Here is a 57,671-nt window from a genome sequence, read left to right on the forward strand (position 1 = left end):
CCCGTCGCTGTCGCCGGGCACGGGCCAGCGGTTGAGCCGCTCCGGTTCGGTGAACCCGAGCAGGGTGTGTCGACCCAGCGCGGCCACGCTGGCGGGCTCGCCATGCCGCGCCAGGTATGCGGGGCTGGCCACAAGCTGCAACCGGCTGCGACCGAGCCGCCGCGCGTGCAGGGTGGAGTCGGCCAGTGGCCCGATGCGGATGGCCACGTCGGTGCGGCGCTCGAGCAGGTCGATGTAGCGCTCCGAGCTGATCAGCTGCAGTGTCACATCCGGATAGCACGCGCGGTAGCGCTCCACCAGCGGGGCAATGACGTGCAGCACGAACGGCATGGCTGCATCCACCCGCAAGCGGCCACTGGGGCGCTCGCGACGCTGCGCCATCTGCTCCTCGGCCGACTCGACCGCCTCGACAATGGCGCGCGCGTGGCGCAGAAAGGCCTCGCCCTCGGCAGTCAGGTGCAGCCTGCGGGTGGTGCGGCTCAGCAGCGTGGTGCCCAGCTTGGTCTCCAGCCGGCCCAGCGCCCGGCTGACCCCGGAGGGGGTCTGGCCCAGCTGCTCGGCGGCGGCACTGATGGTGGTGCTGTCGATCACGGCCAGGAACGCCTGGATCTCGTCGAGGGTCGTCTTCATGTCCTCCATTATTGACTGCCAGGCAATAGTCCATCGCGTGATGACCGGTTTTTCGTCATGGATGACGCGCGCAGACTGCGTCCCTGTCCTTACTGCCGGAACCTTCCATGCGTGGCATTCCCCTCGCCCTGCTGGCGCTGACCCTCGGTGCCTTCGCCATCGGCACTACCGAGTTCGTCATCGTCGGCCTCATCCCCACCATCGCCAGCGATCTGCAGGTGAGCCTGCCTTCGGCTGGGCTGCTGGTCTCGCTGTACGCGCTGGGCGTGGCCGTCGGTGCCCCCGTACTCACCGCGCTCACCGGGCGCGTGCCACGCAAGACGCTGCTGGTGGTCCTGATGGCGCTGTTCACCGTAGGCAATCTGATCGCCTGGCTTGCACCGGGCTATGCCTCGCTGATCGTCGCGCGCGTGCTTACCGGGCTGGCGCATGGCGTGTTCTTCTCGATCGGCTCGATCATCGCCACCGCGCTGGTACCCAAAGAGAAGGCCGCCAGTGCCATCGCCATCATGTTCACCGGTTTGACCGTGGCGCTGGTGACCGGCGTGCCGCTAGGCACCTTCATCGGGCAGCATCTGGGCTGGCGCGCCACCTTCCTGGCCGTGGCCGGGCTGGGCGTGGTGGCCCTGCTCGGCAGCCTGCTATGCGTGCCGCGCGATCTGCCGCAGCGTGCCCCGGCGCGCTTTGCCGGGCAGCTGGCCGTGTTGGGTCAGCCGCGCCTGCTGCTGGTCTATGCCATGACCGCGCTCGGCTATGGCGGCACCTTCCTGGCCTTTACCTATCTTGCCCCTATCCTGCAGCAGGTAACCGGCCTGTCGGCCAACGCCGTGAGTCTGGTGCTGCTGGTCTATGGCATCTCGGTGGCGGCGGGCAACCTGTGGGGCGGCCGCCTGGCCGACCGGCTCGGCCCGGTGCCGGCGCTCAAGCGCATCTTCGCCCTGCTCGCGGTGGTGCTGCTGGTGCTGACCTTCACCGCCGCGAACGGTGTGCTGATGATTCTGACGGTGCTGGCGCTGGGCGCGGTGGCCTTCGGCAACGTGCCCGGACTGCAGGTCTATGTGGTCAGCCAGGCGCAGCGCTTTGCCCCCCAGGCCAGCGAAGTCGCCTCGGGGCTGAACATCGCCGCGTTCAACCTCGGCATCGCACTCGGCGCCGCACTGGGCGGCCTGGTGGTCGAGCACATCGGCCTGATGCATACGCCGTGGCTGGGCGCCGTGGTGGTGCTCGGTGCCTATGCCCTCACCGCCCTCAGCGGCCGGCTGGACCGCCGCGACGGCATCGATGCCCGCAACGCCGACGTCACCGCGGCTGCGCACTGAACCACCGCGCGCCGGCAACGCCGTGTTGCCGGCGTGCACACACCTGCTGCCCTACCCTCGATCCATCCCACGTTGGAGTACACCATGACTGTTCCCGCTTTTGGCCTCGGTACGTTCCGCCTCAAAGGCCAGACCGTGATCGACTCGGTGCGCGATGCACTGGAGCTTGGTTACCGTGCCATCGATACCGCGCAGATCTACGACAACGAAGCTGAAGTCGGCCAGGCGATCTCCGGATCGGGCGTGCCGCGCGAAGACATCTACCTGACCACCAAGGTGTGGATCACCGAGTTCAAGCGCGATGCGCTGCTGTCCAGCCTGCATCAGAGCCTGCAGAAGCTGCGCACCGAGCAGGTCGATCTGGCCCTCATTCACTGGCCCTCGCCCAATGACAAGGTCGACGTGCCGATGGAGGAATACCTCGGTGCGCTCGCTGATGCCAAGGCCCAGGGCCTGACCCGGGAGATCGGCATTTCCAACTTCACCATCGCGCAGACCCGCAAGGCCATCGAGATTCTGGGCGCCGATGCCATCGCCACCAACCAGGTGGAGATCCACCCCTATCTGCAGAACCGCCTGCTGGTGCCGTTCCTGCAGGAACAGGGCATCCATGTCACCGCCTACATGAGCCTGGCCTACGGCGAGGTGCTCAAGGACCCGGTCATCCAGTCCATTGCCGGCGTGCATCAGGCCAACGCCGCGCAGATCGCCCTGGCCTGGGCACTGCAGCAGGGTTACTCCGTCATCCCGTCCTCGACCAAGCGCGAGAACCTGGCCAGCAACCTGAAGGCGGCCGACATCCGCCTCAGCGAAGACGAGATGAGCCGCATCGCCCAGCTCGACCGCGGCCACCGTCTGGCCAATCCCGAAGGCATCGCCCCGGCCTGGGACTGAGCCCTGTAGAGCGGGGCCCTGCCCCGCTCTCCTTTAGTCGCCTGCACAGCGGAGCTGCCCGGTGACTGCTCAATGCTGGCGCAGACGGTCAGCAAGCTGCTGAAGCAATGAGACGTGGTGCTCGTAACGGGGACCATCCTCGGCCATCAGCCGATCGGGTTGACCACGTTCAACGTTCTTTTCGTCCCCGTATTGCGCAGCGCAGCGCACCACACCTGCCCCGTGCATCAGTCGCATGCGGTCTGCACGGCGCAGTCCGCTCATACCTCGGCAGTCAACCACCCGCGCAGCGCTGCGCTGACCTCGGCCGGTTTTTCCATCGGTGCAAGGTGACCGCAGTCGGGCAGCACCGTCAGCCGGGCATGGGGTGCAAGCGCCTGCATCTCCTGGCTGATCGACAGCGGGGTGATGCGGTCGTTGGCACCACACAGAATCAGCAGGGGGTCGCGGTACCGGGCCAGCACATCGTGGCCGTCGCGGCGCTCCAGTGCGCTCTGCTGCAGGAACACATCCGCGCCGAGGCGCGCGGTCATGTCACGCACGCGCTGGATGAGGGCATGGTCGTCCACGCGCGAGACATCGACGTAGCTGCGCATCAGCGCATCGCCGAATCCATGGAAGCGACCAGGCAGGCGAACGCTCGCCTGCTGGCTGCGGCGCTGCGCCGCACGCTCGGGCGATTCGGCATGGAACGAGGTATCCAGCAGCGCCAGCCGCAGTACGCGCTGCGGTGCCGTGCGCACGATTTCCTGCGCGACGAAACCGCCCAGCGAAAAGCCGGCCAGTGCAAAGCGCGGGGGCGCGTCGGCCAACACCTGCGTGACCACCGCCTGCATGCGGGTGCCGCCGGTCAGGTCACCCACGTGGCAGTCGGCGATGTCGGCCAGGTCGGCGATCTGGTCCCGCCACAGCTCGGCATCGTTGAGCAGGCCGGGCAGCAGCAGCAGAGGAATGCGGTCAGACAGGGCGGCAGTCATCCACGCATTGTCGCAGCGTGGCAACCAACTGCACCATGCCGCAGCGGGCTCAGTGTGTTGCCAGCTCGGGTGCCTGGCTGATGTCCACCTGCTGCACCGGCAGGGTTACCACCATCACCGTCGAGTCGTCCGGGTCCAGGCGCGCCTTGAAACCCAGGCTCTGGCACATCGCCAGCATCGTGCTGTTCTCGCGCAACACCTGCCCTTCCACGATATCCAGCCCCAGCCAGCGCGCGTACTCGATCATGATCGCCATCAGCCGCCAGCCGATGCCATGCCCCTTGAGATCCGAACGGATCAGGATGCCGTACTCCCCACGGTGGTAGTCGGCGTCGGCATGCAGCCGCACCGCGCCCAGCATGTCGCCGTTGCGCGGGTCGATCGCCACCAGGGCAATGGAACGTGCGTAGTCGAGCTGGGTCAGCCGGGCGATGAACTCATGGCTGAAGTGTTTCACCGACTGGAAGAAGCGCAGGCGCAGGTCCTCGTCGGTGACGCGCGCGAAGAACGCGCGGAACAGCGCATCGTCCTCGGGTCGTACCGGCCGCACGAAGGCGCGCGCGCCGTCGGAGAGGGTGAGCGTCCGCTCCCACTCCTTCGGGTATGGGAACACCGAAAAACGTGGATGGCCGCGGCCCTTGTGCAGGATGCGCGAGGGTGCCACCGCCACACGTGCGTCCAACGCGAGGATGCCATCGCGGTCGACCAGCAGCGGGTTGATGTCCAGCGTGCGGATCTCGGGAATATCGGCGGCCAGCTGGGCCAGCTTGACCAGCGCCAGCGCGACGGCGCGCTCATCGGCCGCCGGCACGTCGCCGTAGGCCTTCATGATGCGCGACACGCGGGTGCGGTCGATCAGCTCATGGGCCAGCCGCAGGTCCAGCGGCGGCAAGGCCAGCGCCTTGTCGTTGATGACTTCCACCGCCGTACCGCCGCGCCCGAACACGATCACCGGACCGAACGTGGGATCATCGGCAATGCCTGCGATCAGTTCGCGCGCCTTGGGTCGCAGGATGGTCGGCTGCACCAGCAGACCATCGATGCGCGCCTGCGGGCGAAGCTCGCGCGCGCGCGTCAGGATCGCATTGGCCGCAGCCTGCACCGCGGCCAGCGTGGACAGGTTCAGCCGCACGCCATCGACTTCCGACTTGTGCGGAATGTCCGCTGACAGGATCTTCAGCGTGATGGTTGCTCCCTGTTCGAGCAGTGTCTGCGCCAGGTCCATTGCCTCGTGCGCATCGCGGGCATGCAGCACCGGGGCGGACGGAATGCCGTAGGCGGTAAGCAGCGCATGCGTGGCCAGCGGGTCCAGCCAGTGCTGACCCGCTGCGAGCGCCGCGTCGACCAGAGCGCGTGCGGCGGTGGTGTCGACCACGAAGTCCTCCGGGAGGCTCGGCGGCGTTTCCATCAGTGCGTTCTGCGCGTCGCGGTAGCGCACCAGATGCTGGAAGCCACGCACCGCGTCAGCCTCGGTGGCGTAGGTCGGCACGCGTGCGGCGTGCAGTGTGGCGGTCGCGTTCTCATCGTTGCCCAGCCATACCGCGAACACCGGCTTGTCGCGCTGGTGCCGGGGCCGCTGGCCCAGCGTACGGGTCAGGGCCTGCGCCGCATCAGCCGATGAAGTGAAGGCGGTGGGCACGTTGACCACCAGCAGTGCGTCGTTGGCATTGTCGGCCAGCAAGGCTTCGATGGCGGCGGCATAGCGCTCGCCATCGGCGTCGACCACGATGTCGACCGGGTTGTCGCGCGACCATCCCTGCGGCAGCACGCGGTCGAGCTGCTCGACGGTGGCCGGCGAGAGTTCGGCCAATGTGCCGCGCAGCGCGTTCAGCTGATCCACCGCCAGCCGGCCCACGCCGCCGCCGTTGCTCAGCACGGCCAGCCGACGGCCCGGGAAGGTGCCGAGGCGACCCAGCGTCTCGGCGGCGGTGAACAGCTCGTCCAGCGCCGACACCCGCAGCAGGCCGGCACGGTTGAACGCAGCGCCGTACACATCGTCCGCACGGGCCAGCGCCTGCACGTGGGTATCGTTGCCGGGCATGATGCGTTGCCCGCGGCCGGACTTGACCACCACCACCGGCTTGGAGCGTGCCGCCGCGCGCGCGGCCGACATGAACTTGCGCGCGTCCTTGATCTGCTCGACGTAGAGCAGGATGGCGCGGGTGCGGTAGTCGGTGGCGAAATAGTCCAACAGATCACCGAAATCCACATCCAGCGTATCGCCCAGCGACACCACGGCGGAGAAGCCTACCGAGCGCGCCACGCCCCACTCCACCAGCGCTGCGGCAATCGCACTGGATTCGGAGATCAGCGCCATGTCACCGGCCTGCGGCGCGTGCGCGGCGATGCTCGCGTTCAAACGCGCGTGCGGCGCGATGACCCCCAGGCAGTGCGGCCCGAGGATGCGCAGTCCCTTGGCCCGCGCACTGGCCTCCACCTGCGCGCCCAGCGACCCGGGGCCCTCGCCGAGGTTGGCGGTGAGGATGATGGCCGCCGCCACACCGAGTGCGGCCGCATCGGCGATGACCTGCGGCACGATCGCCGCCGGCGCGGTGACCACCACCAGCTCGGGCACCCAGTCCAGATCCTTGAGCCGTTTGACGGTGCGGATGCCATCGATTTCCGGATGTCGCGGGTTGACCCAGGCAACCTTGCCCGAGAAGCCCGCGCCGCGCAGATTGCGCATGACCGCCCGCCCCGCCGAACGCTCGCGCGGGCTTCCACCGATGACAGCAACCGCCTGCGGGCGGAACACGGACTGCAGGTTATAGGTACTCATGGCAGCGACCAGCGTATGCAGACCCCTACGGTATCACCCGCACCTGCCAGCGCATGTGGATCAAGGGCAACAGCGTGACGACCAACGGTCGTCACCTACCGGGATCAACAGCCGGCGCGGGCGCCGCACGGCTTACAACAACGTGCCGCCGAGAATCATCGCGGCGATGCTGAAGTAGATCACCAGCCCGGTGACATCCACCAGCGTCGCCACGAACGGCGCCGATGCACTTGCCGGGTCGAAGCCAAACCGTTTCAGGATGAACGGCAACATCGAGCCCGACAGCGAACCAAAGGTGACAATCCCCACCAGCGCCGCGCCAACCGTCATGGCCAGCAGCACCCAATGATCGCCATAATCGTGCAACCCGCCCAGCTGCCATACCGTGATGCGGCCGACGGCCAGCGCGCCGAGGATGCTGCCCAGCACCACCCCGGTCGGCAGCTCGCGCAGCGCCACCTTCCACCAGTCGCGCAGGCGCAGTTCACGCAATGCGAGTGAACGGATCAGCAGTGATGTCGCCTGCGAACCCGAGTTGCCGCCCGAGCTCATGATCAGCGGAATGAACAACGTCAGCACCACGGCCCGCGCCAGCTCGTCCTCGTAATGCTGCATGGCGCTGGCGGTGAGCATCTCGCCGATGAACAGCACACTCAGCCAGCCGGCGCGCTTGCGCAGCATCTCCACAAAGCCGATCTGCATGTACGGCTTGTCCAACGCCTCCATGCCACCGAACTTGTGCGCATCCTCGGTGGACTCCTCGATCAGGGCATCCAGGATGTCGTCGACGGTCACGATGCCCAGCAGCTGCTGCTGTGCATCCACCACCGGAATGGCAAGCAGGTCGTGGCGACGGATCAGCTGCGCCACCTCTTCCTGGTCCAGCTCGACGTCCACGGTCACCGGCGGGTTGGTCTGCGCTACGTCGAGAATCGACTGCTCGGGCAGGCCGGTGATCAGCCGGCGCATGGTCACCACCTGCTGCAGCCGCTGCGTCGCCGGGTCGAGCACGTAGATGGCGTAGACGGTCTCGCGGCTGCGCTCCACCTCGCGGATGTGCTGCAGGGTCTGCGCGACGGTCCACGTGGCCGGTACGCTGACGAACTCGGTGGTCATCAGCGCACCGGCGGTGTTCGGCGCGTAGCCCAGCAGCGTCTGGATCACCTGGCGTGCTTCGGCGCCCAGCAGCGGAATCAGGCGCTCGCGCTCCTCGGCGTCGAGCTCGTGCACGATGTCGGTGGCGCGGTCATCGGCCATCAGACCGAGCAGCGCGGCGGCACGTGCCGGCGGCAGTGCTGCCACCAGGTCGCCCGCCCGATGCAGCTCGGGCGCTTCAAGCATCTTCACCGCCCGCGGCAACGGCAGTGCCGCCAGCGTGTCAGCGGCCGGCAACAGGGCAAGCGTATTGAGGTATTCCACCGCATCGGCGGTGTTGAAGTTGGCCAATGGCGCGGCCAAGGCCAGCGCGTCGCCGGGCTGGCGCAGCAATTGCTTCTGGTTCATCTGATTCGCCTTGTGGGGTCGCAGGCGCGACGCCAGCACAGGCGAACCAGGCCCGGATCAGGCTCTCGCCGTTGCTGGCGTCGAACGAGGTCGACTACTACTGTCGCTGGGCATGGGTATGGACTCCGGGAATGGACGGGACGCGCCGCAATGCCGAGAACGGCACCTGCGGATCTGCACCCGCCACCGGCATGGGCCGGTCCACGAATTCTGACCCTCCCCGGCAGCCGGGTCAACCAGAGACTGAACAGAAGCCGGGTGAGCCTGGCTCTGCCCGGCACCCGTCAGCCGTTGTCGCGCAGAAAACGCGCCATCGACGAAACCCCAGGTACGCGGGGTTCGAACTCGCCAGCCACATCGATGAAGCCGCGCATCACCGCGATCTCGCGCGGGCTGCGGTTGAGCGCGTCACGTGCGTCCGGGTCCGCGCCCGCGCGCATCAGCCGCTGCACGAGCAGCGGCAGACCGTGCAGCGCCGCCAGATGCAACGGACCGAAGCCACGCGGATCACGCACGTCCAGGCTGACGCCCTCATCCAGCAGCCGCTCCACGCCGGCCAGCACCACCTGTTCATCGCAGGCCGTACCGGGCTCGGCACGCGCACCGAGCAACAGCAGCAGCGGCGTCACGTCGCCGGCGCTGCGGTCGGCTTCGGCACCGGCCAGCAGCAGCGTGTCCAACAGGGCAAGCAGGCGCGAACGGTCTCGTGCCGAGAAACCGTACAGCGCCGCGCAGTGCAACGGGCCCAGCTGCTGCGCGTCACCGGCATGCACATCGGCACCGGCGGTGAGCAGACGCGCCACGATGTCAGGCAGGCCCAGCGCCGAGGCCAGCATCAGTACCGTCACGCCACCGGGCAGACGGTGCTCCAGCTGGGCTCCGGCCTCCAGCAGGGTGGAGACGATCTCCACCTGGCGCATGCTGACCGCCGCCGACAGCGGCGTGGCGCCACTGGCCGCGGCGTGTTGCGGGTCGGCCTTGCGTGCCAGCAGCAGTTCCACCACCGGCAGATGGCCGCCACCGGCCGCCCGCAGCAGCGCGGTGCAGCCCTGTGCGTCCACCGCATCGACAGCAAAACCCAGATCGATCAGGCGGCGCACCGCATCGGCATCGCCGGCCATTGCCGCCGCCGGCAGATCGGCCTCGCGCAGCGCGCGGCGTGGCAGCGGCCACACCCGCCAATCCAGCCAGTCGGCCAGGTCTCGGCGGCCACTGGACAGCGCCACGCCAAGCGGCGTCTGGCCGTCGGCCGCACGCGATTCAGGTGAGGCGCCCTGCTGCACCAGCAGCTTCAGCGCCGCTTCGCGCCCGAGTGCGGTCGCCAGATGCAACGCGGTCATGCCGTGGCTGTCGCGTGCCTCGCGGTCAACGCCGAGGCCGAGAAGCGCCTGCTGCAGGCGCAGCCAGCCCAGCCGCACGGCCAGTGCCAGCGGCGGGTCACCGGCCGGCGACGGTGCGAACGGATCCGCGCCACGCTCCAGCAGTTCCAGTGCCAGTTGTTCCAGCCCGCGATGAGCATGGTCGTGCTGCACGCAGGCGACCAGCAGCCGCGCCAGGCCGCCACGACCGGCCGGCGACACCCCGTGGTCGAGCATCACCTGCAAGGCCGGCACGGCATCGACGCCGCGCGACAGCAGCGCGAACATCGGCGTATCGCCGCAGGCGTCGAGCACCTCGGGCTGCGCGCCATGGTCGAGCAGCCAGGCAACCGCGCGCGGGTCGAGCGCCAGTTCGGCGTCATGCAGCAGCGCACCGAGCTCCTCGGGTTGGCACAGCCGCGCGATCTGCGCCATGCCGTCGGTGTTGCCGAACCCAAGCGCCTCGCGCAGCAACGCCAGTGGTGGCCGGTCCGGCAGGCCGGCCAGCACCGCAGGGTCGGCATCGGGATTGCCGTGCAGGCCATCGCTGACCGCAGCCGGCAGCGGATACTGCGGGTCCAGCATCGCCACGATCGCCCAGCGACCCGCCTCGGCCGCACAGTCCACCGCACGACGCCCCTGCGGATCGTCGAGGTCATGCGCGATGCCCAGCTCAAGCAGGCGCCGCACCAGCATCGGCGGGACGTCCTCGGCCATCACCGCCAGCAGCAGCGCATTGCGGCCCTCGCCGTCCACCGCGGTGAGGTCGGGCGAGTGGGCCAGCAGGTGTTCGATCACAGCCGCACGACCGGCCGCTGCGGCCTCCAGCAGCGGTGTACGGCCAAGCGCGTCGCGTGCTTCAAGATTGGCACCGGCGGCAAGCAATGCATCGATGATGGCCACGTGTCCGGCCAGCGCGGCTTCGTGCAGCGCGCTGCGGCGCTGCGCATTGCGAGCATCGGCGCGTGCCTTGTGCTTGAGCAGCAACTGCACGCCGGCCGGGTCGTCATCGTCGGTGGCAGCCGCGGCCAGCAGCACCGGGGTGCCGTCGACCGGCTCGCTGCGGGCGCCGCGTTCAAGCAGGAAGCGCGCCATGCGCCAGTTGCCGACCTGGCAGGCCACCGCCAGCGGCGACCAGCCCTCCAGGTTCAACGCATCGATTTCAGCGGCGGCATCGCGCAGCAGTGCCGCGACGCCGGGGTCTGAGCTGCGTGCCGCATGGTGCAGCGGAGTATTGCCGTCAGCGTCGGTAGCCCGTGCGTCGGCGCCGTTGGCCAGCAGGGTCATCACCGCTTCGGGGCGACCGTGCCAGCTGTCGCGCGTTGCTGCCAGCAGCGGAGTCATGCCACGGTGCGGCGCGTTGACGTCGACCCCGCGTGCGATCAGTTCCCGCAGCAGGCGCAGGTCGGGCAGCACCGCCGCCAGCACCGCCAGGCTGCGCTGGTCGCGCCACTGCGGGTCAGGCAGCGCGCGCGGATCGGCACCGGCGTCCAGCAGCTGCAGCGCGCGGTCAACCCGACCGTGACGCGCCGCTTCAAACAGGGCCGGCAGCAGCGCATCGTCAGGCAGTGGCTCAAGTACCTTGGCGGGCAGCTCGGCTTCGTCGTCGCCGGCCTGCCATGGCGTCGCGTTGCGCGCGACCGGCAGCGGCTGGGCAGCCGCCGTCGCCTGCGCGGCAGGGGCGGTTCGCTGCAACAGCAGATGCAGCAGCGGCGCCAGCACCACGTTGGCAGCCACGGCTGGCCAATGCAGGGCATCGGGCAGCAGGGTCGGCCACGCAGGCAGAACCAGCAGCGCGCACAGCACCAGCACGATCACCGCCGGCAGCAGCCCGCGCCATGCGCCCGGGTCACGGCCGGCAAGCGCCGAGGCATGGCGTCTGAAGCCGCCGGCCAGACGCTCCACGTCATTCCACAGCGGCCAGGTACGCCACGCGGCGAGCAGTCCCACGCTCAGCAGCACCGCCAGGCCCAGCGCGGCGGCGAGACTGCCGCTTTCGCGCAGCGCGGTCAGCGGCCATGCCAGCAGCAGCGCCAGCACAACGGCGCCGGCAGTCCACAGCAGCAGCAGCGAGGGCACGTCCTCGCGCAGGGTATCAGTCAGCGGGCGCAGCACGCGGCTGCGACGCTGCCAGGAGATGGCCAGCGCGAAGGCAGGCTGGGCCAGCACGGCCAATGCGGCACCGGCCACGCCGCCCAGCGCCGAACCCAGCGCAAGCAGCACGCCGAGCACGAATGCTGCGGGAATGGCACGACGGGGCAGAGCAGCGGTCATCGCGGCGGCAGCATGCTGACCACCGACGGCGGCACCTGCAGGTAGAAGCCGCGCTCGGCCAGCTCGGCGCGAACCTGCACCGGGTTGGCCTGGGCCAGACGGCGGCCTTCCTCCAGCTGCAGGTCCATCACCCAGGTCAGCGCGCCCAGCGAATCACGCAGGGGGCCGGGCAGCACCTCGAACGCATCGCGCGCCGCGAGATAGACGTAGGTGTCGGCTCTTCGTTGGCTTTTGTAAACGGATGCGTGCATGCCAGCGGCAACTACCGGTAAAGCAACGATTGTGTCCGAAAGCCGGCACTGGCGAAAGGCGTCAAAGCACTTTGACGCGGCTTTCACCAGTGCCCGGCGTACTGACGATCAGCATTGTGACGAGGGCGTTCAGCCAGCGCCGTGCTTGAGCGTCAACGCACCTTGGCGTAGGTACCCTTCAACGCGACACCGGCCAGAATGGCGCCGGCATAGCACTCGTAATTGGTGCTGCTCTTGAACTCGTTGCGCTTGTAGTAGCTGACGATGTCCACCACCGCGTTGGCGCCGCGCGACCTGGCACCCTCCTGCAGCGCCAGCAGCGCCGACAGCGCGACCCAGCGGCAGGCGTCGGCGTCGCTCTTGTTGGCGGCGTTGGTCTTCTTGTTGGTTACGTCTTCGCCCAGACGCTGCTGCACGGTCACCGGCTGGCCTGCCAGATAGAACCGCACGCTGCCATCAAGGCCGACTTCGCGCGCCTGCGGGGAGGCCAGCAGTTCAGCCAGCGACTGCTCGACGCGGGTATCGCGGGCATGGGCGGCGGTGCTGGCGGTCAGCAGGGCGGCGGTGAGGAACAGAACGGAACGACGCATCAACTCTTCTCCTTGTTGGGGTGCGGAACAGCAGGGACTTCAGGCATGCCAGCGACGGAACACCAGCGAGGTGTTGATGCCACCGAAAGCAAAATTGTTGCTCATCACGTACTCGGCCTGCAGATCGCGGCCCTCGCCACGAATGTAGTCGAGCTCGGCGCAACGCGGGTCGAGTGCGGTCAGGTTGAGCGTCGGTGCGAACCAGCCTTCGCGCATCATCTCGATGCTCAACCACGCTTCAAATGCACCGCACGCACCGAGCATGTGGCCCACGTAGCTCTTCAGCGAGCTGATCGGCATGCGGCTGCCGAACACCTGCGCGGTGGCCTGGCTTTCAGCGATGTCGCCGTGATCGGTCGCGGTGCCGTGCGCGTTCACATAATCGATCTGCGCCGCCTCCAGTCCTGCGTCCTGCAGCGCCAGGCGCATCGCCTGGGCCATGGTGCCGGCACTGGGCTGGGTGACGTGCTGACCATCGCTGTTGGTGCCATAGCCGACGACCTCGGCAAGAATGTCGGCGCCACGCGCCAGCGCATGCTCCATGTCTTCCAGGATCAAGGTGCAGGCGCCCTCGCCCAGCACCAGACCATCCCGGCCGGCGTCGAACGGACTCGGCGTGCTCTGCGGTGCGTCGTTGCGGGTACTGGTGGCAAACAGCGTGTCAAACACGGCCGCAGCAGTAGCATCGAGCTGCTCGGCACCGCCGGCCACCATCACCGTCTGCTTGCCGCTGCAGATGGCCTCGTAGGCCGCACCCACGCCCTGGCTGCCCGACGTGCAGGCACTGGAGGTGGTGTAAACCCGCCCCGACAGACCAAAAAACACGCCGATGTTGACCGGCGCGGTATGGCTCATCATTTTCAGATAGGTCGTGGCGCTGATGCCGTCAGTGGTGAGCTCGTGCAGCATGCGGCCGAACTCACCGGTGGCTTCGTGGCTGCCGGAGGAGGAGCCGTAGGCCACCCCGGCCATGCCGCTGCGCAGGACCGGGTGGTCGAGCAGCCCGGCCTGCCGCAGCGCCACTTCGGTGGCCCGCACCGACATGATCGCGACCTTGCCCATCGAACGGGTGGTCTTGCGGTTGTAATTCGGCGGCAGGGTGTAGTCCAGCGCCGGTGCGGCCAGCTTGGTGTTCAGGCCCGCGTAGATGTCCCACTGCGGCATCGGCTGCACGGCGTTGTGCAGGCTGCGCAGATGCGCATGGATGGTCGGCCAGTCATGGCCGAGCGGGCTGATCGCCGAGGCACCGGTGACCACCACGCGACGGTCGGCGGCGGCCATCAGACCATGCCCCCGTTGACCGAGATCACCTGCCGGGTGATGTAGCCGGCCGGCTCGGAGAGCAGGAAGGCCACGGTGGCGGCCACTTCCTCCGGGCGGCCGACGCGACCGGCCGGAATCATCTTCAGAGCATGGTCGACGACTTCATCGTTGAGCATGTCGGTGGCGATCAGGCCGGGAGCAACACAGTTCACCGTGATCGCACGGCTTGCCAGTTCCAGGGCCAGCGCCTTGGTGGCACCGATGATGCCCGCCTTGGCCGCGCTGTAGTTGACCTGCCCGCGGTTGCCGACCAGGCCGGACACCGAAGACAGGGTGACGATGCGGCCCGGCTTGCGCCGCCGCACCATCGGCATGATCAGTGGATGCAGCACGTTGTAGAAGCCATCCAGATTGGTGTGCACCACGTCGTCCCAGTCCTGTTCGGACAACGCGGGGAAAGCGCCATCGCGGGCGATGCCGGCATTGCAGACCACGCCATAGAAGGCCCCGTGCTGCTCGACATCGGCCTCCAACGCAGCGCGTGCAGCCGCGCGGTCGGCCACGTCGAAGGACAGCACCCGCGCCTGGCGACCCAATGCCTGGATCTCGGCGACCACGTTCTGGGCCTCCTCGACCCGGCTGCGGCAATGCACCACCACATCAAAGCCATCGCGCGCGATGCGCAGCGCGATGGCCCGGCCGATGCCCCGGCTCGCGCCGGTCACCAGCACACTGAGATTCCCTGTCATGCCTGTCCATTCTCCAGATACGCTGCCGCGTCGGCCGGCTGATACACCGACACATTGGCTGCCGCCCACTGCTCACCGTCCGCCTCGATGCTGCAGGCGAACATTCCAAGTCCATTGTCACCCAACAGCTCGCAGCGTGCGTGTATGCGCAGCACGGTACCGCTCGGAAACACCGCCTGCCCGCAGGTATAGCGGCGGCTGCCGAGCAGGAAGCCTACGCTGGGACCACGGCCGGCGAGCCGGTCGCGGCACCCCGCCCAGGCCGCGATGGCCTGGGCCATGTATTCGATGCCGACCCAGCCGGGCACCCCGCCGTCGTCAACGAACAGGCCTTCGTGCGGCACCTGCAGTTCGGCCACGATGCGGTCCGGTTCCCAGTGCACGACACGGTCCAGCAGGCTCATGGCATCCTGATGGGGCACCAGCTGGTCGATGCCGAACTCGATGCAGCGTGCGGTCTCCGGCGTACTCATGCGCGCTCCAGTGCCAGTACGGCGTTGCTGCCGCCAAAGGCGAACGAACTGCTCAGAAGCCGCTGCGGCGGCTGCGCCAGCCGTTGGCCTGGCGCCACCAGCGCCAGCTCCGGCAGTTCGGGGTCGGGCTGGCCGTCCCACCAGTGCGGCGGCAGCCGCCGTTCCGGATTCTGCGCCAGCACCAGCCAACAGATCGCAGCTTCGATCGCGCCGGATGCGCCGAGGGTATGCCCGGTCAGCGGCTTGGTTGAACTGGCCGGCACCGCCTGCCCGAGCACGGTCGCCACCGCCCGGCTTTCCATGGCATCGTTGTGCCCGGTGGCGGTGCCGTGCAGGTTCACGTAGTCCACCTGTGCCGGCGCCCAGCCCGCCCGCTCCAGCGCCTGCTGCAGCGCATCGATCGCGCCAAGCGCCTGCGGATCAGGTGCGGACATGTGGTGCGCGTCCGAGGACTCGCCCCAACCGGCCAGTGCCACCGGCCCCGGTTCACGGGTCAGCAGGAACAGCGCGGCACCTTCACCGATGTTGATGCCGTTGCGGTTGCGCGAGAACGGGTTGCAGCGTGCGGCCGAGACCGATTCCAGGGCACTGAAACCGGCCACGGTGAACCGGCACAGCGAATCGCCGCCGCCAGCCACCACCGCATCGACGATGCCGGCGCGCAGCAGACGTGCGGCCGACATCAGCGCCTTGGCACTGGACGAGCAGGCGGTCGAGAGCGTCCAGGCCGGGCCCTGCACGCCGAGCCGCTGGCGCACGAACTGCGCCGCCGAGCCCATTTCCTGCTGGGCGTAGTCGAATCCCGGCGGCCATTGCGCGTCCGTCACCCGGGTGCGCAGCGCATCCTCGGATTCCCCGATGCCGGACGTGCTGGTGCCAAGCACCACCGCCACGCGCCCGGCGCCATAGCGTTCAACCGCTGCCGCAACCGCCGGCGCGATCTCTTCCAGCGCAAGGTCAAGCAGCGCGTTGTTGCGGCCGCGCATGGCGACCGGCAGCTCGGACAGGGTAGGCAGCCCGGCCTGCACCTGGCCCAGCGCCAGGGTCCGGCCGGGCAGGATCTGGTCGTTGTCGGAGAGCCCGCCCGGCTGGGCGGCGAACAAGGCCGCAGCGACCGCTGCCCGACCCTGGCCGAGGGCGCAGACCATGCCCATCTCGTTGAGGTACACCGTCATGCTCAAGGTTCCTGCGTGCTCATATCGGCCGATTCGATGCGCAGTGCGTAGCCCTCGGCACGGTTTTCCAGCTCCAGGCTGCCGTCGGCGTGCCGCTGCAGCCGCAGCCACGTCGTGCCGTTGCGGCGCAGTGTGCGCTGCCGGCCATCATCGTCGACCTGCCAGCCAGCCGGCAGCGCCGCCGCGATGGCCGCGGTCGGCCAAAGCGCGAACTGCAGGTCGTCGAGCACGCGCTCGGCACGCACCTGCGGCGGCAGCCAGGGGGCACGCTGCTGGGTCAGCGTGGTGCCGTCCCATTGCATGCGCACGCCGGTCTGGCCCATGGCCTGCACGGCCAGCCGCACCTGCCGGTCATCCACCTCCAGCAGGGCGTCCAGCGCGCGCTGATGGCTGCCGAAGGTGAACTGCAACTGCTGCTGCAGCGCCAGCGTGGTGCCAAGGCTGGCCGGCGACAGCCGCAGCGGCGGCAGCTCGACCAGCGCGCGCGGCTGCCGGCCGGCACAGGCCGCCAGCAGCAGGCTCATCATGAGCAGGGAGATCAGGCGCCGCACAGCTGCTCCAGTACCCGCATCCGGCGGCCGGTCGGATCGTCCACATAGGGGTTGCGGGTGTCCCAGGCGTACCCGGCGAGAATCGAAGAAATCATGCGGCGCACCTCGGGCTGCTGGTCGGGGTGGAAGATGATCTTCTGGAAGCCGCCTTCATACCAGGCTTCGACGAAACGGCGGAAGGTTTTGACCCCCGCACGCAGCGGCACCGCGAACTCGGCTTCCCAGTCCACCGTCTGCCCGGCGTAACGCCGCTCCAGGCAGGCGCTGGCCAGCTGCGCGGACTTGAACGCGATGGTGACGCCGGAAGAGAACACCGGGTCGAGGAATTCGCCGGCATTGCCGAGCAGTGCATAGCCCGGTCCCCACAACGAGCTGACATTGGCCGAATACCCGGTGATGCGACGCACGGGAAGCACGGCCCATTCGGCCTTGGCCAGCAGACGGGTGAGGTTGGGATCTTCAGCGACGATGGCCTGCAGCTTCTGCAGGTCATCCCCTTCGTAGCGCTCGAAGAACGACGGCTCGGCGACCACGCCCAGCGAGCAGCAGCCGTTGGAGAACGGGATGGTCCAGTACCACACGTCGATGTGTTCGGGATGGGTGGTGATCAGGATCTTGTTGCGGTCAAAGCCCGCATCGGCCGGGATGTGGTCACGCACATGGCAGAAGATCGCCCCGCGCACCGGGAAGTTGGACGGCGACTCCAGCTGCAGCAGTCGCGGCAGCAGACGCGCGAAGCCGGAGGCATCGAGAATGAAGTCGGCTTCGATGCGGTACTCGCTGCCGTCGGGACGACGTACCTGTACTGCCGGCTGCTCGCCCGGCTCGACGGCCAGCACTTCATCGCCGAAGCGCAGCGTCGCCCCCAGGCGCTCGGCGCCGCGCGCCAGCACGTCGTCGAAGTCGGCGCGCTGCACCTGGTACGTGGTGCCCCAGCCCGGCGAGAATTTGTCGCGGAAATTAAACGCTGTGGTGGCCTCCCCGTGCACGAACGCGGCACCGTTCTTGTACTGGAACCCGGCCTCGACCACGTCCTGCAGCAGGCCGGCTGCTTCGATGTATTCCATGCTCTGCGGCAGCAGGCTCTCGCCGATGGAGAAGCGCGGGAACTGCTGGCGCTCGAGCATCAGGACCTTGCGTCCGTGCTGGCGCAACATCGCCGCTGCGACCGAGCCGGCCGGCCCGGCGCCGATGACCAGGATTTCGGTGCGTTCCACAGGTGCCGGCGAGCCGGTGTCCACAGCAGCATTCATCGGTGCGTCCTTGTTGCTCGAAGAGAGGGAGTCAGGAAGTGGTGTCGGCAAGATGGGCCTGGCGGACGGGCACCGGCCGGAACAGCGGTGAAATGATCCAGACCAGGCCGATGCCGAACAGCAGGGTCAAGCCGAACGCGCGCAGCGCAGGGGTGGCTGACAGGCCCAGCAGGCCAAACGACAGCCAGGTGCTGGCGGCGCCGACACAGACGGCCAGCCACGCCGAGGGATCGCCCTGGTGCTCGAGCAGGAAGATGCCGTAGTCGATGCCCATGCCCATCAGCAGCATCAGCGCCAGTACGTTGAACAGCTGCAGCGGCTGGCCGAACAGGCCCAGCAATCCCAGTGTGAGTGCTCCGGCCAGCAGGGTCGGGGTGATCACCCGCCACGCCTGGCGCCCATAGCGCCACCACAGCGCCGCCAGGATCAGCGCGACGCCGACCAGCAGCAGGCCGCTCATCAGCTTGCGGTAGTGACCCAGCAGCTGCGAGAAGTCCGCGGTCCGGTCCACCCAGCGCACTCCCTCCAGACCGTCGGCCGCTCCCTCGAGGACAGCCAGTGCATCGGCGTGCCCACCGTCGTCCACCATCACCACCGTGGTGGCCAGCCCGCCCACCTCGCCCAGCCACAGGTGCCGGAACGGCTGCGACGCGGGCGAATCCAGCAGATCCGCCGCCTGCAGCGGGGCGGCGGCGAAGGCCGGACGTGGCAGCGGCTCGCCCACCACGCTCGCCACGTCGGCCAGCACCTTCGCCTCAACCCGCGCGGTCAGCGCGGCGTCCTCACGCTGCCGGGCCGGCGATGGCAGCCAGTCACTGGTGGCGCGGTAGCCGGCGATGCGCTGCTGCTGCTCGAGTGCGCGCAACCGTGCAGTCAGCGCTTCCTCACGCTGCAGCACCTGGTCGGCGCCTGCACCCTGCACCAGATAGAACTGCGCCGGGCTGGGCATCCCCAGCAACTGGCTCAGCCGGATCTGCTCGGCCATCAGGGCCGGTGGCGAAGACTGCAGCCCGCGCAGGTCGTCATTGGTACGCAGGGTCCACATGCCGGCTGCCGACAGCAGCAGCGTGGCCAGCACGAAAACGGCCACCGCGCGGCGGCTGCGCAGCCGCGGCCAGCGTTCCAGCGTGTCACCCAGCCAGCCGGCAAACCGGGTCTGGCGCACGCGCCCACCGTCGAGCCATGGGAACCAGAAGATCACCGTGAGGAACGCCGCCGCCAGACCAACGACGGAAAACAGCGCCATCTGCCGCAGCCCGGGGAACGGTGCCAGGCCCAGCGCCAGGTAGGCCAGCGCGCTGGTCAGCAGGGCCAGCCACAGGCCCGGCAGCAGGTGGTGCAGCAGGGCCCAGCGTGATTCCTTCGGCGCGGCCTGGCGCGAAGCGAACCAATGGATGCCGTAGTCCTCTGCCACACCGACCAGCGAGGCACCAAACACCAGGGTCAGCACGTGCACCTTGCCAAACACCAGCACGGTCACCGCCAGCGCCACACCACAGCCCACCAGCAGCGACGCCGCCACCAGCAGGATCGGGCGCAGCGAGCGGAACGCCAGCCAGACCAGCAGCAGCACCGCGGCCAGCGAGCCCCAGCCGATCGTGTTGATCTCCTGGTTGGCCTGCACCGCTGCCGCTTCGGCGTGCAGCGGCACGCCGGCGTGCAGGATTTCCAGATCCGGCGCTGCAGCGTTGGCAGCCTGTGCGGCGCGCTCCAGCAGGCCGCCGAGGTGGCGCTCGCCATCGAGCTGGAAGGCCGACCCCGGGGTGTCGTACTGCAACACCGCCCAGTGCTTGCCATCGGCCTGCAGCAGGCCATCCTCGCCCAGTCGCAGGCCCGACGCGCGCGCCTGCTGCTGCCACCACTGCGGCCACAGCTGCAGCGGATCCTGGCGCCAGTCGGTCAGTCGCGGGGCGCCCATCGGGCCATACAGGCTGGCCAATGCCTGCTGGCCCAGGTCATCGGCTGCGGCATGTTGCAGCTGCGCACGCTGTTCCGGGGTCAGCAGACGGTCGCGGTATGGCGCGTAGAGCGCACGCGCCTGGTCGAACCAGCCTTCCATCGAGCCGCTGGGCTGGAGCAGGCCGGCATCGGCATCGCGCGTCATCGACGCGGCGAACGCCGCTCCGGCACGCTGGGCCGCCGCACTGTCGGCACTGCCGACCAGTACCACCACCTGACGTGCGCTGCCATCGGCGATGCGCCGGGTGACATCACTGAGCAGGCGGTCGTGAGCGTCCTGCGGCAACAGGGCAAGAATGTCCGTGTCGATGCGTGACTGCTGGCTCCACAGGGACCATTGCTGCACGCCCAGCACGAGCAGGATGGCCAGCCAACCGGCAGCCAGCCACGGCCACGCGCGCCGCATGCGCGGCGACAACAGGTGCAGGTCAGTCAAAGCGGTCCGCCTCGCTGGCATCCAGCTGCGCTGGCGTCTCGCTCAGGGCGCTGAAACCGATGCGGGTGCGGTCCTGGTTGGCCTCGACGATCTCCACGCTGCGCACATAGCGGTCGCCGCCCAGCGTGAGCGACTGGAACGCTTTGGCCAGCATCGGCGACTTCGGGGTCAGCTGCAGGCTCCAGCCACTGCCCTGCTGGCTCGCCTTCACCATGAACTGGCTGGACAGCGCCTGCACGTCGCCGCTCATCAGCGCGAACATGATGGCGTTGACCGAGCGCATCGCCGGTTGCTGGCGCGCGTCCAGTTCGACCCGGGTACTGCCGTCACGCTGACGGCTGAGTATGCGGTCGGCGGTGACCACCAGCTCGGAGGGGAACGGCCGGGTGGTGGTCCAGATCACGCCTTTCTCGCGCGCAACCACAAAGCTGCCCTGCGAGCGCAGCGGGTTGCTGAAACCGGCGACCTGCTTTTCCTGGGTGAAGCTGCCCCGCAGCACGGCCGGCCGGGCCACCGCCTGGGTGATGGCATCGACCGCCGCTTCGGCAGCTGCCACCGCCGGTGCCGTACACAGCAGCAGGGCGCACAGCAGCAGACGCGGGTAATGACGCAGGGAGACGATCATGGGGCGGGAACTCCAAGGCGTTGGAACAGAATGGCGGGGGACTGGTAGAGCATTTCCCGTGTGGTGGCATCGACGGCCACCTGGATGGTGTGCGCGCGGGTCAGGACCTGGCCGCTGCCGGCGTCGAGAATCTCGTACTGGATCTTCAAGCGGTTTTCCCACTCGACGATCTGTGAGCGCACGCGCAGCGCCTGCTGGAACAGCAGGGGACGGATGTACTTGACGCGCGCATCGACGACGGGCCACAGGTGGCCACCCTCGAGCATCTGCGGGTAGTCATAGTTGAAGCGCTGCAGCAGCGCGCAGCGGGCGATCTCGAAATACTTGAAGTAGTTGCCATGCCAGACCACGTTCATCGGGTCGCAGTCGTGGAAGGCAGGGCTCAGTTCGATCTCACCGACCAGTTCAATGACCGACATACAATTCCCAACGTTCGCGGCGGATCTCCACCAGCAGGTCCCGCAGTTCGCGATCCAGCGCGCGGTCTTCCTCAACCAGGGCGATGCGGCTGCCCAGATCCTCGTACATGGCCGCCAGCGTCGCACCCAGCTGCGCATTCATGCCAGCGCGCTGACGCAGCGCCAGACCCTGACGGGCGGCCACCAGCATCGCCGCCACCACCTGTTCGGTCAGTTCGATCACGCGAAGGCAGTCGCGCGCGGCGATGGTGCCCATGCTGACCTTGTCCTGGTTGTGGCATTCGGTCGAGCGCGAGAACACCGAGGCCGGCATGGTCTGCTTCAACGCCTCGGCAGTCCAGGCCGACACACTGATCTGCAGCGCCTTCAAACCATGGTTGATCGACGCGCGCGGTCCGGTGGCGGCCGACAGGTTCGCAGGCAGGCCATGGTTGTAACGGGCATCGACGATCAGCGCCAGCTGCCGGTCGAGCAGGTCGGCCACGTTGGCCACGGTGTTCTTCAGCGTGTCCATCGCCAGCGCGATGTGGCCGCCATAGAAATGCCCGCCGTGCAGCAGGCGCTCTTCTTCGGGATCGATCAGCGGGTTGTCGTTGGCGCTGTTGAGTTCAACCTCGATGAGCTGGCGCAGGAACGGCAGCGTGTCTTCCAGCACCCCGATCACGTGCGGCGCACAGCGCAGCGAGTAGCGGTCCTGCAGGCGCTGCTGGTTGCGTGGCGGCTGCGCACTGTCCAGGTCGGCGCGCAGACGCGCGGCAACGCGCGACTGCCCCGGATGCGGCTTGGCGTCGAACAGCACCTGGTCGAAGTGGTGCGCGTTGCCGTCGGCCACCAGCACGTTGAAGGCGGTCAGCCGCGTGGCCAACCGGCACAGGTAATCGGCGCGCTGCCAGGCCAGGCACGCCAGGCCGGTCATCACCGCCGTGCCGTTCATGATCGCCAGACCTTCTTTCGGACGCAGCCGCAGCGGCGCCATGCCAATGGCGGCCAGCGCTTCAGCGGCCGGCTGCACCCGCCCTGCATGCAGGACCTCGCGCTCGCCACACAGCACGGCGGCCACGTAGGAAAGTGGTGTCAGGTCGCCACTGGCGCCCACCGATCCCTCAGCGGGAATCAGCGGCAACACGTCGTGGCGCAGCAGCGTGGCCAGACCTTCCAGCAGCGGCAGGCTGACCCCGGACATGCCGCGCACCAGCGAGGCGAGCCGGGCCGCCAGCGCTGCGCGTGTTTCTGCGGGGTCGAGATAACGGCCCAGCCCGCAACCATGGTAGGTGAACAGATGGTGCGGCAGTTCGGCCACCAGCTCGCGCGGAACCCCGACGGTGCACGAGTCACCGTAACCTGTGGTGACCCCGTAGATGTGTCCGTGGTCCTGCAGCATGCGGTCCAGATAGTCGGCCCCGCGCTGGATGCGCGCGCGGAATGCCGGATCGTCGCTGAGCTCGGCCATGCAGTCACGGCGTGCCAGCGCGGCTACATCCTCGATGCACAGCGGGGCAGCGCCAAAACGGCAGACGGTGCTGGCGGGCGACGCGGAATCGGCACGGCGCGTGCCGAGGGGTTCATCTGCCATGGTCTTGGTTCCAGAATGGGAAGAAGTTGAACCAGTCCAGGGGCGACCGGGCCACATTGATTTCGAGCCAGTGCGCGAAGCGCTGTGCCTGTTCGGCGAGGGCGGCGTCGCGTGATCCCCTCGGCAGCACGATGCGTGGCGAGAACTCCTCGAACACCACGCGGTAGCCGGCGCCATGATGCAGGCAGGCCATGCTGTAGACCGGGCACGCCAGAGCCGCGGCCAGCACGTAGGCCCCGATCGGGAACGGCGCCGGGTGGCCAAGGAACTGCGCCTGCACGCTGCGCCCACCATGCACCGGCACACGGTCACCGACAATGGCGACAAAGCCGCCCGAGGCCACTTTTTCGGCCAGCATCATCGCGGTGGCCGGTCCCATCTCCGTTACCTGCACCAGCTCCACGGCGGCCAGCGGGTCGAGCCGCTGCAGCAGGCGGTTGAAGCGCTGCGCGTGGGCGGTATGCACCAGTACGGTGATGCGGAAGCCCGGCACCTGCTCGGCCAGTACCTGGCACAACTCCAGGCAGCCGATATGCGCGGTCAGGATCAGCCCGCCCTCACGGCGTGCGATTTTCTGCAGCACCAGGTCCCGCTGCAGATGGATGCGCTCGGGCGGATAGCGGCCGCCGAGGCCGAGAATCTTGTCCAGCAGGGTATCGGCGAAGGTGAAGAAATGCCGCAGGCTGTCACGCCGGCGCGGCGCGTGGCCCAGCGCGCCGGTGTGCTGCTGCAGGCGCTGCAGGTACTGCAGCGAGGCGCGCCGCGCCACGCCGTTGGTGAGCCAGTGGCAGAGCACCACCGGCCACACGCAAAGACGGAACGGCCAGCGCCCGAACCATCGGTGCACCCAGCACAGGAAAACCACGCCCGCCACCGAGGTCGACTCGCCGATGTCGGCCCAGTGCGGCGCCGCCGGCGTTTGCCCGCTCATGGGTACGCCCCGCGCAGCCGCCGCCACAGCAGGCGCGGGAAGCGCCACAGCATGCCGAAGAACAGGCGGGTATGCATGCGGCTGATGCGCACGTTGTCGCGCCACACGTCAAAATGCGATACGCCATCGCTGGGATAGGTGACCCGGGTGGCCAGATGCTGCACCGGAACCTGGCGCCAGAACAGGCGCACGAGGATCTCGCTGTCGAAATCCATGCGCCGACCGATGGTTTCTTCATCGATCAGGCGCAGCACCGGCGGCAGCGGATACACCCGGAAACCACACATCGAATCCCGCAGGTGCAGGGAAAGCGTGTTGATCCACACCCAGACATGGGTGGCATAGCGGCCATACAGGCGCGCCTTGGGCACGCTGTCATCGTAGGCCGGGATGCCGCAGATCACCGCCTCCGGCGTCGCGCGCGCCGCTTCGATGAAGCGCGGCAGGTCGCCGGTATCGTGCTGCCCGTCGGCATCGATCTGCAGCACGTGGCTGCAACCCCGCGCAGCGGCCTCGGCAAAGCCGGCCAGCATCGCCCCGCCCTTGCCCTGGTTGTGCGCCAGCCGCAGCAGGTGGACGCCCGGCTGCGTGGCGAGCTGATCGAGCACACCCGCACAGGCCGGGCTGGAGCCATCGTCCACCAGCAGACACGGCAGCGCTGCCGCGCGCACGCCCGCCACCACCGCGCCGATGGCGTGCTCGTGGTCGTAGACCGGAATGACGACGATGGGCGCGAACGCGCTGCTGTCAGCCTGCATCGAACCGCACCTTGCCGCTGGAATGCACTCCCGCCGCGGACGTGTAGCGGAAGCCGAGCACACCGCGTTCGGCGTCCCACTCCAGCTGCAGCGACAGCACATCGTTGGGGCGCGCCACATGCTGGAACTTCACCGCGTCCATGCGCACGAAGCGGGGCGGGATGGCGAAGGCCTCCCGGCCCCAGCGGATCGCCCAGTCCAGCTGGGCCACCCCGGGCAGCACGCGCGCCTGTGGGAAATGCCCGTCGAACACGCGCAGCGCGGGGTCCAGGGTGAGCGTAAGCGCGGCATGACCGGCCTCGCGCTGCTGCCAGCACGGCACCGGCAGCGTGGGCTGGAACAGCGCGGCCAGCGCGGCCTGGGTGACCTTGCCCTGCGCGTTGAGCGGCAACTGCGCCACCCAGCGCCAGCGGCGCGGCCGCGTGACCGCGTCGTGGCTCTGCGCCAGCAGCGTGGCAAGCGCCTGCTGCAGGCTGCGGCGTCCGGCGTCGCCCCCGGTGGTCACGGCCGGGTCAACCGGCACCACCACGGCGGCCAGCTGCTCGCGCAGACCCGGCAGTACCAGCACGCGCACATCGGCCACGGCCGGATGCGCGCGCAACGCACGCTCCAGCGCATCGAGCGACACCCGGCGTTCCTCGATCTTGACGATGCGGTCGGCCCGCCCCAGCAACCGGAAGCCGCCATCGGCCCCGGCTTCGGCGCGGTCCTGGCTGCGCCACCACTGGGCGTCAGGCAGATGCGGCGACGCCACCGACAGACAGCCGTCGTCGATGCGCCAGCGCACGCCGGGCAGTGCGCACCAGGAAGGCGCCAACGCATCCCATCGGCGCCAGGCGATGCCGCCGGTTTCGCTGCTGCCAAAGACTTCCGTCGGGGCCACGCCCAGCCAGTCGCGCACCTGCAACGCGGCAAGCTCTGGCAGCGCCCCCCCGGAGGAGAACACCGCCCGCAGCTGTCCGTGCAGGCTGCTCCAGTCGAGCTGTTCGGGCAGCCGCTTCAGATGCGCCGGCGTTGCCACCAGCACCGAGGGGGCGGCCGCCAGTGCGCTGACCAGATCTTCGTGGAAGAATCGTCGCGGCAGGATCGCGCGGCCGCTGGCCAGCGGCCACAGCACGCGGAACAGCAGGCCATAGATATGCTGATGCGACACCGTGCCGTGCACCTGTGCGCCCTCCACCAGCTCGCCGAACGCTGCCTGCAGCGCGTCGACCTCACGGGCCAGCTGGTCCAGCCGCTTTGCGATCGCGGCCGGCTCGCCGGTGCTGCCGGACGTGAACACCACCAGCTCGCAGTCGCGTTCCTCCAGCGCACCCAGCGCGACGCAGGCCGCATGCACCGGTTGCAACGGTTGCCGCGCCGGCTCGACATCGCCGGCGAAACCGCTCACGTGGGGCTGCAGCGCGTCCAGCGTGGCCGGCAGGTTGTCGGCGCCAAGGTACACGCGCTTGCCCGCGTGCCAGGCACCGAACAGCGCCGCGGCAAAGCGCAGCGTGTCGTCGAAGTACAGCGCCCAGTCGCGCCCGTCGTGGGCGGCGAACGCCGCCTGCCACTGCTGGACCTGGAGGTAAAAGGTGGCGTGGTCGAGCGGACTGCCCGTTTCGTTGTGGCCGACCACGCGACCGGCCCGCGGCTGCTGCAGCAGCTGCGCCAATGCGACCCACTCAGCCATGACCGTGCGCCGCCTTCACCCGTCTCCGCACCAGCCACTCACCTGCGAACAAGACACCCATCATCACGTACGCCAACAGTCCGTTGTACAGCGCCCAGATCCGGTCCGGCGCCCACAGCGCCGTTGCCAGGGCCAGGGCCCCATTGAGAACAAAAAAGCCGCACCACACCTGGGTGACGCGGCGGGTATAAAGCACCGCGAAGGGTGGCAGCTGCGGTTCCTGCAGCCGCGCCATCCGTTCAACCAACGGCGGGCCGAAGCGCAGGCTGGCGGCAAACATCACCAGCATCACCGCATTGACCAGCGCCGGATACAGCTTCAAGGGCAGCGCCTGGTTGAGCACCGTCGCCAGCAGGGCCAGCAGGCCGGTACCGGCAGCGGCCACCCACCACAACGCCTGGCGGGTGGTCAGTGCGCGCAGTACTGCCAAGGCGAACAGCAGCAGCGACAGCCAGCGCGGCTCAAACCGCCCGAGGGCGAAGTAAACCAGTACCGGGTAGGCGAGCGACACCAGGCCGAACGCCACGACGCGCATGCGTGCCATGCCCGTCACTGCTGGCCGGAATCAGGCAGCAGCCTGATCGGGCAGCAGGCCGTGCACGACATCGACGATGTCCTGCACCGTGCGCACGGTCTTGAAGGCTTCCGGCTGCAGATTGCGGCCCAGCAAAGGCTTGAGCTGCACAATCAGATCAACCGCATCGATGCTGTCAATGTCCAGGTCATCGTACAGACGCGCTTCCGGCGTGATCCGTGCCGCTTCGATCTCGAAGCTGTCGGTCAGGATGCGGACAATGCGCTCGAACAGTTCATTCTTGGTCATGGCAGATCCTCGCGCCGTTACGGCTGGCGGGCGGCGACGAACTCGGCGAGTGCGCGCACGCTGGAAAAATGACGGCGGGTCTCTTCAGAGTCGGCCGACAGGCTGACGCCGTACTTCTTCTGCAGCGCCAGGCCCAGCTCAAGCGCATCGATCGAATCCAGGCCCAGCCCTTCAACGAACAGCGGCGCGGCCGTGTCGATGTCCTCGGCGGTGATGTCTTCCAATGACAACGATGAAATGATCAATTCCTTGATCTCGTGCTCAAGTGCCTGCACTGCGGGTCTCTCCGGACATGTCGAAATAGCGGGTGAGGTAGTCGGTGACGCGCCTGGCCGCCAATGCGTCCCCCCGTGGCCCATCATCGGCTTCGGCAAGGAACGGGGCGATCGGGATATCTTCGCCGACCTGCACCCGGACGTGGAAACGCCGCTCGGGCACACGATACCATTTCTCCCCCTTGGTCAGCGTGAGCGGCGTACAGGTTATGCGCACCGGAGTGATGTCCAGACGCCCCCGTACGGCGATGTTCGCCGCGCCACGCTGCAGCCGCGGCGGCTGCCCCGGCAGGCCACGTGTACCCTCCGGGAAGATCACCAGATTGCCACCGGCGCGCACCGCCTGGATGCAGTCGTCCACCAGGCCAGCCCCGTCATCATTGGACACATAGCCAGCCGCGCGGACCGGGCCCCGCATGAACGGGTTGCGCGCCACCGCCTGCTTGACCACGCAGTCCGCGTTGGGCAGCAGCGAGATCAGGATCACCACGTCGATCAGCGTGGGGTGGTTGGCCAGCACCAGCAGCCCGTCGCGCTGAAGCCGTTCGGCCCCCTCAATCTGGCAGGTCATCAGACCAAGCGAGCGCATCAGCCACACGTGGCTGGCAAAGGCCCGCTGCACCATGCGTCGCGACAGCCGCTGGCGCCGCCCGCGGTCGCGCACCAGCAACAGCAGCGCCGGCACCACGAACAGACCCAGCAGCAGCCCCCCCAGACCGAACAACGCAAAACTCAGGCCGGTGCCGACCACCCGCCAGGCATGATCGAGCCGGGCCGGGATGGACTCAGCCATGGCGCGCCCAGCGCCAGCGCTGGCCATGCGCGATCCGGTCCAGCACGGCGTCGCCCGCCAGCAGGAAGCGATGCAGGTCCAGCGCGTGCGGCAGGACGCCCGCTGCCGGGGCAGCGGCATCGGCTGCCGACCACTCCAGCTTGAGGTGGGCACCATCGCCACCGGGCTCGCGCAGGCGCCAGCACCAGGCGAAGAACGGGTCCGGTTCGTCGGCAAACTCTGCGTAAACCTCGGGCAACTGTGACTCGTAGACCACAAGCCTCACTTCCGGGGCGCCGTCGGCCAGCAAGCCGGCGGCTTCGACGCAGGCGGTTTCCACGGTGAGTTGGCCGCCCGACGCGGCCAGGTAGTTGCCGCGATGGCCGCGCGCGATCGAGTACAGCGCGGCAATGGCGTTGTGCACCGACAGACCGAAGCCGGTCGGTGACATCGGCTGGTCGCGGGTCATGGTCTGCAGCAGGTCCATCGAGCGCGCCACGTCGCCGTGGCGGCTGGCGAACACCAGCGGCACGCTGCTGTCGGCACCGTCTCCTTCCTCGCACCAGCAGGCGGTCTGGATCGCCATCCGCCCCAGCCGCTCGATGCGGCGCCGCTGCATGGCCGGCACTTCAGCCAGACCCGGGGTGTCATCGCCAGTGGGCAGCACGGGCGCTGTGGCCCACTGCTGCCACTGCTCGCGCGTGCTGAGTCCGGGTGCCCAGGCGGCCCAGTCGACAACGGAAAACTCGATCATCTGCAGAGGGTTCTGAAAGGGCACAGGGTCAGCACGAGCCGATGGGCGACACGTCGCGGCTCACCCTTCCTGCCGCTGCGCATCCGTCTCAGACGTCGCCGACACCCATCCTGGATGCCGAAGGAGGTGCGAACGCTACCACGATGGCCGCGGCGTGTAACGCCTTGCCCACGACGCACCCGGCAGGTGGCGACCAACGGTCGTCACCTGCCAGAACGTCGGGTCGGACTGCCGTGAACCCGGTAGGTGACGACCGTTGGTCGTCACGCTCCTGCTCAGGCCTCCATGGCGGCCCATTGTGACGACCAACGGCCAGAAGCCGCACCCAGACGGCGGATCGGACCACCCTGAACCCCGGTAGGTGACGACCGTTGGTCGTCACGCTCCTGCTCCGGCCTCCACGGCGGCCCATCGTGACGACCAACGGTCGTCACCTACCAAGAGCGGCAGCCACACGGCGGGTCGGACTACGCTGAACCCCGGCAGGTGACGACCGTTGGTCGTCACGCTCCTGCTCCGGCCTCCACGGTGGCCCTTCGTGACGACCAACGGTCGTCACCTACCAGGAGGCGCATCCGGGCGGCGAGTCGGACTACGCTGAACCCCGGTAGGTGACGACCGTTGGTCGTCACGCTCCTGCTCCGGCCTCCATGGTGGCCCTTCGTGACGACCAACGGTCGTCACCTACCAGAAGCGGCAGCCGGGCAGCGGGTCGGACCATCCTGCACCCCGGCAGGTGACGACCCACGGTCGTCACCTGCCCGATTCGACGTGGCCGGATGCGCTGGCCCTCAGTGGTAGCCGGCGTCGGCGCGCACCTTGCCGCGGAACACGTAGTACGACCACGCCGTGTACCCCACGATCACCGGCAGCAGCACGACCAGGCCGACCAGGCTGAAACCCAGCGAGCTCTCCGGGGCCGCGGCCTGCCACAGCGTCAGCGAGGGCGGGAGCAGATAGGGCCACATGCCCAGCACCAGACCGGCGAAGCCGAGGATGAACAGGGCCAGCGACAGCAGGAAGGGCGGCAGGTCGCGCCGGGGATGATAGGCGCTGCGCCACAGCGCAATCGCCACCGCCAGCGTCAGCAGCGGCACCGGCGACAGCCACCAGAAATTGCCGTCGCTGAACCAGCGCTCCATCAGCCGCGACTGCAGGAACGGCAGCCAGCTGCTGACCAGCGCCATCGCGGCGATCACCGCCACTACCAGCGGCCGGGTCATCTGCCGGGCCAACGCCTGCACGCGACCTTCGGTCTTGAGAATCAGCCAGGTGCTGCCCAGCAGCGCGTAGCCCGCCACCAGCGCCGCGCCGGTGAGCATCGCAAAGGGGCTGAACCAGGTGAACGCACCGCCCTCGAACCTTCCGTCCACCAGCGGCAGCCCCTCCACCAGCGCCCCGAGAATCACGCCCTGAGCAAAGGTGGCCAGCAGCGAGCCCAAGCCGAACGCCACGCTCCACAGGCGCCGCGAGCGATGGGCCTTGAAGCGGAACTCAAATGCCACGCCGCGGAATACCAGCGCCACCACCAGCAGCAGCACCGGCAGGTACAGCGCCGACAACAGCGCTGCGTAGGCCTTGGGGAAGGCCGCCAGCAGACCCGCACCGCCCAGCACCAACCAGGTCTCGTTGCCGTCCCAGATCGGCGCGGCGGTATTCATCATCAGATCGAGCTGATCCTCGTCTTCGGCAAAGGGCGCCAGGATGCCGATGCCAAGCACGAAGCCGTCCAGCACCACATACATCAGGACGCCAAAGCCGATCACCGCAAACCACGCCACCGGCAGCCAGGTCGTCAGTTCCATCTCAGCGCTCCTCCAAGGGCTCGTCGGCCGCCGACAACGGCCGCGCCGGGGTATGCCCGCCCTGCTCCAGGTCGGGTCCGTGGTCGTGCGGCTTCGGTCCCTGCCGCAGGATCTTCACCAGATACCAGATGCCCCAGCCGAACACGAAGGCATAGCCCACCACGTAGACCGCAAGTGACAGGGCCGTCATCCAGGCGCTCTGCGGCCCGGCGGCGTCGGCCGTGCGCAGCACGCCATAGACTACCCACGGCTGGCGCCCCATCTCGGTGACGAACCAGCCTGCCAGCAGCGCAATGAAGCCGCTGGGCAGCATCCAGTTCCAGCCACGCAGAAGCCAGGACGAGCCCAGCAGCCGCCCCCGCCACAGCGCGAATGCCGAGACCCACGCCATCAGCAGCATCAGGGTGCCCAGCCCGACCATGATGCGGAAGGCGAAGAATACCGGGGTGACCGGCGGGCGCTCGCTGGCCGGCACCGAGGTCAGCGGGTCGAAGCGGCCATCCAGGGTGTGGGTCAGGATCAGGCTGCCCACCTTGGGAATGGCGACCTCGAAGTCGTTGCGCTCTTCTTTCTCGTTGGGCAGGGCGAACAGAACCAGCGGCACGCCGTCGCCCGGCTCGCCCTCGTGCCAATGCGCCTCCACCGCGGCGATCTTCATCGGCTGGTGCTTGAGGGTGTTCAGGCCGTGCATGTCACCGACGAAGATCTGCGCCGGCACCGTGATGGCCGCGAAGATGACCGCTGCGGTCAGCATGCGCCGCCCCGCCTCCACGTGCGTGCCCCGGCGCAGGTACCACGCCCCCACCCCGCCGATGACAAAGCAGGTGGTGATGAACGAGCCCAGCGCCATGTGCGCCAGCCGGTACGGGAAGGAGGGATTGAACACGACCTGCCACCAGTCCACCGGGTGCACGATGCCGTTGACCATCTCGTAACCGGCCGGGGTATGCAGCCAGCTGTTGGAGGCCAGGATCCAGAACGTGGACACCAGCGTGCCCAGTGCCACCATGCAGGTGGAGATGAAGTGCAGCCGGGGCGACACCCGGCCCCAGCCAAACAGCATCACGCCCAGGAAACTGGCTTCCAGGAAGAACGCGGTGAGCACCTCGTAGGTGAGCAGGGGGCCGATCACGGTGCCGGCCACATCGCTCAACCGTGGCCAGTTGGTGCCGAACTGGAAGGCCATCACGATGCCACTGACCACGCCCATGCCAAAGGAGACCGCGAAGATCTTCTGCCAGAAGAAGTACAGCTCACGCCACACCGTGTTGCCCGTGCGCAGCCAGCGCCACTCGGTGAAGGCCAGCCAGCTGGCCGTGCCGATGGTGAAGGCCGGGAACAGCACATGGAAACTGATCACGAATCCAAACTGGATGCGGGACAATAAAATCGCGTCCAAGGACGCCTCCTGCCGGCAGCGGGTGGGAAACCGCACCAGTCTGGGACGGTATGCGTTAAGGCGGAATGCGACGCGGTGACGCGGTGCTTCACTTTGACGCAGCCCGCAACGCGCCAGCCGCCCTGCGCCGCTTTGCCGAACCCGGGCGGCATGACCTGTGGCCCAGCCCCCGGCGGGGACGGACTGCTACCCTTGCCCGGTTATCACAACTGGTGCGTCCGCCCATGTTCCGAGTGCTGCCCCTGTCCCTGCTGCTGTCTGCGGCGCTTGCCGCGCCGGCCTTCGCTGCGCCGACCCCGATCACCATCGAACAGGCCATGGCCGACCCCGACTGGATCGGTCCGCCGGTGGAGAAAGCCTGGTGGTCGTGGAACAGCCAGCAGGTGGAGTACCAGCTCAAGCGCCAGGGCAGCCCGGTGCGCGATACCTTCCGCCAGCCGGTGGCCGGCGGCAGCGCCAGCCAGGTGGCCGACGACCAGCGCGGCACGCTGGACGTGGCCGATCCGGTGTACGACCGCAGCCGCAGCCGCAGCGCCTTCGTCCGCAACGGCGACGTGTTCGTGCGGGATCTACGCAGCGGCGCACTGACCCAGCTGACCCGCGGCAACGAGCGCGCGGCCGGTGTTGCCTTCGCGGCCGACAATGGCGTGGTATGGCGCGTGGGCCAGAACTGGTTCCACTGGACCGCCGCCAAGGGCGTGGCCCAGGTGGCCAGCCTGAAGGCAGAGAAGGACCCGGCCGACGCGCCCAAGCCTGACGTGCTGCGCGAGCAGCAGCTGCGCACGCTGGAGACCCTGCAGCGCGATCGCCAGCAGCGTGAGGCACTGAAGGACCAGGACCAGCGCTGGCGCCAGGCCGACCCGACCCGCGCCCCCGCCCCGGTATTCCTCGGCGCCGACGTCGAGATCGTCGACAGCGTGCTCTCGCCCGACCTGCAGCACCTGGTGGTGGTGACTTCACCGAAGGACTTCGACGAAGGCCGTGGCGGCAAGATGCCGCTGTATGTGACCGAGTCAGGCTACGAGGAAACCGAGGACACCCGCAGCCGTGTCGGCCGCAACGGGTTCGAGCCGCACACCGTCTGGCTGGTGGACGTGCGTGAGGGCAAGGCACGCAAGGTCGACCTGTCATCCCTGCCGGGCATCGGCACCGACCCGCTGGCCGAGCTGCGCCGCAAGGCCGGCAAGGATGCCCTCAAGGGCGACCGCAGCGTGCAGGTCATGCGTGATTTCATGGGCGGTGGCATGCGCTGGAGCGAGGACGGCCAGCAGGCCGCGATCATGCTGCGTGCCAACGACAACAAGGACCGCTGGATCATCAGCGTCGGTGCCGGCGACGGTCGCGTGCAGAACCGCCACCGCCTGACCGACAACGCGTGGATCAACTGGGGCTTCAACGACTTCGGCTGGATGGCCGACGGCCGCACGCTGTGGCTGCTGTCCGAGGAGTCGGGCTATTCGCACCTGTACACCCAGGCCGGCAGCAGCCGCCCGCAGGCACTGACCAGCGGCAAGTGGGAAACCTCGGCACCGGTGCTTTCCGCCGACGGCAAGAGCTTCTATGTGCTGTGCAACCAGCAGGCTCCGCATGACTACGAAGTCTGCTCGGTGGACGTGGCCAGCCGCCAGGTGCGCGAGCTGACCGACCTCAACGGTGTGGAAGACTTCTCGCTTTCCCCCGACGGGCAGCAGCTGCTGGTGCGCTACTCCGCCGCCTACCTTCCGCCGCAGCTGGCCGTTGTGGGCGCCCAGGGTGGCCAGGTCCGGGTGCTCACCGACACCCGCAGCGCGGCGTTCAAGGCCCGCCAGTGGATCCAGCCCAAGCTGGTCGCCGTGCCCTCGCAGCACGGCGCCGGCGTGGTCTGGGCCAAGTACTACGAACCGGAGAACAAGGAACCCGGCAAGACCTACCCCATCGTGATGTTCGTGCACGGCGCCGGCTACCTGCAGAACGTGCACCAGCGCTATCCGGCGTACTTCCGCGAGCAGATGTTCCACAACCTGCTGGTGCAGCAGGGCTACATCGTGCTGGACATGGACTACCGTGGCAGCGAAGGCTACGGCCGCGACTGGCGTACCGCGATCTACCGCAACATGGGCCACCCCGAACTTGAGGACTACCAGGACGGCCTGGACTGGCTGGTGAAGACCCAGCAGGGCGACCGCGACCGTGCCGGCATCTACGGCGGCTCCTACGGTGGCTTCATGACCTTCATGGCGCTGTTCCGTTCCCCCGGCACGTTCAAGGCGGGCGCCGCGCTGCGCCCGGTGGTGGACTGGCACAACTACAACCATGCCTATACCAGCAACATCCTCAACACGCCCGACATCGATCCGGAGGCCTATCGCGTTTCCTCGCCCATCGAGTACGCGCAGAACCTGCAGGACCACCTGCTGATCGCGCACGGCATGATGGACGACAACGTGTTCTTCCAGGACTCGGTGAACCTGAGCCAGCGCCTGATCGAGCTGCACAAGGACAACTGGACCATCGCGCCGTACCCGCTGGAACGCCACGGCTATGTGCGTGCCGACTCGTGGCTGGACCAGTACAAGCGCATTCTCAAGCTGTTCAACGAGAACGTGAAGTGACGCTGGCCGCCGCCGCGATCCAGATCGTCGCGGCGGTCATCGATGATGGGCGTGGCCACGTGCTTGTCGTGCGCAAGCACGGCGCCACGCATTTCATCCAGCCCGGCGGCAAGCCCGAGCCGGGCGAGGGGCCGCTGCAGGCCCTGGCACGCGAACTGGGCGAGGAACTGGGCGTTGTGCTGCGTACCGACAGCGCCGTGGCACTGGGGAGTTTCAGCGACCGGGCGGTGAACGAGCCCGGCCATCGCGTGCAGGCCCAGGTGTGGTGGGTACAGGCGGAGGGCATTCCCCAGGTGCAGGCCGAGATCGCCGAGCTGGCCTGGGTGCCGCTGCAGCCCCCGCATGGGCGGGTGCTGGCGCCGCTGAGCGAGCGGCATATCCTGCCGGCAGCGCGAAGGGTGATCGGGCTCGCCGGCCGGTAGGCAGAGCACGCGGGTGTACGCCTGACGATCACTGCCAGGCGGCTACACTGCGCTGCAGCCTGGTTTTCACGCCGGGCCGGCTGTCTGTTTTCCCCCTGCCCAAGGACATCGGATGTCGACCGTACCGCCACAGCTCACTGCCCCTGCGGCCGCCGCCGCCACACAGTTCGTCCGCCCGTTGGCGCTGGTTTCCCTGCTGGCCAGCGCCGCGGTGCTGATCGGTCTGCTGGTCACCGCGCTGCTGGCCTGGGTCTTCGCCCGCACCGACGGTTGGGCGCTGGTGGCCGCGCTGGCGGCCGAAAGCCGATGGCCGGCCAGTCTGCAGTGGATGCTGCAGCACCCGGCCCGGACCAGTCTGTGGATGGCGGCCGCCTGCGCGCCGGCGGTGGTAGCCAGCTGGGGCCTGTACCGGCAGCAGCGCTGGGGGCTGTGGAGTTTTGCGGTGTTGCTGGTGCTCAGTGCGCTGGCCAACTTCGGCATTACCTGGTGGCTGGATGCAGTGGGCACGCAGGTGATCGACCTGCTGCACGACGCCCAGGCAGTGGCGGAGCTGCACCTGCAGCGACAGGTGATGACCTTTACCCTGCTGGGCACATCGGTGCTGTTCCTGGGCCTGCAGGGTTGGCTCGCATGGCGCCTGCTGCGCCCGGATATCCGCAGCACGATGACGTAGCGGCCCTGCACACGGCACGACGGCATGGCTTCGCCGCTGAGGCGTGACGACCAACGGTCGTCACCTACCGGAGATCCGGGCCGACTCTGCTCTGGCGAAGGTGGTGGTCCGGGGTGGTACGGTAAAGTAGCTGCATGACCGATTTCGACCGCGTTCGCGCCTACCTCACTGATCTGCAGGATCGTATCTGCGCCGCCATCGAGGCCGCTGACGGCCAGGCACGCTTCCAGGAAGACCAATGGCAACGGGCGGAGGGCGGCGGCGGCCGTACCCGCATCCTGCGCGAGGGCGCGGTGTTCGAACAGGCCGGCATCGGCTTCTCCGACGTGGCCGGTACCCGCCTGCCGCCATCGGCATCGGCCAACCGACCTGAGCTGGCCGGTGCCTCGTGGCGCGCGACGGGTGTGTCGCTGGTATTCCATCCGCGCAATCCATATCTGCCCACCACGCACGCCAACGTGCGCTACTTCTGCGCCGAGCGCGATGGCCAGGTCGTAGCGGCCTGGTTCGGCGGCGGCTTTGACCTGACGCCGTTCTACCCGTTCGACGAGGACGTGCGGCACTGGCACGGCGTGGCACGCGATCTGTGCGCCCCGTTCGGGGAGCAGCGCTACGCCGACCACAAACGCTGGTGTGACGATTACTTCTTCCTGCGCCACCGCAACGAAACACGTGGGGTCGGTGGCCTGTTCTTCGACGACCTGCATGGGGATTTCGAGCGCGATTTCGCCTACCTGCGCGCCGTGGGCGACGGCTTCCTCGACGCCTACCTGCCGATCGTGCAGCGGCGCAAGGACCTCCCGTACGGCGAGCGCGAGCGTGAGTTCCAGCTGTACCGTCGCGGCCGCTATGTGGAGTTCAACCTGGTCTATGACCGCGGCACGCTGTTCGGGCTGCAGAGCGGCGGCCGCAGCGAGAGCATCCTGATGAGCCTGCCTCCGCGGGTCCGATGGGAGTACGGCTTCAGCCCGGAACCTGACAGCGCCGAAGCGCGCTTGGCGGCGTATCTGGTGCCGCGCGACTGGGTTTGACCCGAGGCCGGATGTCCCCATAAAAAAGCCCCGCTGACCAGGGGGAGGTCAACGGGGCCGGGGAACGGGCGCTTGGGGAGGAGCCCCCGTTCCGAGATCTTCTCCAGGGGATGGGAGAGATCCACAACAGGCGTTGCGCCTGTTGGAGACTATGTAAACACCGGGAACATTGATGAATCGTGAAGGTCGCCCATTTAGCTGGAGACCACCGCTGAAATGTTCATGATGTAGTCAGAAAACACGGAAATTTAATGAAATAACGGTGTTTTCATGACGTTTTCGGCTCAGTGGGCTTCATCCCAATTGCGTCCATCACCGGTGTCGACGACCAAGGGCACCCGCAACTGGGCTGCCTGCGACATGCGACTGACCACCCCGCTGCGCAGCTCCTCCAGGAAATCGGCCTGGCACTCGAACACCAGTTCATCGTGCACCTGCAGGATCATCCGCGCGGGCGCGCCGCTGTCGCGCAGCCACTGGTCGACGTCGACCATCGCCCGCTTGATGATGTCCGCAGCGGTGCCCTGCATCGGTGCGTTGATCGCCGCGCGTTCGGCACCGGCACGCAGGCCCTGGTTGCGGGCGTGGATGTCGTTGAGATACAGGCGACGGCCGAACAGGGTCTCCACGTAGCCGTGGTCACGGGCCTGCTGACGCATGCGCTCCATGAAATCGCGTACGGCCGGGTAGCGGCTGAAGTACAGCGCCACGTAATCCTGCGCCTGGGTACGGTCGATGCCCAGGTTGCGGGCCAGGCCGAAGGCGCTCATGCCGTACATCAGGCCGAAGTTGATCGCCTTGGCCGCGCGGCGCTCGTTGCTGGTCACTTCCTCCAGCGCGCGCCCGAACACTTCGGCGGCGGTGGCACGGTGCACGTCGGCGCCCTGCTCGAAGGCACGCACCAGGCCCGGGTCCTCGGAGAGGTGGGCCATGATGCGCAGCTCGATCTGCGAGTAGTCGGCCGCCAGCAGGCGGCATCCCTCCGGCGCAACGAAGGCGCGACGGATGCGGCGCCCATCGTCGGTACGGATCGGGATGTTCTGCAGGTTCGGATCGGAAGAGGACAGGCGTCCCGTCGCGGCACCGGACTGGTGGTAGCTGGTGTGCACCCGGCCGGTGTCCGGGTTGACCATCTCCGGCAGCTTGTCGGTGTAGGTGCTGCGCAGCTTGGCCAGACCGCGATAGTCGAGGATCACGCGCGGCAGTTCGTGCTGTTCGGCGATCGCCTCCAGCGCTTCTTCATTGGTGCTGGGCTGGCCCTTGGGGGTCTTCACCAGCGCCGGCAGCTTCAGTTCGTCGAACAGCACCGCCTGCAGCTGCTTGGGCGAGTCCAGGTTGAAACTGCGGCCGGCCAGTTCGGTGGCCTTCTGCTGCGCGGCCAGCATGCGCGTGGAGAGGTCCTGGCTCTGCCGGCGCAGTTCCTCCACGTCCACCTGCACGCCATTGGCCTCGATGCGCTCCAGCACCGGTACCAGCGGTATCTCGATGCTGCGGTAGACCTGTTCCAGACCGGGCTCGGCCAGCAGCTGCGGCTGCAGTACGTGGTGCAGGCGCAGGGTGATGTCGGCGTCCTCGGCCGCGTAACGGCTGGCTTCTTCCAGCCCGACCTGCGAGAACGAGATCTGCTTGGCGCCCTTGCCGGCCACGTCCTCGAACCTGATCGTGCTGTAGCCGAGGTAGCGCTGTGCCAGCGAGTCCATGTCGTGGCGGGTCGCGGTGCTGTTGAGCACAAAGCTCTCCAGCATGGTGTCATCGTGGTAACCCTGCACCGCCACGCCGTGGCGGCGCAGCACGTGCAGATCGTACTTGCCGTGCTGGCCCAGCTTTTTCTTTGCCGGGTCCTGCAGGGCCGGGCGCAGTGCGTCGAGCACCTGCTGGGCCGACAGCTGCGGCGGCGCGCCGGGGTAATCATGGCCCACGGGAATATAGGCAGCCTTGCCCGGTTCGACCGCCAGGCTGACGCCCACAAGCCGCGCACGCATGGCATCCAGCGCATCGGTCTCGGTGTCGAAGCTGATCAGGGTGGCCTGTTCGAGGCGCGCGACCCAGGCCTGCAGCTGCTCGCTGGTCAGCACCGTTTCGTAGTCGCCCGGCGCCGACAGCGCAGGGTCCACGGCCACGGGCGCGGCGGCCTCGGCACCGCCGCGGGCGAAGCCGGCCGCAGTGCCGCGCAGACTGGGCGTGGCATCGGTGGCCGTGCTCGGCGCCGGCACGGCACCGCCCAGCTCCTTCAGTGCCTGGGTGAAGCCATAGCGCAGGTAGAGCTCGCTGAGCGTCGGCACGTCGGGCTCGCGCAGCGGCAACGTCTGCGGACTGACCTCCAGCGCCACGTCGGTGCGGATGGTCACCAGGTCCCGGTTGAGCGGCAGGCGGTCGGCGGCGGCACGGAGGTTCTCGCCGATCTTGCCCTTCATGGTCGGCGCGGCGGCCAGTACCCCCTCCAGGTGCTGGTACTCGGCCAGCCACTTGGCGGCGGTCTTGGGCCCGCATTTTTCCACGCCCGGCACGTTGTCCACGGCGTCGCCCATCAAGGCCAGCAGGTCGATGATCTGGTCGGCATGCACGCCGAATTTGTCCATCACGGCCGCGTCGCTGTCCATGCGGCTGCCGGTCATGGTGTTGACCAGCTCGATGCCGGGCCGCACCAGCTGGGCGAAGTCCTTGTCGCCGGTGGAGATGGTGACCTGCAGGCCCTGCGCCACGCCCTGCAGCGCCAGCGTACCGATCACATCGTCGGCTTCAACGCCAGGCACGCGCAGGATGCTGATGCCCAGCGCCTCCACGATGCGGCACATCGGCTCGACCTGGCTGCGCAGTTCGTCCGGCATCGGCGGGCGGTTGGCCTTGTACTGATCGTACAGGTCGTCACGGAAGGTCTTGCCGGGGGCATCGACAACGAAGGCGACATGCGCCGGGCGTTCCTTGAGGGTGGCGCGCAGCATGTTGACCACGCCGAACAGGGCGCCGGTCGGCTCCCCCTGGGCATTGGACAGCGGCGGCAGGGCGTGGAACGCGCGATACAGGTAACTGGACCCGTCGATCAGGACTAATCTGCTCATCCGTCAATTCTACGCCGCCGGCCCTGCACGGCAGCATGATGCGCAAGGGGGCATAATCAGGGCCCGACCCTGGCTTAGAAGGACCCCGGCCCATGAAGACTCTGATGCTGGCCTCCCTGCTCCTGCTGGCTGGCTGCGCCACCACGGGCGGTGCGGATGCTCCCCCGGTGGACGTGCGCGGCGCTGAAGTGGCCGAACGCACGATGGACAACGGCGACATGGTGCAGGAGTACCGCGTGTCCGGGCAGCTGCGCATGGTCAAGGTGACCCCCAGCCGTGGTGCGCCGTACTACCTGTACGACCGCAACGGCGACGGCCGGATGGACAACGACAAGGACAGCGTCTCGCCGGTCTACTGGAAGCTCTACAGCTGGTGAGCACCCGGGCTGCCCCGGCGGTGCAGCCGTGAGCACGGCTGAGCGGCGCGGGCCGGACGACCCGGCCGCACTGCGCCGTGGGCTGACCGCGGCGCAGCGTGAGGCGGTCGAAACGCTGGAACACTTTGGTTGGCAGCTGCGTTTCGTGCGTCGGCCGCTGTTCCGCGAACCGGTCCCGGTGCTGTTCGACCGGGACGGTGAGCGCTTCGTGGTGCTGGAACCGGACGGCAGCCTCGATGAGTCACAGTCACTGAAGCTGCGCGGCTGAGAGCGATGCATGACGGGTGTGCCCCCGTCACCCTCGGCGTGCGTCAGCGGATCACCAGCACCGGCACGGTGCTGCGCGCCAGCACTTCGGCGGTCTGGCTGCCCAGCAGTACACGGGTCACACCTCGGCGGCCATGCGAGGTCATCACGATGAGATCGCTGCTCTGCTCGCCGGCGGTATCGATGATGCCGTCAGCCGCATAGCGGTCCAGCACATGCACGCTCTGCGCGCGCAGGCCCTGCGCCTGGGCCTGGGCCAGTGCCGGCTCCAGGATCTTCCGCGCGGCCTCATCGCGGTCAGCCTTGTATTCCGGGCTGTTCATGTAGCCCACGCTCCAGCCCATCGCATCGTACATGCCGACCGCCCACGGCTCGGACACAGTGACGATGGTGACTTCGGCGTCGAGGTCCTTGGCCAGCTCCAGGCCCTTGGCCAGCCCCTTCTCGGCCAGCTCGGAACCATCGGTGGCAATCAGGATGCGGGTATACATGGGAACTCCTCTGCAGGGCCGTCGGGTAGGACACCATTGCACACCCGGCGTGCAGACGCCGCCTTGAGCGTGATCAATCGCAGTGCAGCAAGGCGGAACGGACAGCCCATGCCATCATCGGGCCATGCGCCCTCTTCTGCTCTGTCTGGCCTTGAGCCTGCTGCCCCTGCCCGCCGTGGCCAGCGATGCCATCCTGGTCTTCACCCGCACCGCCAAGTTCCGCCACGAGTCGATTCCCGTGGCGGTGCAGACCCTGCGCCAGCTGGCAGGTGAGCAGGGCCTGCGCGTCGACCACGGCGAAGACCCGGCCGCGTTCACCCCCGCCAACCTCGGCCGCTACCGCGCCGTGGTCTTTGCCAACACCACCGGCGATGTCCTCGATACGCCGCAGCAGGACGCGCTGCAGGCCTTCGTGGAGCAGGGCGGCGGGTTCATGGGCCTGCACGCGGCAGCCGACACCGAGTACGACTGGCCGTGGTACGGCGAACTGATCGGTGCCTGGTTCCATAAGCATCCGCCCGGACTGCAGACCGCGCAGGTCAGCGAGAAGGGGCAGCACGGCGCATCGCGGCAATGGACGCTGACCGATGAGATCTACAACTACCGGCGCAATCCGCGCCCGTGGGTGCAGGTGCTGGCGACAGTGGACGAGGCCAGCTACGAGGGCGGCACGATGGGGGCCGACCATCCCATCACCTGGTGCCGGCCGATGCAGCAGGGCCGCAGCTGGTACACCGGCTTCGGCCATGATGAGGCGGTGTTCGCCGATGCCAATGTGCGTGCCCTGCTGCGCCGTGGGCTGGCCTATGCCAGCGGCGCGTCGCCGGACTGCTGAGTCATCGCAGCGGGGCAGAGCCCCGCTCTACGGTAGGTGACGACCGTTGGTCGTCACAGCACAGCAGCCCGGCCGTTCCGGTAGGTGACGACCGTTGGTCGTCACAGCGGGGCAGAGCCCCGCTCTACGCTCAGACCGGGGTGAGGTTGGCGTAGGCCATCACCAGCCATTTGCTGCCAGCCTCGGCGAACTCGATCTGCACGCGGGCATGTGCGCCGCTGCCTTCGTAGTCGGTCACCATGCCTTCGCCGAATTTGGGGTGCGACACCAGCGCACCCAGCTTCAGCGGCGGTGCCTCCAAGGCAGCATGGCCGCCACTGCGGCTGCTGCCCAGCGACGCCGGGCGCGAGACCTGCACCTTGGGCCGCACCTCGTTGAGCAGCTCACGCGGAATCTCGCGCAGGAACCGCGACGGCACACCATAGTTGTCCTGCCCGTGGATGCGCCGCGACTCGGCGTAGCACAGCACCAGCTTCTGCCGCGCACGGGTGATGCCCACATAGGCCAGGCGGCGCTCTTCCTCCAGCCGCCCGCTCTCCTCCAGCGAGCGGCTGCTCGGGAACAGGCCGTCCTCCATGCCCGCCAGGAACACCATCGGGAACTCCAGCCCCTTGGCCGAATGCAGCGTCATCAGCTGCACGCCTTCCTCGTCGGCCTGGGCCTGGCCTTCGCCGGCTTCCAGCGCCGCGTACGCCAGGAAGGCGACCAGTTCGTCCATCTCCTCCACTTCCTCCACGTCGTCGGGACGTCGCACAAACCGCGAGGCCACCGAGACCAGTTCGTCGAGGTTGTCGGTACGCGATTCCGAATCCAGCGCGTTGCGGCTCTCCTTGCTCCAGTGCTCGCGCAGCAGCGAGCGCGCCAGCACATGGTCGATGCGCTCGGCCAGAGTGAGGTGCTCGGTCTGCGCCTGCAGCTCGTTGATGAGGACCAGGAAACCGGCAAGCGCATTGCGGGCGCGGGCTGCCAGCGCCGTGCCCTGGGTGACCAGCATGGTCGCTTCCCACAGCGAGATGCCCTGCGCCCGTGCCTCGCGCCGGACCTCGTCAAGGGTGCGGTCGCCGATGCCACGGGTCGGTGTGTTCACCGCGCGCTCGAACGCTGCATCGTCATTGCGGTTGGAGAGCAGGCGCAGATACGCCAGGGCGTCCTTGATCTCGGCGCGTTCGAAGAAGCGCATGCCGCCGTATACGCGGTACGGCACCTGCTCGCTCAGCAGCACTTCTTCCAGCGCGCGCGACTGCGCATTGCTGCGGTAGAGCACGGCCACTTCGTTGTAGCTGCCACCATCACGCACCCACTGGCGCGCGCGTTCGACGATGTAACGCGCCTCGTCCATTTCGTTGTAGGCCGCGTACAGATCGATCGGCTCGCCGTCACCGCTGTCGGTCCACAGCTCCTTGCCGATGCGATCAGGGTTGTGCGAGATGACCGCGTTGGCCGCGCCGAGAATGTTGGCGGTGGAGCGGTAGTTCTGCTCCAGACGGATGGTCTGCGAGCCAGGGAAGTCGCGCAGGAAGCCCTGCACGTTCTCCACCTTGGCACCGCGCCAGCCGTAGATGGCCTGGTCATCGTCGCCGACCACGAACACGTGGCCACTGTCACCGGCCAGCACGCGCACGAAGGCGTACTGGATGGCGTTGGTATCCTGGAACTCGTCCACCAGGATCTCGCGGAAACGCGCACGGTAGTGCGCCAGCAGGCCCGGGTTGTCACGCAGCAGCTCATGGGCGCGCAGCAGCAGCTCGGCAAAGTCCACCAGCCCGGCCCGGTCACAGCGCGCCTGGTACTCGATGTAGGCCTGGCGCATGGTTTCCAGCCAAGCGTCATCCGGCTCCGGCTGGATGTGCGCGGGGCGGCGGCCTTCGTCCTTCTGCGCGTTGATCCACCAGGCGATCTGCTTGGGCGGGTACTTGCCGTCGTCCAGTTCCAGCGCCTGCACCACGCGCTTGACCAGCCGCAGCTGGTCATCGGAGTCCATCACCTGGAAACCTTCGGGCAGCCGGGCGTCCTGCCAGTGCAGACGCAGCAGACGATTGGCCAGGCCGTGGAAGGTGCCGATCCAGGCGCCGCGGCTGCCATTGGGCAGCTGTGCGTCGATGCGGTGGCGCATTTCGCCAGCCGCCTTGTTGGTGAAGGTCACCGCGAAGATGCCATGGGTGGGCACACCGAACACTTCGTGCAGCCAGGCGATGCGGTGGGTGAGTACGCGGGTCTTGCCGGAGCCGGCGCCGGCCAGCACCAGATGGTGACCAGGGGCGGCGGACACGGCTTCGCGCTGGGCCGGGTTCAGGCCATCGAGCAGGTGAGAGACATCCATGCCGTTATTTTACGGCATGGCGGCTTTGAGCTCCTGCAGAGCGTAGCGTGCCACCTGCTCGGCCTGCTGACGCAGTTCAGGCACGGCCAGGCTCTCCCACAGGGTTCCGATGCGCAGGCTGCCAAGCACCGCGATATCGGCATGCACGCCGCCATCGGCGTCCTGCAGCAGGCCCTGTTCAACGTCACTGCCCAGCCCAAGGCCATGCGGCCCCGGACGCGCGATGCCCTCGGCCAGCAGCTGGCGCAGCAGCGGGTTGCGCAGGCCGTCGGCACGGGTTTCCACTCCGGTGGCGTTGACCAGCGCATCCAGTGTGAAGACCTGGACCTGCGCGTCGATACGTGCGGACAACTGCAGCGCGGCGCCCTCTTCGCGCACGCCCTGCAGGCGCGCGCGATGCAGGTGCAGGCGCCCCTCGGCCCGCGCGTGCTGCAGCTGGGCATGCACGCTCTCGGCAATGCGGTGACGGTGCACATCCCAATACCGCACCACATGACGCAGGAAACGTCGCTGGTCGGCCTCGTCCAGGCTGCACCACAGCGCCTGCCCGTGCGGCCGGATGCGCTCCATCACGCTCTGCCAGGGAATGCCAGCCTGGGCCGCGTCACGCACGTGGCCCCGCAGCGCGCGCACGCGCTGGCGCAGGGTCATCGCCAGCAGCGGCTGCGGGTCGAAATCGGCCGGTGCACCGTGGGCATGCGGCAGCGGCAGCAGCGCGTGCCGCGAGAACACGTGGATCTGGCCGGTGTGGCCGGCCGCGTTCAGGCCCAGCACGCTGTCCACCATGCTCAACCCTGAGCCGATGATGCCGATGCGCGGGTGCTGGGCCAGCAACCGTACGCCGTCGTAGTCCCAGGCTTCGGCCGTCCGGGTGTGGGCGAGCGCTTCGGCCCCGGCCAGCGGCATTGGTCGCACGCTGTTGCCGCAGGCCAGCACCACCTGCTGGGCCGGCACGCGCTGGCCGTCGTCCAGCTCCAGCTGCAATGCGCCGCCCTCGCGACGCACGGCCAGCACCGCGTGCTGCCGCACCTGCAGCGTGGCCATGCTCACTGCGCCGAGCTCGGTCAGACGCTGCTGCAGATACCGTGCGTAGTGGTGGCGCGAGACGAACCGTGCTTCCAGTGACAAGCGCTCGTCGTCGGGATAGGCAGCGGCCTGCTCCAGATAGTCGACGAAATCGCCGGGCTGATCCGGGAAGGCACTCATGCGCCCGGCCGGCACGTTGAGCAAGTGCTCGGGCCACGGCGTGGCGTAGGCGATGCCCTGGCCGAGCACGGAGGCCGGCTCGAACACCATCACATGCAACGCCTGCCGCGCGCGGCGCAGCGCCTGCAGGGCCACCAGGATGCCGGCGGCACCGCCGCCAATGATCGCCAGGTCGGCGTAGTCGTGGGTTGCAGTGTCGGTCATGGGGGGATTGTAGGCGATGGCCGGCCCCGGCCTGCTCACATCAAGGCATCTGCCAGCCGCGCAATGCCCTCGCGGCTGCGCCGCCACGCAGGCCGACGGCGCCAGTCCTCCAGCTGTACCGGGCGCGCCTGAGCCAGATAGTCGGCCTCGATGGTCCGCAGCCGCTGCACCAGTGCACTGTCATAGCAGAGCAGGCCAATCTCGGCATTGAGCGCGAAGGAGCGGATGTCCAGGTTGATCGACCCCAGCAGGGCGATGTCGTCATCCACGCTGAGATGTTTGGCGTGCAGGAAGTGCGGCTCATACAGTGCGATGCGCACGCCGCAGCGCAGGAGCTCGTCGTAATACGCCTCCTGCGCCCATGCTGTCAGCCGCTGGTTGTTGCTGGCCGACAGAATCAGCTGCACCTCCACGCCGGAAAGCGCTGCGATGCGCAGCGCACTCAGTGTGGCTTCGTCGGGAACGAAATACGGCGTGACCAGCACCAGCCGACGCCGCGCCAGGTGCACCAGCGCGTTCACCGCATCGCGCGCGTTGCTGAACGGATAGGCCGGGCCGCTGGGCAGCAGCTGGGTGGGCACATCGTCCACGCTGACCGGCACATCCACCAGCACATCCAGCCGCTGCCCGGTTTCGATGTACCAGTCGCTGGCAAACACGGCTTCCAGGTGGGCCACGGCCGGGCCGCGCACGCGCGCGACCAGCTCACGGTTGGGATGGCCGGGCACGAACCCGGCCGCGGCCAGGTTCTGCGAACCGACATACCCCACCCGGTTGTCGATGACCGCGATCTTGCGGTGGTTGCGCAGATCCATGCGCCCACTGCGCCGCCAGCGCAGACCGCCGGGCAGCATCGCGCGCACGTCGATCTGCCGGGCCAGCAGACGCTTGCGGTAAGCGCGCAGGCCGCGCTTGGCGCCCACCGCATCGAGCAGCACCCGGCAATGCACACCACGCGCCGCCGCGCGCTGCAGCGCCTCCACGATGGCCTCGCCGACCGCGTCATCGAACATCAGGTAATACAGCAGGTGCACCCGTTCTTCGGCCTGGTCGATATCAGCGATCAGGGTGGCCAGCGCATCGTCGTAGCCGGTGAGCAGGTCCACCGCATTGCCGTGCACCGGCATGAAGTCGCCCTGGCACTCGACCAGCGGCACGATCTCGGCGGTGGCGGTGTCGGCGCGCGGCTGCCAGCGCAGCGCGTCCTGCAGGGCCTGTTCTTCACGGATGACCTGGGAGGCTTCGGCCTGGCGCTGCAGGCGCTGACGTGACAACCACGGATGGCCGAACGCCAGGTACAGCGGCAGGCCCAGCAGGGGCACGAAGCCGACCAGCAACAGCCAGCTGCGCGCGGCACCCGGGGTGGTGCGGGCGGGAATCCAGAACAGCGCCACCAGGCGGATGAGCCAGTCCAGCAGCAGCAACCACGAGCCCAGCATCCACTCGACGACCATCGCGTCATCCAACGGGAAGGAACCCCATTCTGACCGGCCGGGCGGGGAAGGCAACTGCGCGGGCAGCCAATCGGCCGCTGCCGGCATTTCTGATCGCTGCAAAGAAAAAACCCGCCTTGCGGCGGGTTCTTTCCGGGGACCAGCAATCCTTGCGGATTACTTGATCTTGCCTTCCTTGTACAGGACGTGCTTGCGCACGACCGGATCGTACTTCAGGAATTCCATCTTCCCCGGGGTGTTCTTCTTGTTCTTGTCCGTGGTGTAGAAGTGGCCGGTACCGGCCGAGGAAATCATACGGACCTTATCGCGCTTGCCTGCCATGATGCTTTACTCCTCAGACCTTTTCGCCGCGCGCACGCAGCTCAGCCAGAACGGAATCAATGCCGTTCTTGTCGATGGTGCGCAGTGCATGCGCGGAAACACGAAGCTTGACCCAGCGGTTCTCGCTGGCCACCCAGAAACGGCGCTCGTGCAGATTCGGCAGGAAACGACGACGGGTCTTGTTGTTGGCGTGCGAGACGTTGTTACCCGTCTGCACTCGCTTGCCGGAAACCTGGCATACGCGGGACATTGCGCACCTCGATAATAGATTGTGTCAGCCCGTAGCCCGGGAGACGGCGGCCTCGATGGTTGCCCACCACACGTCAAAAGAATCAAAAGGTTACGCTGGCGTTGGGCGGCCGGGGACGTGCTCCCGGTAACGCCGCCCGGCACGAAACCGGACACAGCGAGCCGCGCATTATGCAGGGGTTCAAGGCAACGCGCAAGTTGTCCACAGGCCGTTGCCTGAACACGGGCGCGGTCCGTTCACGGCGTGCGCGCCACCATGGGGGCCCTTCCCTGCTGGATCGCCCATGCGCCTGCTGGCCGTGACCTATGGCACCGAGGGCGATACGCGCCCGCTGGTGATGCTGTGCCGGGGTCTGCTCGATGCCGGCCACCAGGTGCAGCTGCTGGCCGAGGCCGCCACCCTGTCCAGCGCGGCGGCGCTGGGCGTGCCACATGCGGCGCTGGCAGGTGACATCCACGACGAGGTGGTTGCTCTGGTCGGACGCGGCAACAGCATCGCTGCCGCCTCGCGCGGGCTGGCCCGGATGGCCCGCCACCATACTGGGGCGTGGATGGACCAGGCCGATGCCGCCGCCGCTGGCTGCGACGCCGTGCTTACCGGCGGTCTGGCCGCGCTGGTCGGACTCAGCGTGGCCGAGCGGCATGGCATCGGCGCGATCGGCACCGGCATGATCCCACTGACCCCCACCCGCGCGTTTGCTTCGCCGTTCCTGCCGCCGGTGCCGATGCCCGCGGTCGTGCGGCCGCTGGGCTACCGGCTGGTCAACCACGCGGTGTGGCGCAGCTTCCGCGGCCCGCTCAATGCCGCCCGCGCACGTCGCGGCCAACCACCGCGACGTCACCTCTGGCAGGACCTGCCGATGCTGTACGGCATTTCACCGCAGCTGCTGCCCACACCACCGGACTGGCCGGCTGATCATCGCCTCTGCGGCCAGTGGCGGCGGCCACCGCTGCCCTGGACACCACCGCCTGCCCTGCAGGCGTTCCTCGACGCAGGCCCGCCGCCGGTCTACCTCGGCTTCGGCAGCATGACCGGCTTCGATGCCTCGGTGCTGCCGACGCTGCTGCAGGCGCTGGCGCCGCGCCGCGTGCTGCTGTTTGCCGGTTGGGCCGGGCTGCCGCAGGCAGCGCTGGCCGACAACGTGTTCGTCCTCGACCCCACCCCGCACGAGTGGCTCTTCCCGCGCTGCGCGCTGGTCATCCACCATGGCGGCAGTGGCACCACCCACTCGGCCTGCCATGCGGGCGTGCCCTCGCTGGTGATGCCGCTGGCGGCCGACCAGTTCTTCTGGGCACGGCGGCTGCAGCGGCTCGGCGTGGCGCCGGCGCCGTTGCGGGCGCGGCGGCTGGATGCTCCGACGCTGGCGGCCGCAGTGGCGTTCGCCGAGGACCCGCGGACGCAGGCGCGTGCCGCCGCACTGGGCGCAGCGATGGCGGGCGAAGACGGGGTAGCCGATGCGGTGGCGGCCATCGAAGCGATGTGATCGGCGCAGCGCAGCGCCCCGGCCCCTACGCCAGGGAACGCTCAACGCAGATGCGGCATCACCTGCGCCAGCAGATGCGCATCCTTCAATGCGCCATGCAGACCACGCTGATGCCGGATCTGCAGCCGCGCCAGCACCGCGTCGAGCGTGTTGGACTGCCCTGGCCAGCGGCCCCGCGCCAGGCGCAGGCTGCAGGTCACGCGGCAGTGGCGCGCCAGCCCACCGGGCATGCCGGCCAGGCGCAGCTCGTTGTCGAGAAAGCCGACGTCGAAACTGGCATTGTGCGCGACCATTTCGCTGCCGGCCAGAAAGTCCAGCAGCTCGTCGGCCTTGCTGGCAAACAGCGGCTTACCCGCCAGCATCGCGTCACTGATGCCGTGCACGCGTCGCGCTCCCGGATCGACGGCCCGTTGCGGTTGCAGATAGGTGTGGAACTGGCGGCCGGTAACCTGGCCGTCGATGATCTCCACCGCGCCGATCTCGATCACACGATGGCCCATCCGGTGCGAAATACCGGTGGTTTCCGTATCGAGGGTGATCATGCGCATGGTCGGACAGCCTTCAGTTGCGGAACAGAACGCATAAGTCTCGCACGGTCATGCCGGCCACTGTCCCGCACCTGCCCGACGCTTCGTGGGTGAACGATCGTTGGTTGTCACCTGCCCGGTTCCTGGTAGGTGACGACCGTTGGTCGTCACGCTTTGCCACAGCATGCTCCCTCCGCACCGGAGCGCCTGCGCATCCACCCGAAGCGCTCCGCTTGCCCGACCTGCGCGGCTTCGGTAGCGTAATCAACGTCACCGCACGTCGGTGACCGGGTTTGACAGCCCGAATCCCCTAAGCACACCAGCTCCCATGCCGTTGACGGCGTGGGCGGTCTATCTTCTCTTAGGGCCTGCACCATGGACAAATCTCTCAAGACCGTTGATGTCCCTGTGAGCGAACGCTGCTCACTCCACACCTTCCGCCATTATCTCGATCAGCTCGACCGTCTTCGCATTGCCTTGCATGCCTTGGCCGATCTGTTGCAGCCCGATGATGGTCTGGCCCACGTCGAGCGTGCAGAGCTGGCCATGCTCCTCGCGATGCTGGCAGAACGAGCGTCGGCGCCGGACCCGCGAGGGGGAGCCGCGCTCATTGCGGCCGTGGACCTGATCGGCAGCGGGCACGGTCTGGATTGCCTGACCCGCGAGCACCTGCATGCACTGGTGCAGGTGCTCGCGCAGCTGCACGCAGAGAGTCTGGCAGGACTCCGGGTGACCGCGGGTTGAGGTTCGCGACGCCGGGCAGAAAAGCGTGACGACCAACGGTCGTCGCCTGTCCGGCGCGTCAAGGCTTCGGCGCATGTGCGCCCTGCGACGGGTGATGCAGCCAGCGGTACAGCACCGGCAGCACCAGCAGGGTCAGCAGCGTGGACGAGACGATGCCACCGATCACCACGGTGGCCAGCGGCCGCTGCACCTCCGAGCCGGCGCCGACATTGAAGGCCATCGGTACAAAGCCCAGCGATGCCACCAGCGCGGTCATCAGCACCGGTCGCAGCCGGCCAAGTGCACCGTCGGTGACCGCATGCATCAATGGCAGCCCCTGTTCGCGCAGCTGCCGCACAAAGCTGATCATCACCAGCCCATTGAGCACGGCCACGCCTGACAGCGCGATGAAACCCACTCCCGCCGAGATCGACAACGGCAGCCCGCGCAGTGCCAGCGCCAGCACCCCACCGGTCAGCGCCAGCGGCACGCCGGTGAAGACGATGGCGGCGTCGCGCAGCGAGCCGAACGCCCAGAACAGCATGGCGAAGATCAGCAGCAGGGTCACCGGCACCACCACGGCCAGCCGCTGGCCTGCCGAGATCAGCTGCTCGAAGCTGCCGCCGTAGTCCACCCAGTAGCCCGCCGGCACCTGCAGGTTGCTGTCCACGGCGCGCTGGAGTTCTGCAACGAAGCTGCCGAGATCCCGGTCGCGCACGTTGGCGGTCACCACGATGCGCCGCTTGCCGTTTTCCCGGTTGATCTGGTTCGGTCCTTCACTGGATTCGATCCGAGCCAGTTCGCGCAGCGGCACGGTCGCCGGGTCACCACCCGCTGCCGCCAGCCCGCGGCTGAGCTCATCACCGTTGCCGCCGGCCAGTGCCGGTGCCAGCGAGATCGGCAGGTCCGCCAGTGCGGCCGGATCCTGGCGCAGTGCCTCGGGCAGGCGCACCACGATATCGAACCGGCGGTCACCCTCGAACAACTGGCCGGCAACCTGGCCGCCCACCGCGGTGGCTACCGTGGACTGCACCTGGCCAGGATTGAGCCCGTAGCCAGCAAGCTTCCGTCGGTCCGGCAGCACGGTCAACAACGGCAGGCCGCTGGTTTCTTCCAGGCGCACGTCCGCAGCACCCGGCACGGCGGCCACCACCTTCTGCAGGCGCTTGCCGACCTGCTGCAGGGTATCGAGGTCATCGCCGTACAGCATCACCGCCACATCGGCCCGCACGCCGGATATCAGCTCGTTCATGCGCATCTGGATCGGCTGGGTGAACTCGTAGTTGTTGCCCGGCAACTGCTCGACCACTTCCTCCAGCTCGGCCAGCAGCTGCGCGCGCGGCTTGCGGGGCGCGGGCCACTGGCTGCGCGGCTTCATCATCACGAAGGTGTCGGCGACCGAGGGCGGCATCGGGTCGGACGCCACTTCGGGCGTACCGATCTTGGAAAACACCTTGGCCACCTCCGGCACCTGCAGCAGGCGTCGTTCGATCTGCATCTGCATCTGCACCGACTGTCCCAGGCTCGTGCCGGGAATGCGCATGGCATGCATCGCCACGTCGCCCTCATCCAGGCTGGGAACGAATTCGCTGCCCAGCCGCGTGGCCAGCAGCGCAGTGCCGAGCACGAGTATTGCTGCCGCGCCACCCACCCAGCGGGGGGATGCCAGCGCGCGGTACAGCAGCGGCTGGTAACCGCGACGCAGCCACGCCATCAGGCGATTCTCTTTTTCCTGCACACGCCCGCCAAGGAACAGCGCGATCGCCGCCGGCACGAAGGTCAGGCACAGCAGCATCGCACCGCTCAGCGCCAGCACCACCGTGATCGCCATCGGGTGGAACATCTTCCCTTCCACGCCGGTCAGCGCGAAGATCGGCAGGTACACAGCAGTGATGATGCACAGCCCGAACAGGCTGGGCCGTATCACCTCGGCCGTTGCGCTGGCGGTTTCGGCAAAGCGCTCGGTCCGCGTCATGTCACGGCCCAGCATGTGCTGCCGCTCACCGAAGCGGCGCAGGCAGTTCTCGATGATGATCACCGCCCCGTCGACGATCAGGCCGAAGTCGAGCGCGCCCAGGCTCATCAGGTTGGCCGACACCCCGCCCCGTGCCATGCCGGTGAGCGTGAACAGCATCGCCAGCGGAATCACCGCGGCGGTGATCAACGCGGCGCGGACGTTGCCCAGCAGCAGGAACAGCACCACGATGACCAGCAGCGCTCCCTCCAGCAGATTCTTCGCTACAGTCTCGATGGTGCGATCGACCAGCGCGGTGCGGTCATAGCTGGCGGTGACGGTCACGCCGGGCGGCAGGCTGCGCTGGGCCTGCTGCAGACGCGCGGCAGCAGCCTGGGCGACCTCCCGGCTGTTGGCACCGACCAGCATCACCACGGTACCCATCACGACTTCGTGCCCGTCCTGCGTGGCCGCGCCGCTGCGCAGCTCAGCGCCTTCACCCACCGCAGCCACGTCGTGCACGTGGATCGGCACGCCCTGGCGACGATCAAGCACGATGCTGCCGATCTGCTCCAGGTCGGCCACCTGGCCTGGAATGCGGACCAGAAACTGCTGGCCGTTGCGCTCCATGTAGCCCGCACCGACGTTCTGGTTGTTGGCCTGCACCGCATCAACGACATCCTGCAGAGTGAAGCCCAGCGCGCGCAGCCGCACCGGGTCCGGGGTGATGTGTATCTGGCGCGGATAGCCGCCGATCGTATTGACCTCGGTAACCCCCGGAACATTGCGCAGCTGTGGCCGGATCACCCAGTCCTGCAGCGTGCGCAGGTCGGTGGCGGTGTACGCCGTGCCGTCCGGCTTGCGTGCCTTCGGATCGGCATCAATGGTGTACATGAAGATTTCGCCCAGCCCGGTGGCGACCGGTCCCAGCTGCGGATCCAGCCCGTCAGGAATCTGTGAGCGCAGCTGCTGCAGCCGTTCGGCAACCTGCTGGCGGGCGAAGTACAGGTCGGTGCCGTCCTTGAACACCACCGTCACCTGCGAAAGACCGTAGCGTGAGAGCGAGCGCACGTTGTCCAGCTTCGGCAGCCCCGCCATCGCGGTCTCCACCGCATAGGTGATGCGCTGCTCGGCCTCCAGCGGTGAGTAACCGGGTGCGGCGGTGTTGATCTGCACCTGCACGTTGGTGATGTCGGGCGTCGCGTCGATTGGCAAGGTGCGGTAACTCCAGGCGCCCACCAGCGCCAGCACCACGGTCAGACCCAGCATCAGCCAGCGATGGCTGATGGCGGCACTGACGATGCGCTCCAGCAGGGCGCCACGCGCTGCGGCACTCACGGCATGCTCAATGTTCATGGGCGGCCCCCGCCTTGCCGATATCGGCCTTGATCACGTAGCTCTGCTGCACCACGACCTGCTCGCCTGCGGTCAGCCCCGAGATCACCTCCACCTGCTGTGCATCGCGGGCTCCCAGCTGCACGGTCCGCGCCGTATAGGTCTGCGCTTCACGCACGAACACCACCTCCTGACCGTCCAGGGTCTGCAGGGCGCTCAGCGGGACCACCAGCGCGGCAGGTGTGCTGGCCACCACGATGCGCGCACGCACCGCAGCTCCGGGACGCCAGAGGCCGTCGCTGTTGAGCACGATGGCGCGTGCAACCGTGCTCTGGCTGGCAGTCGCAGTACCTGGCAGGACACGCTCCAGCATGGTGCTCTGGCTCACGCCGTCGGTCATCCGGGTCACGGTGACCGGCACGCCTGCCATGATGTGCTGGGTGTCGGCACCGAAGATGTGCAGGTCCACCCACAGCTGCGAGAGATCGCCGATGTCGAACAGCACCTGGCCCTCGCCCGCCACGGCGCCCACCTGCACCTGCCGCGACAGCACCACACCGGAGATCGGGGCGGCCACGCTGTAGGTAGTCAGGCTGAGGTTGCTTTCGATGCTGGCCAGCGCCTGGCCGGCTCGTACGCGGTCGCCGACGTTGGCGCGCAGGGCGCGTACCGGGCCGGGGAAACGTGCCGTGACCTGCGCGGTACGGCCGTCCACCGGCGCCAGCAGCCCCTGCACGTCATGCTCGTCGGCAATGGTGCCCGGCCCCACCGCCGCCACGACAATGCCGGCCGCCTCGGCCTGCGCATCGGCGATGGTGGTGCTCGACGGCGACGTGTTGTGGTCGTCGTGGTCGTCATGACCACCACTCTGGTCCGCCGCGGTTCCGGCAGAAGGCGGCGCCACGGGGGGCGTCTGGCCTCCACCGCAGGCAGCAAGAAGTGCTGCCAGCAGCACCAGCGAGGCAGAACGGAGAAGCGGCGCAACGGCAGTCATGGCTGGGCTCCAGCACGATCGAGGACGAGCAGCGGTTGACCGCTCAGGCGTTGGATTTCCACAAGGGCGGTCTGGGCCGACACCGCCGCCTGCAGCTGCCGCTGCTCCGCTTCGATACGCATGGCCTGCAACTGCGCCCATTCCAGGTAGCTGATGGCGCCGGCGCGCCATGCGGTTTCTGCGGCTTTTTCAGCGCGGGTCAGCTGCGGCAGCACGTCGGTACCCAGACGCTGTACTTCCAACCGTGCGGTCATGTAACTGCCGTGTGCCTGGGCCAGCACGGCCTGCAGCTGCAGCGCGCGCGATTGACGCTCCAGCGCCGTCATCGCCAGCTCGGCCTGCGCGGCGCGGATCTCCGGTCCGGCGATCCGGGCACTGCCCAGCGCCACACTGACAGCGCCTACCAGTCCGACATCGCCGGTGTCCCGGCCGTGCCGCAGGCCCAGCTGCCACGACACATCGCTGCGCTGCGCGGTCTGCGCGAGGGTGAGCTGGGCCTGGCGCACACGCGCCTCGTTGGCGAACACGGCCAGCTCCGGTGTCTGCTGCAGCAGCGCCGCCAGGTCACTGAACGGCTGCAGCGGCGGCAGCTGCAATGGGTCGCCCGCGACCGCTTCAAAATCCACATCCTGCGCGTTCCACAGCACTGCCAACGACAGCCGCGCGCTCTGGCCTGCCTGCACAGCGCGGTCGCGGTCCAGCTCGGCCTGGGCAAGGGCGGCCTGCGCGGTCATCAGCGTCGATGCGGGCGATGCCCCGGCCTGCAGACGCTGGCGGGCCGCCTGCACGGCGCGGCGACGTTGCTCGATGTCCTTCTGTGCGATACGCAGTTGTGCGCTGGCCTCGGTGATGGCCAGGTAACGCCGCGCCGTCTCGGCAAGCAGATCCAGCCGGGTGATCTCACGTTGCGGCGCCAGCGCGTCGAGCCGGCTCTGCGCCAGGACTCGACGTGCATCGAGTTTGCCGCCGCGCTCCAGCACGCCGGCCAGCGATACGGTGGTTTCAGCGCCGGCAATGCCGCGGCTGGCGCCACTGCCCAGTACATTTTCGACCTCCACACCCAGCACCAGCGCTGGCGTGAGCCCAGCTGCGTCGACCCGGGCCCGCGCAGCCTGCCGTTGCAGAACCGGCAGGCGCAGATCAGGGTGCGTCCGGGCGACGCGGTCGACGGCGGCATCGAAGGACAACGGGGGTTGCGGCGACGGCACCTGCGCGGACACGCACGGTGCGATCGCCATCGCCGCGAGCGCGGCAAAGCGGATCCACATGGGGATTCTCCAGAGAACTCAGGGAACGGTCGCAACGCACGCCACGCGTGCGGGGATCAGCCCTGGATCGGAGGCCGCAGCAGCGATTCCAGTGGCGCTGGGCGCAAGGCATCAAGCCGGATCGCGGACACCTGCATCAGCTGCGGCGGGTCCAGCTCCCAGGCTGCCGCAGCAAACGGCAGCACCCCACCGTGGCCGTGGCAATGGCCGCAATGCACCAGCGCATGCAACAGGCGCACACCGGTATCGTCATCGTCATGCCCGGCGTTGTCCTCGATGCCGTCGTGCGGCACTGCAGGATGATCGGCATGGCTCATCGCATGCAGGTCACCCAGTGCCGAGGCCAGCGTACCGCCCGCCGTGCCCAGCGCGATCACCGCCAGCATCAGCAGGCGGAGCAGGAGTGCGGGACGGTGGCGCACGAGGCGGTTCATGCTGCGCAGCGTAGCGGCGCGTTGCGGGGTTACACAATCGCAGGCGGCGACAGGTGCCGGACAGCGCCCGGCCGATGTTCGACCTGCAGCGGGGCTGAGCCCCGCGCAGGTGATGACGCGCAGCGGGGCAGAGCCCCCCTTTACGCGGGGTCAGGCGGCCTTGCTGCGGGCGATGAACTGCTGGATCTGCTGCTCCAGCACCGGCAACGGCACCGAGCCCTGCTGCAGCACGGCGTCGTGGAACGCCTTGACGTCGAAGCGATCGCCGAGCTCGCGTTCGGCCTGCGCACGCAGCCGCACGATGGCGATCTCACCGAGCTTGTAGCTCAACGCCTGGCCCGGCCAGGAAATGTAGCGGTCCACTTCGGTGGTCACTTCGTGCTCGCTCAGTGCAGTCCGGTCACGCAGGTAGGCGATGGCCTGCTCGCGCGTCCAGCCCTTGCTGTGCAGGCCCGTGTCGATGACCAGGCGCGCGGCACGCCACATCTCGTAGGTAAGCCGCCCGAAATCCTCGTACGGGGTTTCGTAGATGCCCATCTCGACGCCGAGTTTCTCGCAGTACAGACCCCAGCCTTCGCCGTAGGCGGAGATGTAGTTCTGGCGACGGAAATCGGGCTGCTCGCCCTGCTCGGCCGCCAGCGCACCCTGCAGTGCATGGCCGGGATCGGACTCGTGCAGGGTCAGTGCCGGCAGGTTGTACAGCGGGCGCGCAGGCAGGTTGTAGGTGTTGACCCAGTACGTGCCCATGCCGCCACGGCCGGCGGTCCAGAACGGGGCGATGTCCGGCGGCACCGGCACGATGGTGAAACGCGCACGTGGCAGCGTCATGTACCTGCCGATCACCGCATCGACCCGCTTGGAGATCCATGCAGCGCGATGCAGCAGTTCGTCAGGCGTTCTGGCATAGAACTGCGGGTCGGTGCGCAGGAAGGTGAGGAAGTCGGCAAAGCTGCCCTTGAACTCCACCTGCTTGATGATCGCGTCCATTTCCTTCTGGATGCGTGCTACCTCGGCCAGGCCGATGCGATGGATCTCATCGGGGGTCTGGTCCAGCGTGGTGTATTCGTGGATCTGCTGGGCGTAGAAGGCCTTGCCGTCCGGCAGGGATTCGGCGGCCAGCGTGGTGCGTGCCTGCGGTACGTATTCGTTGACGAAGAAGGTACGCAGCTGCTGGAAGGCCGGCACCACGCTTTCACTGATGGCCTTGCGTGC

At 68.2% G+C, this 57,671-nt stretch carries 51 protein-coding genes (2 of these 51 running past the window's edge); 10 read left to right on the forward strand and 41 right to left on the reverse strand.

The genetic code is table 11. The annotated features are described in order from the left end of the window. A protein-coding gene (locus RZA67_RS15300) for a LysR family transcriptional regulator (protein WP_317213581.1) crosses the window boundary here: on the reverse strand, positions 1 to 630 show its 5' portion. Its footprint begins 267 nt before the window's first position; 630 of the gene's 897 nt are visible here — the first part of the coding sequence; the start codon lies at positions 628 to 630; its stop codon lies beyond the left edge, outside the window. 107 nt (positions 631 to 737) lie between these two features. Here RZA67_RS15300 and RZA67_RS15305 point away from each other — a divergent pair, with 107 nt between their 5' ends. Both RZA67_RS15305 and dkgB read left to right on the forward strand, forming a co-directional pair. Further along, a complete protein-coding gene (locus RZA67_RS15305; protein ID WP_317213582.1) occupies positions 738 to 1,949 on the forward strand; it encodes an MFS transporter in 1,212 nt (403 codons plus the stop codon). An 84-nt stretch (positions 1,950 to 2,033) separates the two neighbouring features. Continuing rightward, on the forward strand, positions 2,034 to 2,843 hold the full coding sequence (gene dkgB / locus RZA67_RS15310; RefSeq protein WP_317213583.1) for a 2,5-didehydrogluconate reductase DkgB: 810 nt from the start codon (positions 2,034 to 2,036) through the stop codon (positions 2,841 to 2,843). Between the two features lie 260 nt (positions 2,844 to 3,103). Here dkgB and RZA67_RS15315 read toward each other — a convergent pair whose 3' ends face one another. The 26 genes from RZA67_RS15315 to RZA67_RS15440 form a co-directional block, all read right to left on the reverse strand. Beyond that, entirely contained in the window at positions 3,104 to 3,820 is a 717-nt protein-coding gene (locus tag RZA67_RS15315) for an alpha/beta hydrolase (protein WP_345784954.1), read from the reverse strand. Between the two features lie 49 nt (positions 3,821 to 3,869). Then, entirely contained in the window at positions 3,870 to 6,599 is a 2,730-nt protein-coding gene (locus tag RZA67_RS15320; protein ID WP_317213585.1) for a bifunctional acetate--CoA ligase family protein/GNAT family N-acetyltransferase, read from the reverse strand. Positions 6,600 to 6,731: 132 nt separating this feature from the next. Further along, positions 6,732 to 8,102, reverse strand: coding sequence for a magnesium transporter (mgtE, locus tag RZA67_RS15325; RefSeq protein WP_317213586.1), 1,371 nt, complete (start codon positions 8,100 to 8,102; stop codon positions 6,732 to 6,734). A 284-nt stretch (positions 8,103 to 8,386) separates the two neighbouring features. Next, the gene (locus RZA67_RS15330) at positions 8,387 to 11,734 is read right to left on the reverse strand and encodes an ankyrin repeat domain-containing protein (RefSeq protein WP_317213587.1); all 3,348 of its coding nucleotides are present in this window, start codon (positions 11,732 to 11,734) and stop codon (positions 8,387 to 8,389) included. Beyond that, a complete protein-coding gene (locus RZA67_RS15335; RefSeq protein ID WP_317213588.1) occupies positions 11,731 to 11,985 on the reverse strand; it encodes a YcgL domain-containing protein in 255 nt (84 codons plus the stop codon). The genes RZA67_RS15330 and RZA67_RS15335 overlap by 4 nt, the downstream gene beginning before the upstream one ends. Positions 11,986 to 12,137: 152 nt before the next feature. Continuing rightward, positions 12,138 to 12,575, reverse strand: a complete 438-nt coding sequence (locus tag RZA67_RS15340; protein ID WP_317213589.1) for an excinuclease ATPase subunit — start codon at positions 12,573 to 12,575, stop codon at positions 12,138 to 12,140. 39 nt (positions 12,576 to 12,614) lie between these two features. Further along, complete coding sequence (locus tag RZA67_RS15345; RefSeq protein WP_317213590.1) at positions 12,615 to 13,856, reverse strand: beta-ketoacyl-ACP synthase; 1,242 nt, start codon at positions 13,854 to 13,856, stop codon at positions 12,615 to 12,617. Continuing rightward, positions 13,856 to 14,587 carry a 3-ketoacyl-ACP reductase FabG2 gene (locus RZA67_RS15350; RefSeq protein ID WP_317213591.1) on the reverse strand — a complete coding sequence of 244 codons (732 nt, stop codon included), beginning with the start codon at positions 14,585 to 14,587 and terminating at the stop codon, positions 13,856 to 13,858. The genes RZA67_RS15345 and RZA67_RS15350 overlap by 1 nt, the downstream gene beginning before the upstream one ends. Further along, positions 14,584 to 15,060 (reverse strand): hotdog family protein, encoded by a 477-nt coding sequence (locus RZA67_RS15355; protein WP_317213592.1) that lies wholly within the window; start codon positions 15,058 to 15,060, stop codon positions 14,584 to 14,586. The genes RZA67_RS15350 and RZA67_RS15355 overlap by 4 nt, the downstream gene beginning before the upstream one ends. Beyond that, complete coding sequence (locus RZA67_RS15360) at positions 15,057 to 16,241, reverse strand: beta-ketoacyl-[acyl-carrier-protein] synthase family protein (RefSeq protein WP_317213593.1); 1,185 nt, start codon at positions 16,239 to 16,241, stop codon at positions 15,057 to 15,059. The genes RZA67_RS15355 and RZA67_RS15360 overlap by 4 nt, the downstream gene beginning before the upstream one ends. After that, positions 16,238 to 16,786 (reverse strand): DUF3261 domain-containing protein, encoded by a 549-nt coding sequence (locus RZA67_RS15365; protein ID WP_317213594.1) that lies wholly within the window; start codon positions 16,784 to 16,786, stop codon positions 16,238 to 16,240. Before RZA67_RS15365 ends, RZA67_RS15360 begins: the two co-directional genes overlap by 4 nt. Continuing rightward, positions 16,774 to 18,039, reverse strand: a complete 1,266-nt coding sequence (locus RZA67_RS15370; RefSeq protein ID WP_317213595.1) for an NAD(P)/FAD-dependent oxidoreductase — start codon at positions 18,037 to 18,039, stop codon at positions 16,774 to 16,776. Before RZA67_RS15370 ends, RZA67_RS15365 begins: the two co-directional genes overlap by 13 nt. A 31-nt stretch (positions 18,040 to 18,070) precedes the next feature. Further along, on the reverse strand, positions 18,071 to 20,455 hold the full coding sequence (locus RZA67_RS15375) for an MMPL family transporter (protein ID WP_317213596.1): 2,385 nt from the start codon (positions 20,453 to 20,455) through the stop codon (positions 18,071 to 18,073). After that, positions 20,427 to 21,059 (reverse strand): outer membrane lipoprotein carrier protein LolA, encoded by a 633-nt coding sequence (locus tag RZA67_RS15380; protein WP_317213597.1) that lies wholly within the window; start codon positions 21,057 to 21,059, stop codon positions 20,427 to 20,429. The genes RZA67_RS15375 and RZA67_RS15380 overlap by 29 nt, the downstream gene beginning before the upstream one ends. After that, positions 21,056 to 21,478 (reverse strand): thioesterase family protein, encoded by a 423-nt coding sequence (locus RZA67_RS15385; RefSeq protein WP_317213598.1) that lies wholly within the window; start codon positions 21,476 to 21,478, stop codon positions 21,056 to 21,058. The genes RZA67_RS15380 and RZA67_RS15385 overlap by 4 nt, the downstream gene beginning before the upstream one ends. Continuing rightward, positions 21,465 to 23,051 (reverse strand): aromatic amino acid ammonia-lyase, encoded by a 1,587-nt coding sequence (locus RZA67_RS15390; RefSeq protein ID WP_317213599.1) that lies wholly within the window; start codon positions 23,049 to 23,051, stop codon positions 21,465 to 21,467. The genes RZA67_RS15385 and RZA67_RS15390 overlap by 14 nt, the downstream gene beginning before the upstream one ends. Beyond that, positions 23,041 to 23,982: an acyltransferase gene (locus RZA67_RS15395; protein ID WP_317213600.1), complete on the reverse strand. Its 942-nt coding sequence runs from the start codon at positions 23,980 to 23,982 to the stop codon at positions 23,041 to 23,043. Before RZA67_RS15395 ends, RZA67_RS15390 begins: the two co-directional genes overlap by 11 nt. Continuing rightward, complete coding sequence (locus tag RZA67_RS15400) at positions 23,979 to 24,740, reverse strand: glycosyltransferase family 2 protein (RefSeq protein ID WP_317213601.1); 762 nt, start codon at positions 24,738 to 24,740, stop codon at positions 23,979 to 23,981. The genes RZA67_RS15395 and RZA67_RS15400 overlap by 4 nt, the downstream gene beginning before the upstream one ends. Then, a complete protein-coding gene (locus RZA67_RS15405) occupies positions 24,730 to 26,412 on the reverse strand; it encodes an AMP-binding protein (protein ID WP_317213602.1) in 1,683 nt (560 codons plus the stop codon). The genes RZA67_RS15400 and RZA67_RS15405 overlap by 11 nt, the downstream gene beginning before the upstream one ends. After that, positions 26,405 to 26,956: a hypothetical protein gene (locus RZA67_RS15410; protein ID WP_317213603.1), complete on the reverse strand. Its 552-nt coding sequence runs from the start codon at positions 26,954 to 26,956 to the stop codon at positions 26,405 to 26,407. Before RZA67_RS15410 ends, RZA67_RS15405 begins: the two co-directional genes overlap by 8 nt. 21 nt (positions 26,957 to 26,977) lie before the next feature. Next, complete coding sequence (locus RZA67_RS15415) at positions 26,978 to 27,235, reverse strand: acyl carrier protein (protein ID WP_317213604.1); 258 nt, start codon at positions 27,233 to 27,235, stop codon at positions 26,978 to 26,980. 17 nt (positions 27,236 to 27,252) lie between these two features. Further along, positions 27,253 to 27,510: a phosphopantetheine-binding protein gene (locus RZA67_RS15420; RefSeq protein ID WP_317213605.1), complete on the reverse strand. Its 258-nt coding sequence runs from the start codon at positions 27,508 to 27,510 to the stop codon at positions 27,253 to 27,255. Next, entirely contained in the window at positions 27,497 to 28,303 is an 807-nt protein-coding gene (locus tag RZA67_RS15425; protein WP_317213606.1) for a lysophospholipid acyltransferase family protein, read from the reverse strand. Before RZA67_RS15425 ends, RZA67_RS15420 begins: the two co-directional genes overlap by 14 nt. Then, positions 28,296 to 29,036, reverse strand: a complete 741-nt coding sequence (locus RZA67_RS15430; RefSeq protein WP_317213607.1) for a beta-ketoacyl synthase chain length factor — start codon at positions 29,034 to 29,036, stop codon at positions 28,296 to 28,298. Before RZA67_RS15430 ends, RZA67_RS15425 begins: the two co-directional genes overlap by 8 nt. Before the next feature lie 791 nt (positions 29,037 to 29,827). Then, positions 29,828 to 30,841 carry a cytochrome d ubiquinol oxidase subunit II gene (gene cydB / locus RZA67_RS15435; RefSeq protein ID WP_317213608.1) on the reverse strand — a complete coding sequence of 338 codons (1,014 nt, stop codon included), beginning with the start codon at positions 30,839 to 30,841 and terminating at the stop codon, positions 29,828 to 29,830. A gap of 1 nt (position 30,842) precedes the next feature. Then, positions 30,843 to 32,240, reverse strand: a complete 1,398-nt coding sequence (locus tag RZA67_RS15440) for a cytochrome ubiquinol oxidase subunit I (RefSeq protein ID WP_317213609.1) — start codon at positions 32,238 to 32,240, stop codon at positions 30,843 to 30,845. 224 nt (positions 32,241 to 32,464) lie between these two features. On the opposite strand from RZA67_RS15440, the gene RZA67_RS15445 reads away from it, so the two are divergent. The 4 genes from RZA67_RS15445 (at position 32,465) to hemF (ending at position 36,957) form a co-directional block, all read left to right on the forward strand. Beyond that, positions 32,465 to 34,831, forward strand: coding sequence for a S9 family peptidase (locus RZA67_RS15445; RefSeq protein ID WP_317213610.1), 2,367 nt, complete (start codon positions 32,465 to 32,467; stop codon positions 34,829 to 34,831). After that, positions 34,828 to 35,253 (forward strand): NUDIX domain-containing protein, encoded by a 426-nt coding sequence (locus RZA67_RS15450; protein WP_317213611.1) that lies wholly within the window; start codon positions 34,828 to 34,830, stop codon positions 35,251 to 35,253. The genes RZA67_RS15445 and RZA67_RS15450 overlap by 4 nt, the downstream gene beginning before the upstream one ends. Before the next feature lie 112 nt (positions 35,254 to 35,365). Then, positions 35,366 to 35,926, forward strand: coding sequence for a hypothetical protein (locus tag RZA67_RS15455; protein WP_317213612.1), 561 nt, complete (start codon positions 35,366 to 35,368; stop codon positions 35,924 to 35,926). A gap of 134 nt (positions 35,927 to 36,060) precedes the next feature. Beyond that, entirely contained in the window at positions 36,061 to 36,957 is an 897-nt protein-coding gene (gene hemF / locus RZA67_RS15460; RefSeq protein WP_317213613.1) for an oxygen-dependent coproporphyrinogen oxidase, read from the forward strand. A gap of 284 nt (positions 36,958 to 37,241) precedes the next feature. Here the strand turns inward: hemF and polA are convergent, their stop codons facing one another. Further along, positions 37,242 to 40,016 carry a DNA polymerase I gene (polA, locus tag RZA67_RS15465; RefSeq protein ID WP_317213614.1) on the reverse strand — a complete coding sequence of 925 codons (2,775 nt, stop codon included), beginning with the start codon at positions 40,014 to 40,016 and terminating at the stop codon, positions 37,242 to 37,244. Positions 40,017 to 40,108: 92 nt separating this feature from the next. Here polA and RZA67_RS15470 point away from each other — a divergent pair, with 92 nt between their 5' ends. Both RZA67_RS15470 and RZA67_RS15475 read left to right on the forward strand, forming a co-directional pair. Then, positions 40,109 to 40,393, forward strand: coding sequence for a DUF2782 domain-containing protein (locus RZA67_RS15470; RefSeq protein ID WP_317213615.1), 285 nt, complete (start codon positions 40,109 to 40,111; stop codon positions 40,391 to 40,393). A 28-nt stretch (positions 40,394 to 40,421) separates the two neighbouring features. Then, the gene (locus RZA67_RS15475; protein WP_317213616.1) at positions 40,422 to 40,661 is read left to right on the forward strand and encodes a hypothetical protein; all 240 of its coding nucleotides are present in this window, start codon (positions 40,422 to 40,424) and stop codon (positions 40,659 to 40,661) included. 43 nt (positions 40,662 to 40,704) lie between these two features. Here RZA67_RS15475 and RZA67_RS15480 read toward each other — a convergent pair whose 3' ends face one another. Continuing rightward, positions 40,705 to 41,151, reverse strand: a complete 447-nt coding sequence (locus tag RZA67_RS15480) for a universal stress protein (RefSeq protein ID WP_317213617.1) — start codon at positions 41,149 to 41,151, stop codon at positions 40,705 to 40,707. A gap of 124 nt (positions 41,152 to 41,275) precedes the next feature. Between RZA67_RS15480 and RZA67_RS15485 the strand changes: the two genes are divergently transcribed. Next, positions 41,276 to 41,986, forward strand: a complete 711-nt coding sequence (locus RZA67_RS15485) for a ThuA domain-containing protein (protein ID WP_317213618.1) — start codon at positions 41,276 to 41,278, stop codon at positions 41,984 to 41,986. Positions 41,987 to 42,116: 130 nt separating this feature from the next. On the opposite strand, the gene uvrD is transcribed toward RZA67_RS15485, so the two are convergent. The 5 genes from uvrD to rpmB form a co-directional block, all read right to left on the reverse strand. Next, a complete protein-coding gene (uvrD, locus tag RZA67_RS15490) occupies positions 42,117 to 44,306 on the reverse strand; it encodes a DNA helicase II (protein ID WP_317213619.1) in 2,190 nt (729 codons plus the stop codon). A 9-nt stretch (positions 44,307 to 44,315) separates the two neighbouring features. Beyond that, on the reverse strand, positions 44,316 to 45,734 hold the full coding sequence (locus tag RZA67_RS15495) for an FAD/NAD(P)-binding protein (RefSeq protein WP_317214036.1): 1,419 nt from the start codon (positions 45,732 to 45,734) through the stop codon (positions 44,316 to 44,318). A 17-nt stretch (positions 45,735 to 45,751) separates the two neighbouring features. Next, entirely contained in the window at positions 45,752 to 47,170 is a 1,419-nt protein-coding gene (gene cls, locus RZA67_RS15500) for a cardiolipin synthase (protein WP_317213620.1), read from the reverse strand. A gap of 156 nt (positions 47,171 to 47,326) precedes the next feature. Further along, a complete protein-coding gene (rpmG, locus tag RZA67_RS15505) occupies positions 47,327 to 47,494 on the reverse strand; it encodes a 50S ribosomal protein L33 (RefSeq protein WP_169411268.1) in 168 nt (55 codons plus the stop codon). A 10-nt stretch (positions 47,495 to 47,504) separates the two neighbouring features. After that, positions 47,505 to 47,741, reverse strand: coding sequence for a 50S ribosomal protein L28 (rpmB, locus tag RZA67_RS15510; protein ID WP_005411638.1), 237 nt, complete (start codon positions 47,739 to 47,741; stop codon positions 47,505 to 47,507). A 283-nt stretch (positions 47,742 to 48,024) separates the two neighbouring features. Between rpmB and RZA67_RS15515 the strand changes: the two genes are divergently transcribed. Continuing rightward, positions 48,025 to 49,224 carry a glycosyltransferase gene (locus RZA67_RS15515; protein WP_317213622.1) on the forward strand — a complete coding sequence of 400 codons (1,200 nt, stop codon included), beginning with the start codon at positions 48,025 to 48,027 and terminating at the stop codon, positions 49,222 to 49,224. A 41-nt stretch (positions 49,225 to 49,265) separates the two neighbouring features. Here RZA67_RS15515 and dnaQ read toward each other — a convergent pair whose 3' ends face one another. The 7 genes from dnaQ to RZA67_RS15550 all read right to left on the reverse strand — a co-directional run. Beyond that, positions 49,266 to 49,772 (reverse strand): DNA polymerase III subunit epsilon, encoded by a 507-nt coding sequence (gene dnaQ / locus RZA67_RS15520; RefSeq protein WP_317213623.1) that lies wholly within the window; start codon positions 49,770 to 49,772, stop codon positions 49,266 to 49,268. 402 nt (positions 49,773 to 50,174) lie between these two features. Then, positions 50,175 to 50,456 (reverse strand): hypothetical protein, encoded by a 282-nt coding sequence (locus RZA67_RS15525; RefSeq protein ID WP_317213624.1) that lies wholly within the window; start codon positions 50,454 to 50,456, stop codon positions 50,175 to 50,177. 97 nt (positions 50,457 to 50,553) lie between these two features. Further along, positions 50,554 to 53,742 (reverse strand): CusA/CzcA family heavy metal efflux RND transporter, encoded by a 3,189-nt coding sequence (locus RZA67_RS15530; protein ID WP_317214044.1) that lies wholly within the window; start codon positions 53,740 to 53,742, stop codon positions 50,554 to 50,556. A gap of 31 nt (positions 53,743 to 53,773) precedes the next feature. Next, on the reverse strand, positions 53,774 to 54,757 hold the full coding sequence (locus tag RZA67_RS15535; RefSeq protein ID WP_317213625.1) for an efflux RND transporter periplasmic adaptor subunit: 984 nt from the start codon (positions 54,755 to 54,757) through the stop codon (positions 53,774 to 53,776). After that, the gene (locus RZA67_RS15540) at positions 54,754 to 56,025 is read right to left on the reverse strand and encodes a TolC family protein (protein ID WP_317213626.1); all 1,272 of its coding nucleotides are present in this window, start codon (positions 56,023 to 56,025) and stop codon (positions 54,754 to 54,756) included. Before RZA67_RS15540 ends, RZA67_RS15535 begins: the two co-directional genes overlap by 4 nt. A 56-nt stretch (positions 56,026 to 56,081) precedes the next feature. Next, positions 56,082 to 56,459, reverse strand: a complete 378-nt coding sequence (locus tag RZA67_RS15545; protein ID WP_317213627.1) for a hypothetical protein — start codon at positions 56,457 to 56,459, stop codon at positions 56,082 to 56,084. Between the two features lie 150 nt (positions 56,460 to 56,609). Further along, on the reverse strand, positions 56,610 to 57,671 hold the 3' portion of the coding sequence (locus tag RZA67_RS15550; RefSeq protein ID WP_317214046.1) for a DUF885 family protein. Its footprint extends 684 nt past the window's final position; only the last 1,062 of its 1,746 coding nucleotides appear in the window; its start codon lies beyond the right edge, outside the window — the gene reads right to left on this strand; the stop codon is at positions 56,610 to 56,612.

The sequence above is a fragment of the Stenotrophomonas sp. C3(2023) genome (assembly GCF_032911385.1).
GTDB lineage: Bacteria > Pseudomonadota > Gammaproteobacteria > Xanthomonadales > Xanthomonadaceae > Stenotrophomonas.

Coding starts and splice junctions, on each gene's coding strand:
- RZA67_RS15305 (WP_317213582.1), top strand. CDS start 738: ATGCGTGGCATTCCCCTCGCCCTGCTGGCGCTGACCCTCGGTGCCTTC.
- dkgB (WP_317213583.1), top strand. CDS start 2,034: ATGACTGTTCCCGCTTTTGGCCTCGGTACGTTCCGCCTCAAAGGCCAG.
- RZA67_RS15315 (WP_345784954.1), bottom strand. CDS start 3,820: ATGACTGCCGCCCTGTCTGACCGCATTCCTCTGCTGCTGCTGCCCGGC.
- RZA67_RS15320 (WP_317213585.1), bottom strand. CDS start 6,599: ATGAGTACCTATAACCTGCAGTCCGTGTTCCGCCCGCAGGCGGTTGCT.
- mgtE (WP_317213586.1), bottom strand. CDS start 8,102: ATGAACCAGAAGCAATTGCTGCGCCAGCCCGGCGACGCGCTGGCCTTG.
- RZA67_RS15330 (WP_317213587.1), bottom strand. CDS start 11,734: ATGACCGCTGCTCTGCCCCGTCGTGCCATTCCCGCAGCATTCGTGCTC.
- RZA67_RS15335 (WP_317213588.1), bottom strand. CDS start 11,985: ATGCACGCATCCGTTTACAAAAGCCAACGAAGAGCCGACACCTACGTC.
- RZA67_RS15340 (WP_317213589.1), bottom strand. CDS start 12,575: ATGCGTCGTTCCGTTCTGTTCCTCACCGCCGCCCTGCTGACCGCCAGC.
- RZA67_RS15345 (WP_317213590.1), bottom strand. CDS start 13,856: ATGGCCGCCGCCGACCGTCGCGTGGTGGTCACCGGTGCCTCGGCGATC.
- RZA67_RS15350 (WP_317213591.1), bottom strand. CDS start 14,587: ATGACAGGGAATCTCAGTGTGCTGGTGACCGGCGCGAGCCGGGGCATC.
- RZA67_RS15355 (WP_317213592.1), bottom strand. CDS start 15,060: ATGAGTACGCCGGAGACCGCACGCTGCATCGAGTTCGGCATCGACCAG.
- RZA67_RS15370 (WP_317213595.1), bottom strand. CDS start 18,039: ATGAATGCTGCTGTGGACACCGGCTCGCCGGCACCTGTGGAACGCACC.
- RZA67_RS15375 (WP_317213596.1), bottom strand. CDS start 20,455: ATGCCAGCGAGGCGGACCGCTTTGACTGACCTGCACCTGTTGTCGCCG.
- RZA67_RS15380 (WP_317213597.1), bottom strand. CDS start 21,059: ATGATCGTCTCCCTGCGTCATTACCCGCGTCTGCTGCTGTGCGCCCTG.
- RZA67_RS15385 (WP_317213598.1), bottom strand. CDS start 21,478: ATGTCGGTCATTGAACTGGTCGGTGAGATCGAACTGAGCCCTGCCTTC.
- RZA67_RS15390 (WP_317213599.1), bottom strand. CDS start 23,051: ATGGCAGATGAACCCCTCGGCACGCGCCGTGCCGATTCCGCGTCGCCC.
- RZA67_RS15395 (WP_317213600.1), bottom strand. CDS start 23,982: ATGAGCGGGCAAACGCCGGCGGCGCCGCACTGGGCCGACATCGGCGAG.
- RZA67_RS15400 (WP_317213601.1), bottom strand. CDS start 24,740: ATGCAGGCTGACAGCAGCGCGTTCGCGCCCATCGTCGTCATTCCGGTC.
- RZA67_RS15405 (WP_317213602.1), bottom strand. CDS start 26,412: ATGGCTGAGTGGGTCGCATTGGCGCAGCTGCTGCAGCAGCCGCGGGCC.
- RZA67_RS15410 (WP_317213603.1), bottom strand. CDS start 26,956: ATGGCACGCATGCGCGTCGTGGCGTTCGGCCTGGTGTCGCTCGCCTAC.
- RZA67_RS15415 (WP_317213604.1), bottom strand. CDS start 27,235: ATGACCAAGAATGAACTGTTCGAGCGCATTGTCCGCATCCTGACCGAC.
- RZA67_RS15425 (WP_317213606.1), bottom strand. CDS start 28,303: ATGGCTGAGTCCATCCCGGCCCGGCTCGATCATGCCTGGCGGGTGGTC.
- RZA67_RS15430 (WP_317213607.1), bottom strand. CDS start 29,036: ATGATCGAGTTTTCCGTTGTCGACTGGGCCGCCTGGGCACCCGGACTC.
- cydB (WP_317213608.1), bottom strand. CDS start 30,841: ATGGAACTGACGACCTGGCTGCCGGTGGCGTGGTTTGCGGTGATCGGC.
- RZA67_RS15445 (WP_317213610.1), top strand. CDS start 32,465: ATGTTCCGAGTGCTGCCCCTGTCCCTGCTGCTGTCTGCGGCGCTTGCC.
- RZA67_RS15455 (WP_317213612.1), top strand. CDS start 35,366: ATGTCGACCGTACCGCCACAGCTCACTGCCCCTGCGGCCGCCGCCGCC.
- hemF (WP_317213613.1), top strand. CDS start 36,061: ATGACCGATTTCGACCGCGTTCGCGCCTACCTCACTGATCTGCAGGAT.
- polA (WP_317213614.1), bottom strand. CDS start 40,016: ATGAGCAGATTAGTCCTGATCGACGGGTCCAGTTACCTGTATCGCGCG.
- RZA67_RS15470 (WP_317213615.1), top strand. CDS start 40,109: ATGAAGACTCTGATGCTGGCCTCCCTGCTCCTGCTGGCTGGCTGCGCC.
- RZA67_RS15480 (WP_317213617.1), bottom strand. CDS start 41,151: ATGTATACCCGCATCCTGATTGCCACCGATGGTTCCGAGCTGGCCGAG.
- RZA67_RS15485 (WP_317213618.1), top strand. CDS start 41,276: ATGCGCCCTCTTCTGCTCTGTCTGGCCTTGAGCCTGCTGCCCCTGCCC.
- uvrD (WP_317213619.1), bottom strand. CDS start 44,306: ATGGATGTCTCTCACCTGCTCGATGGCCTGAACCCGGCCCAGCGCGAA.
- cls (WP_317213620.1), bottom strand. CDS start 47,170: ATGGTCGTCGAGTGGATGCTGGGCTCGTGGTTGCTGCTGCTGGACTGG.
- rpmB (WP_005411638.1), bottom strand. CDS start 47,741: ATGTCCCGCGTATGCCAGGTTTCCGGCAAGCGAGTGCAGACGGGTAAC.
- RZA67_RS15515 (WP_317213622.1), top strand. CDS start 48,025: ATGCGCCTGCTGGCCGTGACCTATGGCACCGAGGGCGATACGCGCCCG.
- dnaQ (WP_317213623.1), bottom strand. CDS start 49,772: ATGCGCATGATCACCCTCGATACGGAAACCACCGGTATTTCGCACCGG.
- RZA67_RS15535 (WP_317213625.1), bottom strand. CDS start 54,757: ATGACTGCCGTTGCGCCGCTTCTCCGTTCTGCCTCGCTGGTGCTGCTG.
- RZA67_RS15540 (WP_317213626.1), bottom strand. CDS start 56,025: ATGTGGATCCGCTTTGCCGCGCTCGCGGCGATGGCGATCGCACCGTGC.
- RZA67_RS15545 (WP_317213627.1), bottom strand. CDS start 56,459: ATGAACCGCCTCGTGCGCCACCGTCCCGCACTCCTGCTCCGCCTGCTG.